Genomic DNA, 57,671 nt, shown 5'->3' with positions numbered 1-57,671 from the left:
TAATATATCCTTAAGAAGTTTGAAACTGTAGGCAAATACAATAGCATTGAGTTAAGCTGACGGGATTGTAATTTTTGTATCCTAATTTCAGGTCAAAATTGAAAATCAATACATAGTTACTATCCTAGTTTAAATTCTAACTCCATCATGGATTATTCTATTCCCGCTAACACGGAAGAAATGCTGGCACTCAAAAATAGTGCCGTAAATGAAGAAGTTATTGCTACTGCGATCGCAGGTGTAGTTCAAATGGCTCGTCAACAAGGACAGTCTATCGAGCAGTTAACCGAAAGCATACTACAGGATGATCGGGTTCTCGATCCAGAGCGTCGCAAGTGGTTGAGTCAAATGATCATTCAGGCTTGGAATATCCTACCCTTGCAAAAAGATGATAGCGTGTAATGCTGGCTTCAAATATTTATTTTACTATTTTGATTCGGTAAAAACTTGGACTTGACCATTGGGATTTAGCAATAGGCGAATGATCGATGGCTGCGATTTGTCCACAGGAGAAATAAATGCCTCTCCGTTGACGGGAATATTAGTTTGACTTAAATAAAGTTGAGCAGCTTTACCTAGAGGTGTTACCTGTGTAATAGAACCGTTGCGATTAATCAACAGGCGATATTCTAGACTCTGCTTGAGATTTGCGGGTGGTTGCCATCTGTTTTCAAAATAAGTAACAACCTGTTGTGCTTGACTAGATTGATTAGATGAGTTTTGCACAGCTGAATCCTGAGATGGGTCGCTCAAGCTGGTTTGAACTTGGGGAGAGGTTTTGGGAGAGGTTTGGGCAGTAGGTATTTTCTCCAAAATGGTGGTTTTTGACTTGGCTGTTTGAGGATTTATGTTTGCTGATTTTTTATTCTTAGCTGAGTTGTCTAATCCTGACTGACGGGCAACATCAGATAATGGGTAATCAGCAGGATCTGGTATATTAGGCTTAGGTTTGGGTGTTTCTACGGCGGGAGGTGGCGGTAATCTTTTGGTCGAAGCAAGGGGTTCTCCTAGCTTGGTTGTAGCAGGTTTTTGATTGAGATCTGGGATAGAAGGGGGAGTAATTTCATTTAGTTCAGGAATTTTGGTTGAAGATTGAGGTTGAGAATTATTGATGGCGATCTCTGGCTGTGTCTGGGGTTTCAAAACAGTAATTATGGCGATCGCCATAATCGCGACGGCAGCAATTCCTCCCCCAAGCAGAATAACTTTTTGCCCAGATTGCGGTTGTTTAGTCTTAGATGCCAGAATTTTAGTTTGATATGCTTCTAATGCCGTCACCAGATCGAATAGCTGTACTGTACCCAGTCTGATACTATGGCGATCGCTATTATGAGTTAAAAAACCAAAAAAGAGTTCATGATGCATTAACCCTTGGGGTGTCAAATAGGGAATTTTGTCACCAATAACCTCTGGTTTGGAACTTGTCTGAATGTTTTTTGCTTGAAAAGAATTTTGCAGCTGTATTTGAATGTATTGCTGGATTGCTTTCTGAAGCTGTAATAACTCTTGTTGATTTCCCTGAATTGTTACTTGTTTTAAATTTGTTTGGCGTGGGTCATCAAATTTTAATTTAAACTGGAATTTTGGTAAGACATCTGAACTTATCCAGCGAGAAAAGAGCGATTTTTTACCAATAATTTCTAACGTACAGGTAGGTGGCGTGAAGCGATGGATTGTAGAGGACATTTTGCTGAAGCTAATTTAGAAGTTACGCTTAAATTATGATTATTTTATATTTGTATATTTGTATTAAACTATAATCTTTAATCAATCTAAGTTCATCCCAACAGCGTCAAAGATTGCAACCCAAAATAAACGATGACCATTTTGACCACTATAAAACAGTAGCGCAGTTAATAATTTCCAGGCTAAATTAGATAAAGACTCTAGTGAAGTATTTTGAGAATTAGCAATTCTGGCTTGATAGTAATTAATAAATTTGTCTAAATAATTACCGAGTAAAGTAGTCTGATGAGGTGATTCATTCTGTTCTGTAATTTGTTCTAATAGATTAACTCCCCGACGAAGCAATTCTTGATGTTGATTAGCCAAATGACAAATAATTAATACTAGCGATCGCACTTCTTCAACCTCTAGTTTTTTGCTGGCGCTAAAATCATTTTTGGGGTTAGAAGAGCCAAATTGCCAGTGGGTTAGGCGATCGCCGAGCGCTGATTCTAATTGCAAATCTTGAGCTGCTTGAATTATCTCCTCTGAGCTAATATTGGCGATCGCTTCTAATGCTAACAGAACTAAATCTAAATGACATTTGATCTTTTCTAATCCAGACTCAGCATCTTTTAAATTGACTAACTCTTGCCATTGAGAATAATCGGATTCAGTTTTGCTATTAATTGGCATAATAATTAGCCATGAATAAATACTCAAGCAAAATCGTATACTTCATTAACACTTCATTAAATATTTTTTAATTAATATTGTTTCTTGATAAAATTTTAAGAGCTTTAATTAACAATATTATAAGAATAAAAAACTATAAAACTTTTTATATCTATATATTAATATGACATTTTATTTATTTGGTGCAGGCGTATACTGTGTCTTTCTCTTGTTGCTCATTTTCAAAAATCAGCAAAATTTGAATACAGCTCCCATATCATGGCTGATAATTTTCATAGCATCAACTTTTTGGGTGTTTGTAATACCTATTTCTTTACTCGAAATGGTCATTAAGGTCATTAAAGGTAAGTCTAAACCTTATGGCAGAGGGAAATCTAGAATTGCTCAAGAAACTCCTCAATAGCTAAACAGCTAAAAATAATTATTTCAACTTAATCAAACATTTTCAATCCCGTTTAATTATAGAGTCGACGAATCAAACAAATATTTAATTAAAAATTGAGTGTAACTATCAAATACTTATGTAATCCGTCGACTTATATAACCATACGTAAAAACGTTAGGAGAACGTTAGGACATCTTTGAAATATTATTTCCTATTTCCTATTTCCTACTTCCTACTTCCTACTTCCGTCAGTACCAGGAGATACGTTGCCAGGATTAATCTCTGCTGCCAAACAGCTTTTCATTGCTTCCTCACTAGATATTTTAGATACAGTGGCTAAATCTAGGGTGCATTCGGCATGACGTTCTGGCAATAAGCTACGGCGACAGCTATCTAGAGTCATATCTGACTTTCCCTTTCCTGCCTCTAAACCGCTGCTGATGGTGGTGACACAGCTTGCAAGTTCATCAGGTCTACGGACGCGATAACAAGACTCTACAGCTTCATTACCTTTAATACCTGTCGCGGTGATATCAGTGACGCAGAGCGCCAAATCTTCAGGCTGTAAGGCATCAGAACAGGCTGCTGCTGCTGCTGATTGAGTTACGCCACTGGAGATAAGACTATTAGCACAGGTACCAATGCTGCCAGCTAATGCAGATGAATTAGGGGTAGCTAATAAAAATACGGGAAAAGAAACTAAACTAGTCCAACGAACTGCTTTTAAAAAAATTTGCATGGCAATTAAACTATAATTTTTAACTCACAACTATACTAAAGCTAGCTTGTCAAAATCGGAAGTAATAAAAACTTTTAAGGGATAAAGGATCGAGAACAGCATTCAACAGTGAGCAATGAGCAATGAGCAATGAGCAATGAAAAGAGGTCTTAAACCTGATTAATCAATTGTTCAATGTTCAATGTTCATAGCGAGTTGATAAATTGTTCTCTTAGTTTGCTTCCTTCATCCCTCTAGACTAGTGCAGTTTGGCAAGTGCAAGTCAGCAATCAACAACAGAGCTAGTATTGGGGAATACTCGAATCAATTTCTTGACTCCAAGCAATAATTCCACCCTTAACGTTAGTACCTTCAATCCCAGCTGCTCTGAGAATATTTAAGGCTTTAGCAGAGCGACCTCCCAGCTTACAATGAGCAATGAGACGATGACCATTAACTAGTTCTTTCACTTTCTCAATTGCACTACCGTCCTCTAATTCTGGTAAGGGAATTAAAACTGAACCCGCAATTTTGGCAATTTCGTATTCGTTGGGATTGCGCACATCTAACAGCACAAAGTCGTTTTTACCGCTGTCCATTAGTTGTTTGAGATCCTGAACAGTCATTTCAGCGATCGCATTACTAGCTGCTTGTTCCGCCGCAGCAGCTTGAGGAATACCACAGAATTCCTGGTAATCAATCAGTTTTTCAATTACTGGTCGTTCGGGGTTAGGACGTAGCTTTAGCTCACGAAACTTCATGTCCCAGGCATTATAAAGCAGCAATCTGCCACTAAGGGTATTCTCTGCACCCAGAATAATCTTAATTGTCTCCGTTGCCTGAATCGTACCAATAATGCCACAAAGAACGCCTAAAACTCCTCCTTCTGCACAAGAGGGAACCATTCCTGGTGGTGGTGGTTCAGGATAGAGATCGCGATAGTTGGGGCCTCCTTGATAGTTAAAGACCGTTGCCTGTCCTTCAAAACGGAAGATCGAACCGTAAACGTTAGGTTTATCTAGTAAGACGCAAGCATCGTTGGTCAAATAACGGGTGGGGAAATTATCTGTACCGTCAATTACTACATCATAGGGTTCGAGAATTTCTAAAGCGTTTGCCGAACTGATTGCCGTTTCGTATAAATCTACTTGGCAATGAGGATTGATACTGAGAATGCGGTCTCTGGCTGATTGAATCTTTGGTTTGCCTACCCAGGATTCACTGTGAATAATTTGACGCTGTAAATTAGAACTATCGACAATATCGAAGTCTACCAAGCCAATTCTGCCGATACCTGCTGCTGCTAAATACAGTAATAGTGGCGAACCAAGACCACCGCTACCAATGCAAAGAACACTAGCTGCTTTAAGGCGTTTTTGACCGTCTAATCCTACCTCTGGCAGGATGATGTGACGCGAATATCGTTGATATTCTTCTTTATTGAGTTCTATTGCTTCCAAATTTGGATTAAGCATGATGATTTGAAAAAACGCGATCGCAGACCCTGGGGTTCAGGTCGGCTTGTACTATGAACTCTTTATTATATAGAATTTTCTGTCACAAACTTTTTAGCTTTTTTCTTTATTAAGTAAAGTTAAGCAAATAAAAAAACAGCATTTGAATGGCAATTATTTAAGTACTCGTTCAAACAAAATTGTGACGCAAGTTTTCAGGGGTACTATCGATTTTTCGACTTTTGCCTGTAGAATTGCTCCTTGCCAACTAGATAAAATAAACTTCGCTAAGTGACCAGAATGATTATAATCTTCTAATTCTCCTGCTACTTTTGCAGCATCTAAGCATTGAGCAAAAGATCGTTCCCAACTATTAAATACTTGCTTTAAGCGATCGCGGAATAGTTCATTTTGGGCAGATAATTCTTGAGCTAGATTACCAATTAGACAGCCATCAATACAGTCACAGCTTTCTAGATCGACAATCTTTAATTCAAAATAGTTACGTAACCTGGTCAAAGGAGTATACTGCTCGTTCTCCAAACAGCTTTTTAGTTGCTCTTGACATCTACTAGCAAAATCATCAATGATGGCTAACCCAAAATCTTCTTTGCTCGCAAAATAATAGTAAAACGAACCTTTCGGCACGTTTGTTCTACTCAAAAGCTCATTAATACTGGCAGCATTGAATCCTCGTTGAGCGATTAAATTACTACCAACACAAATCAATTCATGGCGTTTGCTGGTTCGTTTCATACTAAATTAATTATAGTAGACCAGTCATCTAGACAAAATTAAATCTAACTTTTAAAACATAAATTATCAGTTTTAGATTGATCGAGCGATCGCCTCCTGCTTCGACAGCTGAAAACTTGTCTGAAAAATATTACAAGTTACAAAGTTCACAACGAACATAACCTCAGAATTGATCTAGATAAGATTAAAAATTATGGCTGAAAATCCTGAGTATTGGAGCTAAGCGAGTATACATGGCATTTGAAGCTTACGACCCAGAAAACTTTTATGACGAGCTGTTTCTAGAATTAGGTAAGCCGCGATCGCACTGTGCTGATTTAATTAGACACATGATTGAGCTGGGTATGCAACAGTTAGAACAACAGCGTCAAACAGCAGAAATAGCGTTGTTTAAATTGGGGGTAACATTTAATGTTTATAGCGATAATCAAGGGGTGGAAAAAATTTTTCCATTTGATATTATTCCCCGCATCATTGATGGTGATGAATGGTTAGAGTTAGAACGAGGTCTAAAGCAGCGCATTCAGGCTTTAAACTTCTTTCTCGCTGATGTTTATGGAGAGCAGAATATCATTAAGGACGGCAAAATGCCCGCAGAGATTATCCAAACTGCTTCGGGTTTTCTTAAACCTTGTTTGGGAGTCAAAGCGCCTGCTGGTGTCTGGTGTCATATTACAGGGACAGATTTAGTCAGAGATCGAGATGGCAAGTGGTATGTTTTAGAAGATAATTTGCGATCGCCTTCTGGTGTATCTTATGTCCTAGAAAATCGGCGGGTAATGAAGAGTACCTTTCCTGAAATATTTCGGGATATGACGGTTAAGCCTGTCGATGATTATCCCAGTCAGCTATTAGAAACCTTACTCAACCTAGCACCACCCCAGTTACCAGAACCGATGGTAGTGCTTTTAACTCCAGGAATCTACAATTCTGCCTATTATGAACATTCCTTTTTGGCACAACAAATGGGAATTGAACTAGTGGAAGGAAGGGATTTAGTGGTAGCAGATGGCTATCTGCAAATGCGGACAACGAAAGGCTTAAAGCGAGTCGATGTAGTTTATCGTCGCATTGATGATAATTTTCTCGATCCTTTAGCATTTAATCCCAATTCCCTTCTGGGTGTACCAGGATTAATGAATGTTTATCAGCAGGGTAGAGTTGCTCTTGCCAATGCCCCAGGAACAGGAGTGGCAGATGATAAGGTGGTCTATGCTTATGTTCCTGAGATGATTCGCTATTACTTAGGAGAAGAACCCATTTTAGCCAATGTTCCTACTTATCTTTGCTGGAGAGAAAGCGATCGCCATTATGTCTTAGATAATTTAGATAAGTTAGTGGTTAAAGCAGCTAACGAAGCGGGTGGTTATGGCATGTTAATCGGCACAAAATCTACAAGCGTCGAAAGAGCAGAATTTGCCGAAAAAATTAAGGCGAATCCTCGTAACTATATTGCCCAGCCGACTCTTAGTCTTTCGCGAGTACCAACCCTGATTGATGGCAAGGTAGAAGGCAGACATGTAGATTTACGTCCCTATATTTTGCATCGTGGTGACGAGATTTATGTGCATCCAGGCGGATTGACTCGTGTAGCGCTAACCAAAGGTTCTTTGGTGGTTAACTCTTCTCAGGGTGGCGGGAGTAAAGATACCTGGATTCTCAACTAAACTAATCATTAACAACGAACTACCAACAATGTTAAGCAGAGTAGCTGATTCAATTTACTGGTTAAATCGCTATATCGAAAGGGCAGAAAATGTTGCTCGTTTTATCGATGTCAATCTTAATTTGATCTTAGATTTACCAGAGGGAGTTTCTCCCCAATGGAAACCTTTAATTTCGGTTACAGGAGACTTAGATCAGTTTAATAGTCGCTATGAGGAAGTAAATAATCGCAATGTTATTCAGTTTCTTTGCTTTGATACTAGCTATGAAAACTCGATTATTTCTTGTTTAAGCAAAGCCAGAGAAAATGCGCGCTCAATTCGTGAAGTGATCTCCTCGGAAATGTGGGAGGAAGTCAATTCTTTCTATTTAATGGTCAAAGAGGTTTCTGCTGGTAGTTCTTTTAAAGCCTTGCCAAAACTATTTAGTAAAGTGAAAATGGCGAGCCATCGTTTTGCAGGAGTGATGGATGCTACCATGTCTCATAACGAAGGTTGGCAGTTTGGACAAATGGGTAGATTACTAGAACGAGCCGATAAAACCACTCGGATTGTAGATGTGAAATACTTTCTGCTATTACCCTCTGTCGAATGGGTTGGTACTCCCTTGGATCGGATTCAATGGATGGCTCTACTCAAGTCTGCTAGTGCTTACGAAATGTACCGAAAATCTCAGCACTATATTACTCCTAGTAGCGTCGCCGAATTTTTAATTTTAGACCGACAATTTCCTCGTTCAATTCACTTTTGCCTGTGGCAAACTCAGCAACGTCTACATGAGATTACTCAAACACCTCCTGGTAGTTGGTGTAATGGTGCAGAAAGAGCTTTAGGCAAATTGTGTTCTCGACTTAGTTACTTGACGATCGAAGATATTATTCAGTCTGGGCTACATGAGTTTCTAGACGACATGCAAAGTTCAATTAATGAGGTAGGAAAAGAAATTTATACTACTTTTATTGCTTTAAGCGATTCCTTCTGTGCTATACCAAATAAGCCATCAAACGATCTACAGCTTTCCTCAGCCAGTAATACTCAAGCCTCATCTGCTGAGATTGCGTCCCCGCAGCGATCGCTTTAACCAACTTCAGAGTTTTACTTTATCGGTATTACCCCTAACTCAAGGAAGTTCAGATTTTATCGATCTTGATGGTAATAATTTAATCAAGCTGTGGTTCGATCGACCAACTAACAAGTTGAGTATCCAGACTTTAGCTAGGGTAGAAACAAGCTGTACTAATCCTTTTACTTACTTACTTGAGCCTTGGGCGATTACTCTTCCGTTTGACTATCCCAGCTCTGTTTTACAACAATTAGAACCCTACTTGCGTCCCTATAGCTTTGTTCAGGATAGCTCAGCCTTAGAACTTGCTCAAGAAATTGCGATCGCCACCCAAGGAAATACCCTCAACTTTCTTTTTACTCTCAATCAACGTATCTATCAAGACTGTCAGTACATCATTAGAGATATCGGTGAACCTTTTCCCGCTGGAGTTACCTGGAGGGATAAACAAGGCTCTTGTCGCGACTATGCAGTGCTATTCATGGAGGTTTGCCGAGCGATCGGTATTGCAGCGCGGTTTGTTAGTGGCTACCAGGAAGGAGATTCAACCCAACAGTCAAGAGATCTTCATGCTTGGGTAGAAGTATATTTACCTGGCGCGGGTTGGCGGGGTTACGATCCCACTCTCGGATTGATAGTTAGCGATCGCCATATACCCCTAGCTGCTAGCGCTATTCCTCGATATGCTGCTGCGGTGGAGGGGGCAGTAGTACCTGTAGTCATTGGTGCAAACGCGATCGCTGAACTTCAGGCACAAATATCGCTGACGGTTTTATAGGTGGTCTTGACCACGCTTTTATGACGCTAAAATAGCACCAGCAAACAACTCTGACCAAGATTTACTGGTAGCATCTGGGCTAGCCACTATCTCCACTATTGCTGATTTAGCCGTTGGCTGAGATAGTGATTCAACACATACCTGAGCTACTTTTTGTCTGGGTATACTACCGTCAAACAGGGTATCAGCCTGAGACATAATGATGTTATCAGCATTATCTTCTTCTTTTAGCCCTCCAGGTCTAACGATTGTGTAGGGAATACCGCTAGCCTGAATATAATTCTCCGCCTGTTTTTTCCAATACAAGATGAGCCAAAACAGATTTAACGGGTGAAAAAACTTAGAAGTGCAGAGAGAAGATACTAAAACGAAATGCTCTATGCCCTGTCTTTGGGCAGCATCGACTAAATTTTTCGTTCCTTCATAATCTACTTTATATGGCCCAGTCGGATCCAAACTGGGGCTAGCACCAGTGGCACAAATTAAGGCGCTACAATCACTAAGACTAGACTCAAAGGTAGCTGGATTTAAAACATCTCCTTCAATTAATTTAGTTGTCTCAGGCAATATTGTTCTAGCTTGCTCCAGATTTCTCACTAACGCTGTGACAGAAATATCTTTATCGATTAATTGTCTAACAATATGTTGGCCCGTTTTTCCTGTAGCTCCTGCAACAAATACTCGCATAAGATCTAAATCACACCCATATGACTAAAAAAGTGTTTAGCTAATAATTAACCCCTTTATTGTAATCATATTAACAATAAGGATTGCCTAGAAAACGTTAGTTTAAAATTAGTTTAAAAAGTGACATGCAGTCTAAATTTATCAATCATTCACAAAATACCTTTTTAGAAATTTCTTCTTCTGACTCTATGCAGCTTACCTATACTGATTCTATTGAACAACAAAGAACGTTTGCCTTTAAAGTTAGTTTCAATGGCCGAATGGATATGTATAGTGATCTCGACACCGTAGCTAAATATCTTGATGCTCATGAAGGCTGGTTTTGTCGTTGCGCTCAACCAATGAAGGTCGAACCTGTGGCTGATAACGGCTATATCCTGACTGTTGGTAAATTTGGTTCATTTGGTTATGAAGTTGAGCCAAAAATTGCTGTGGTGTTAAATCCTCCAGTGGATCGAGTTTATTTAATGCAGACTATTCCTCTGCCTGACTGTGATGAAGCATATGAAGTGAACTATCGCGCCAAAATGAAACTACAAGAGGTAGCTGTTGATGCTTGTCAGACATCAAGCAAAGGTTTATTTAACCAGCAGACAAACATTCCTCAACTTATTACTGAAGTAAGCTGGGGTTTAGATCTTCAAGTTAAGGTTGAGTTTCCCCAATTTATTAGCAAACTCTCACCTAATTTGATTCAGGCTACTGGCGATCGCTTATTAGCTCAAATTGTACGCCAAATCTCACCTCGTTTAACTTACAAAGTGCAGCAGGATTTCCACAATAGCCACAGTCTTCCTATGCCACCCAAAAGTAGTAGACAACTGCATAAAGTTACTCATCCTCAACAATATGCGGTTTAAAACCTTTTTTCAATATTTGTTTTCAGCACTAATGGGAAACTCAGCTCAAGTAATTGCTGGGCTTCCCTAATTAATTTATTGATGATTTAACGATTTAAACGTACTGGCGATCGCACTTCAAACCAGTAAAATCGACTTTCTACATGTCGAGGATGTAATTAAGACATTAATCTATCGACAATTTTCTGGACAATTTGCATTCCTGTAACTGCTTGCCAACCAAATAAGCCTAGCAAGACAATGTTAAGGGAAACATGAGTAGTACGAGCAAGGCTATTACCCTTCTGCATCAAAGGGACTAAAGATGCCGAGACTGCAATTAGACTAGTCATCCCCAACCCCGCCAAGAGATGAGGGCCAACAAAAAGTTTACCGTTATTGATATAGGTAATTGCCATCCCGCCAATATTACCTACAACCATCAAAGCCAAAAGGAGCGATCCTGCTTGATGATGTCTTTCACCAAATTTCTGCTTGACTAGCTCTTTTCTAGTTTCTTTATCAGCAGTGCGAACTTTTTTATATTGCAGTCCCAAATACAATGCGTAAACAGTAAGACCTAGCAAGACCCACATCAGAATTGGATGACCAAACTGTGACCAAGTTTTGATGCCATCGGGAATTTCAAACGCCATATTATTTTCTTTTATTTAAATCAGCTTAAAACTTTATGAAAATTAACTTAACATAAAGCAACTTTGCAAAGCGAGAGAATGTGAGATTTTTTGCTCCTTTTTATTCAAACAAGAAATTTGGCTTGAGAGTAAAGCCATAAGTCCAGAAATTATTTGTTCGAGATTTGAGCGGACAGGGGTTATACTGCAAGCTTTAAGCTTCAATTTAGAATACTTGCGATTACGATTATTGTGATGTCATCATCCTCTGCAATCTTAAAACCCTGTCAATTGCCACCATTGCTGCAACCTGGCGATTTAGTGATCGCGATCGCCACGTCTGGGGCAGTTAAAAGTACTGATGCCCTAAAACAAGGCATAGCGGTTTGGCGCGATCGCGGTTATCGGCTGGAGATGGGTGAAAATTACCAATCTTGGTGTGGTTATTTGGCAGGGAGCGATCGCCAAAGACGGGCAGATTTAGCAGCAGCTTGGCATAATCCAGAATGTAAAGCCATTATTGCCGTCAGGGGTGGTTATGGTGGCGCAAGGTTACTGGAGGATTGGACTTGGGACGTTGCTCATTCTAAATGGGTAATTGGCTTTTCCGATCTTACTAGTATCTTATGGAGTTTAGCTACAGTAGGAGTATCGGGTCTTCATGCCTCGGTTTTAACTACTTTAGCAGCCGAACCAGAGTGGGCGATCGCTCGAATGTTTAATTACTTGGAAACAGGTCAGCTTGAGGCATTACAAGGTAGGTCAGGAGTCGCTGGACAGGCATCAGGAATTTTACTCCCAGGAAATTTAACCGTAGCGACTCATCTATTGAATACAACCATGCAGCCCAACTTGACTGGGGTAATTCTTGCTTTAGAAGATGTGACTGAATATCCCTATCGGATCGATCGCATGTTAACTCAGTGGCGCATGATGGGAGTTTTAAACCAGGTTAAAGGTATTGCTCTTGGTCGTTTTAGTCGTTGCGATCCCTATCCTGGTACGAGTAGCTGGACGCTGGCTGAAGTATTAAGCGATCGCTTAGAAGACTTAGGAATTCCGCTAATTTACGATCTGCCTTTTGGTCATGATGGGGTTAACGCTGCGTTGCCCGTAGGACAAGCAGTTAATCTCGATGGCGATAGAGGGGTTTTAAGCTGGTCTAATTCTGTTAGGATCGCAAACACAGACCACCGAAATTAAAGTTGAAGGAGAATCTTGTTTTGCCTCATTCTATTGTTACCGACATCTGCGAAGGAGTAGCTGATTGCGTTGATGCTTGTCCTGTCGCCTGTATTCACGATGGCCCTGGCAAGAATATTAAAGGAACAGAATGGTACTGGATTGATTTCGCTACCTGCATTGACTGTGGCATTTGTTTACAAGTATGTCCCGTTGAAGGCGCAATTCTTGCCGAAGAAAGACCAGATCTACAAAAAACCCCCCAATAATTTACAGCAGTTTTCAATTGAGTAGACACATTAATTTATCGAGGTAATGGGTAATGGGTAATGGGTAATGGGTTTTATCCAACTAAAATTGGCTGTAAGAGATTCTAATGGAATGAATTATGGCGGATCAGCTGTGAACTAACCTTAAACTGCATAAAATTAACTTAATACTGCGTAGTAATTAAGAGTCTGGATATTTTAGCTAGTTAGGGAAGTATTCGGGCGGTAGCGTCGTAGATAGTGCCAAAGTACTATTTGCGCGCTACTAAATATAGCCGTACAAAATTAGATTAGGACATTAATAATAATCGGCTCGTAAGTAGGAAATAGGAAATAGGAAATAGCGCGAAATTCCGTTGCCCTAAAGGACTAGCTTCGCGTCGCGCGGGTCTCCCGCGTTAAGGAAATTTCGTAAGACGGAAGTAGTATTTCAAAAATGCCCTAACGTTTTTACGTAGGACTATACAAGAGAAATTAGAAATAACTGAATAAAAAATAAGTTCCAGGCGCGATCGCGATCGCTGGTAAAAATGAACCAACGCGAATTTTAACTAACTCTAATAAATTGCAGCCAATTGCCACAATCATTAAGCCCCCAACCCCAATAATAATTAACAGATAAGGGTTATTTTCCGCATCAGGGACTGTATTTGCCACCAATCCAACCATTAAGGACAATCCACCCTGATAAATCAGGATAATCAAGGCAGAAAATCCTACTCCCACACCATAAATATTTGCCAAGGCGATGGAAATCACGCCATCCATAGTTGATTTGATGGTTAAGAGAGTATTGTCACCATTTAAGCCGTTATTAAAGCTGCCAATTAAAGCCATTGGCCCAACACAAAATAGTAAGCTACTGGCAACAAATCCTTCGGTGAATCTTCCTTGTCCCTTAAATTTCTGTTTTAACCAATCTCCCAAAATAGTCAATCTTTCCTCGATCTGTAACCATTCTCCGATTACTCCACCGATTACCATTGCCAAAAGACCTAAAACAGCCCCATCTATTCCTCCTGCTGCCACTTGACTCATGCTGTTTGCCATACTTAAGCCAATCCAAATTGTAAGTAAGCCAACTCCTTGAGTAATAATAGTTTGCACTTTGGCAGAAAGGCGATCTTTGAAGAGTAAACCTAACCCCGTACCCACTAACACGCTAAAAATATTGATCCAAGTACCACTTGTTTTTGTCCAGAAATCTAAATTCAAGATAATTCTAAGTTTGATAAAAAAAGCCCTACTGTAAAGTAGGACTCCAAAATTAAACATTAATCAGCAAAAACTGTGTTAACGAACCGTATCAGCTAACTGATCTACGCGAATTGGCTTGATAAAATACATTTTGATTAGTTCTACACCATTAGAAACATAGTGAGGCAATTTACGCAGTAACTTAACTGGTGCAGGGGCATTAGAACTAGCGATCGCCGACAATTTTTCGTTATTGGCAACACACTTTTCTAAACGCTGATAAAAATCAGGATGTTCTACATCCAACACTACAGGAAATACTCTGCCAGCAGTGGCATTTGTTTGTTTAATTACGTGCTTATCGTATTCGCGAGCATCTAAGCCTAGAGACTCATAGAAGTGATAACGCTGCACGTCATTGAGGTACATGGTGGCAAACACCGAAAGTAAGAAAAAACGACTCCAGAGTCTTGCTTTAAGATCATTTAAAAACTGAGGCTGAGACTTCATGATCGCATCGAAGAAGTCACCATGACGGTTTTCATCTTGACACCAGTTTTCAAAAAAGCTGAAGATCGGATAAATTTCGTTTTCTGGGTGCTGTTGAAGATGACGGAAAATAGTAATGTAGCGCCAGTAGCCAATCTTTTCCGAGAGGTAAGTCGCGTAAAAAATAAACTTAGGTTTAAAAAAAGTATATTTACGGCTTTTAGTCAAAAATCCTAAATCTAGAGAAAGATTAAAGTCAGACAATGCCTTGTTTAAAAACCCAGCATGACGAGCTTCATCTCTTGCCATCAACGTAAAGATTTCCGCCAAAACGGGGCTTCTATCTTTTAAACGTCTACCCAATTCTTTATAGAGCAAAAAGCCTGAGAATTCGGCAGTACAAGAACGTTCTAAAAACTCGATAAATACTTTGCGAGTCTCGCCACTAATATTATCCCAAGACTTTTGAAACTGCTCATCTCTGACAAAATGATGGCGGTTATAGTCAACGCGAAACTCTTCTAAAATTGCCTGAAGTTCGTCTTCGTTGAGGGAGATGTCCATGTTGGCCATCTCTTCAAAATCGGTTGTATAAAAGCGAGGGGTGAGAATAGTCTCTTCCGCAGGAGATTTGACTCCAGGGCGTACTTCCTCAAACTGCGGTTTTTTAAGGCTGTCTACCATTGTTAATACTTAACTTTTTTTTATTAAAGCAATCTGTGACTCTCAATTGCCATCATCAGAGGTTACTAGGTACTTATTCTCTAACAGTTGGAAAGTCTTTCAACATTTTGTTAACGAATGTTTACTACTATGCATTTGGTATCGATGAGTAGGGGCGTTCGCAATACTTCTCGTTTAAGCTTTGTTATTGATCGGTTGAGTAGTAGGTAGTAGGTAGTAGGTAGTAAGTAGTAGGTTTTTAGAGGCGGAGATTGTTAATTAAAGGCGAATATGATCCCATATTTTACTCATTCTCAAACATAAAATTGACCGCAGTAATTGTCTTAACCGAGAAGTAGAAGTATTGGGGGCGTTCACCCCTACCAGGTTTATCGGTTAATTGTTATTTCTGCCAATTGACAAAATTGCGATCGACCCAATCTATCCCCACCTCGTTATTTAGCCTGATTTTTTTTGGCGCGTCGGCATAAATCTTGCTCAAAATACCTGCATCTTGTTCGACAACAACCTTACTCAGTCCTAAAAATTGATTTTTCAATAATCTTGCGAAAGGATTAATAGACTCGCCAAACAATAAAACATAGGTACGAGTTTTTGTTGCTGATTCTGGAGTAAAAAGATGACATTGAACCATTTTTCCCCAGGGATTTTCACCATAGAAAATAACTAAACTAGGAAAATAATTCTCTAAATGAGCTTCAATAACATCAGGAACTATTAACTGCTTAGGTTGTTGTAGCTTTTGCCACCAGGTTTTTGGAGCAATGGGAGCATTGAATAAAGCTTCGGAATGATAGCCGTTATCAGTGAATTTTTCAAATCTGACTTCGGTAATTTCAAATAAGTCTCGATGTGTACCATTCTGATGATTGTAATCGTGCATAATCCTCAGCATCGATCGCAAATCTGTCTCGACACTGGTATCAGCGGTTGCGCCAATAAATTCATATTCTTGAGCAATCTTTTCCAGAACGTTGGGAATTGGGATTTTCGGTTCACAATTTCCATAAGACCAAATAAAATCACCTTGGATTATTAGTTCTAAAGATTCTAATTGCGGTAATGTTTTTTGCTTAGTTCCTGGTAATATAGTGCAACCATTGTGGTCAAACTCTAGAGCATGAAACGGACAGACAACATTACTAGAGCCATCTGCTTGAACATTACACCAGCCTTCAGATAGCATTGCACCCATATGAGGGCAGACGTTAGATAAACTGCTAATTTGCCCTGTGGAATCCTGCCAAATTACATAATCTTTGCCGTAAAGAGAAACTTTGAACGGTTGGTTTATTGATAGCATCGATCTATGAGCGACTAGCCACGGCGCACCTTCTAACATAGACATCTTAAATATTTCCTCAATAAAAAATTGGCATCGAAAAATTTGCATCAGCAATTTCCCTACGACAACTAAAATATAAAGTGTCGTGAGTTTGCGATCGCTGGTATGAAAGTATTTAATAGCTTTCAGCTCTAATTCTTGTTAATAAGCTTCCAGAAAACTAGCTTTATTTGATCTTAATATATGACACTTTATTCGCTTTTGTCAAGATGAAAAACCCAAAAACTTCTCTGCGTCGTCAACCTCAGCAGCAACGCAGTCAGAAGCGAGTTGAACAGATTTTAAATGCAGCAGCAATTGTTTTTGATGAAGTGGGTTTTGAGGCTGCTACCACTCATGCGATCGCGGCTCGTGCTAAGACAGCAGTAGGTTCACTCTATCAATTCTTTCCTGATAAGTTAGCCATTTTTAATGCTTTAGAGTTGCGTCATGTAGAGCGGGTACATATTATGTGGGACAAATTATTTCGTCCTGAAATCATACAGCTACCATTTGTGGACTTCATCCACATCTTAGTTACTCAAGCCGAGCAACTATTTAAGCAACCTACTTCTAGAATAGTTTTTAGGCAATTTTTTGTTTCCCCAACTATTTTTAAAAACATAGATACCAGCTTTACTCAAGAAGCGATTAAATTTGCGGCGCGGTTGTTACAAGCTCGTAATCCTAAGTTATCAGAGCAAAGAAGTCTGATCCTAGCTGAAATCTGCGTTAATGCGACGAATGCTCTAATTTTATTAGCTCTAAGTTCTGATCAAGCTCATAATCAAGTAATCATTACAGAAATTGAGGCTCTCTTGAAAGCTTATTTAATCGCTGATGTGGGAGATGATGCAGTTAGTCAGATAATTAAACCGCTCGATCAGTTGATTAGCTGCTACAAGCTTAATTCTCGCCAAAGTCTGATCCTCAACTACGCTTTTAATCATCCTGAAATTACGATCAAAAACTGTGAGCGTCTGTTTCCTGATGTTTCCCGACGCACTTTACAAAGAGATCTTAAAATCTTGAGCGATCGCCAATTATTACTTTTTCAAGGTAATACCGATCAACGCTGCTATCGGCTTAATTTAGAGGTAATCGACTTATGACAACTTGCGACAACTATCCATGAAACCAATCACCCTTCGATGTGTTTGATTACTTTCCAAAAAAACAGCCTAATTTAAGCTACTTTTTTAAATTTTCACCTAATCTAAAATTAATTAGCTACCATAAAATAAACCCATTGCAAACCATACAAAGGTTAATAATTAAACTAAAGATTTTGATTAAGCTGGCTTGTGATTAAGCTAGCAGATTAATTTTTGTTCAGACTAATTTTATCTTAAATTCCTAATAGCAACTTTGCTAAACTTTAGATTCTCAATAAGTTATTCGTGTTATATTTAGATTGTCAATAATTTTCACTTAATGAGAGAGCAAGAGTTATGTCTACTACTACAGGGTTACTGCGTCCTTATGGTCATGTTGAAGACAATCCAGTTTTATTGGATAAAAGTGTTACTGAGCCAGTGTGCGAAGGTTTTAATGCTGTCTTATCAAGCTTTCAAGGTTTATACTTGCAATATCAAAAACATCATTTTGTAGTCGAAGGTTCAGAATATTATTCCCTGCACGAATTCTTTGCCGAAAGCTACGAAGAAGTTCAAGGACACGTTCATGAAATTGGCGAAAGACAAAACGGCTTGGGTGGTATTCCTGCTGCTAGCTTTAGTAAATTAGCTGAATTATGCTGCTTTGAACAAGAAGATGATGGTGTCTTTGGTGAACGTCAGATGGTAGAACATGACTTGTTGGCAGAACAAGAGATTATCAAACTATTGCGTCAACAAGCAGCTCAAGCAGAGAGCTTAGGCGATCGCGCTACTCGCTATTTATACGAGCAGATCTTGCTAAAAACCGAAGAAAGAGCCTATCATTTGCAGCATTTCTTAGTTCACGATAGCTTGACTTTAGCTTTTGTTGGTAACCGCGCCAATGGTTCAAATTAGGATTAAAATCGAGTATAAAATTCACCCCAATTCCCTAAATCTCTGTATCTCTACCATCCAAACTAGTTAACGATTTAACCAAACTCGATCTTAGTGGTTATTCGTTAACTTTTGACTGTTTAAAACAGCTTGGATCTCTTGTCTAAGTTTTTGTCTAGTCTGGACTTCAAGAAACTGTTTTTGTAAAATTTGCCATTCTAGCCACTTCTGATATCGAGTTCTTAACAGCAAATCTGCCAGTTCGGGCATTTTTTCCGCAATCGGCGATCGCAATACTTTTTCTAGCACCTCGATCAAAACATGAATATCTTGAATCTGGCCTAAAATTTCTTGAACTGCTTCTATTCGTTTAAGATAGTCATGATAGGACTTTCCATAAAATTGAGCAAATAACTCTAAACTGTAGCGAGTTTTTTTTGCCGATTTACGTAGATCGTGTAAAAAAGTAGCTTCTAATTCTAAAAGTCGATCTATTGCCTCCATATTGTCGACTGTTGGAAATTCAATTTTACCTTCTTTGAGTTCTACCCCCACTAACCAGCCTGGATGCAGTAAAAATTCGGAAACGGAAGGCAAAAGCAAATCTGGCAACACAAAATTAAGAGAATAGTCTCCAGATACTTTATACTTTGGTCGTTTGAGCCAATCCTTTAGTTCCTGCTTAAGTTCTAGATAGAGCTTACTGTTGAGAGTTTTATGAACTTGCTTTAATTTATCGTTACGTCTTTTGCCTAGAGATTTGATCGCTTTATCTAAAATCTTCTGCTCTTTATCCGACAATAGCGGTCGATAATTATTGCTTAAAACTTCGAGCAAAACATCTAAATCTCGAAGCGCACCTAAAGAATGTCCGATTTTTCCCAGCTTTTTGACCGTCACGATTTCTGGTAGATTCATCGCCCAAGCCAAGCTGGCGATCGCACTTCGTAAGCGTCTTAATCCTACTCGCATTTGGTGCAAGTCTTCTGGGTCTTTATCTTTAAACACCCCAGCTTCATGTTTAAATATTAGGCGACTGTGTTTAGCGATCGCTTGCTCGGCTAGTTTTTTCACAGCCACTACGCTATTTTTCTCGGTAGTCTTTAATGAACGCTTACTCATCGGGGGTAAAGTTAGTGTTGTCTAAAAGTTCTTGTTTAGATTGCTCTAGCTGATGCCAAAGCTGCTTGATTTCCATATAAGTTGCTTCAGGAGATATTTTGCCATTGGCTTCTAAATTGCAGAGATAGGATACCTGTTGGGCAAACTCTTGTAGATTGGAATTAAAAGCTAAATTGCTCGGGCTAAACTCACCGTGATATTTGCCTATAGGGTGTAAAAAACTGTCTTGGAAATTTTGTGTCACTATTACTTCTCCAGATACTTACTTCACTCATACTTTTAGTATAAAAGAAATAGGTTGAAGAAAAGCAGTTTTTTAAAGCTAAAAGCTAGTAAATTAGCATAAAGTAATTTATATTAAGCGTAATAAATAAATCTACTTAAAGATAGATAGTTAATCAATTAACCCTCTTTTTTATCCGCTAAAACTACTATTGTCGATTAATCTATATTCACATTTTCAACTATCAACCAACTAAAAAATGAATGTAGAAGCACACAAATTTTAATAGCTGCTTGTGAATTTTAAACGGTTTGTTTCAATTTTAATTAGCGTTGCGATCCTGCTTTATATCTATACTCAGATTGATGTTGTCAATTTGCTCAAAGTATTGCAAAATTGCGATCGCCTGATGTTAATGATCAGTTTAGTCATGGTAATTCCCATCACCTTAGTTACCTCCTGGCGGTTACAGCAGTTAGTACCCCACCATAGTTTGGGGTTTTTGGAAGCCAATCGTTTAATTTTGGGTGCCAGTGTCCTCAACATGGTTTTACCATCCAAAATGGGAGATATCGCCAAGTCATATTTCATGGCTGAAAGGTCGAAGATTAACGGTAGCCTGGCTCTTTCGATCTCTATCTTTGAAAAAACCTGCGATTTACTCTCGCTCTTATTGTGGTGCGTATTTGGTCTATTACTCTATCCTGCCAAAGATAGTCTATTTTGGCTGATGACCGCAGGGGTTGGAATCGGCTTAGGGATTGGTTTACTGATGCTAGGGTCACAATCTTTTGCTGATTGGTTTTTCGCGATCGCCATTAAGTTTGCACCTCAAAAACTTAAGTCTAAACTTGAGAAAATGCAGGCTTCTTGGGGAGAAATGCATGATTATTTTTGGTCAGACAAACAGCAATTATTAATTATTACCAGTACATCAGTATTCATCTGGTTTTTACATCTGCTGCAAATTTGGCTCTTTATCCTGGCTTTAAAAGCGATCGCGCCTTTTTTGGTTAGTTTGGCACTTTCCCCTTTATCAATTCTGGCGGGATTACTACCGCTAACTTTTGCGGGAATTGGTACGCGGGATGCTGCCATAATTTACTTTTATCAAGACTACTTCAATGAGGCTACTGGCGCAGCTTTAGGATTATTGTGTACTTCTCGCTATTTTATTCCAGCGCTGATTGGCTTGCCTTTTCTAGGACAAATGCTTGGTGCTGCGAAAAAGATTAATCATTGAACATCTTAAATTTTCTCATACCAATTCTCTATGAAAATGCATTAAATCAGATTTGACCCCTTTGCCTCTTTGCCCCAAACTAAGCGGGATAAACGTCTTTGCGTCTTTGCGTCTTTGCGCGATACTTACAATCAAAATATTAAGTACAACTTTAAAAAGAAATGGTACTACTGCTATGAAAAACTGGACAAAAAAAAGAGATTAGCAACTAAGCTAACCTCCAAAATACTGTTACGAAATCTAAAAATCTGTTGGCTTAACCCCCAGCCACAGCGGGAACAATACTCACTTCATCACCATCGCTAAGTGCTGTATCTGTACCTTCTAAAAATCGAATATCTTCACTGTTGACGTAAAGATTTAAGAAACGACGGGGTTGACCACTTTCATCGCAAATACGAGCTTTGATACCTGGACAGTTGGTTTCCAAAGCGTCGATCAGTTGATCGATATTGCCACCATCACATTCAATAGTTGCCTGATTGTTAGTGAACTTTTGCAAGGGAGTTGGAACTAATACTTTAACGGTCATAATCGATTGAAAAATAAATAAATGATGAACAAGACTTGATGGACTTGAAGGTAATATTTTAAGTTCCCACTGTTAAGTTCTTACTATGTTTAATCCAGAACAGCTCAAAAACAGGCTTACAATCAAATTCCATTTACTTCTAACAAACAACTAACAAACAGCGACTAAACGCTGGCTTGTTGCCACTCCAAACGCTCTAAAGTACGTGAACGTTCTAGCGCACGCTCGAAGCTATCTAATTTTGGCTCGATGGTTAAAGGCTCACCGATATATCCTTGTACTGCTTCTTGGGTTTTTAAACCGTTACCAGTGATATAAACAACTGTTTTCTCGTCAGGATTGATTTTACCAGCTTCTACCAGCTTCTTGAGAACAGCAATAGTCGTACCACCAGCAGTTTCGGTAAAGATACCTTCAGTTTCTGCCAATAGCTTCATGCCTTCGATAATTTCGGCATCAGTGACGCTTTCAATATTACCGTTGGTTTTACGGGCAATGTCTAGGGCATAATAGCCATCAGCAGGATTGCCGATCGCAATCGATTTGGCGATCGTATTTGGCTTAACAGGAGTAACAAAGTCTCTGCCTTCTTTAAAGGCTTGAGCAATAGGTGAACAACCTTCTGCCTGTGCGCCACTAAAGCGAACTTGCTTGTCTTCAATTAAACCGACTTTGACAAATTCGTTAAAGCCTTTATAGATTTTGGTAAACAGAGAACCAGAGGCTAGAGGTGCCACGATATGATCGGGTAATTCCCAGCCTAACTGTTCTGCTACTTCGTAACCTAGAGTTTTAGAACCCTCAGAATAGTAGGGACGAAGGTTAATGTTGACGAAACCCCAGCCGTAGCTGTTACCTACTTCAGAACAAAGACGGTTTACTTGATCGTAGTTACCCTTCACCGCCATGACTGTAGGGTTATAGATCAGAGTCCCCATAATTTTTCCCGCTTCTAAATCCGCAGGAATAAATACGCAGCAGTCCATACCTGCATGAGCAGCGATCGCAGCAGTAGAATTGGCTAAGTTACCAGTACTAGCACAAGAAACAGTCGAAAAGCCGAGTTCTCTAGCACGGGTCAAGGCTACAGACACCACCCTATCTTTAAAGCTAAGAGTCGGCATGTTGACCGCATCGTTTTTGATATAAAGATTTTTTAGACCCAGACGACGCGCTAAACGGTTGGACTTGACCAAAGGAGTCATGCCTGTACCAACATCAATCGGATTTTCACTTTCTACAGGTAAGAATGCTTTGTAGCGCCAAATTGAATTAGGCCCTGCTGCAATACTTTCACGGCTAACCTGGCGACGAATTTCGTCATAATCGTAAGCAACTTCTAAAGGCGAAAACGTTTCTTCGCATACGTTCAGTGCTTTCAGTGGATACTTCACTCCACCTTCTTTGGATACCAAATGAGTAAAAGTGCGTCCTTTAGCGGTTTTGATGGGTGTCTGAGTCATGATTAAACATTTATTCCGTCAACAGTAATTGGATGTTATCACGAGTAAAAACCAAGAGTCAAACATACCCGATAATTTTAGTCGGGATTAATTTACCTAAAAAAATAAGCAAAAAAAAAGAGAGCAATTTCTTGATCTCAGACTAATTTTCAAAAATAGCTCTAGAGACAAAATTAAATATTAAATTCTAGTGTAATAGCGCGTCTAGGCTAAAGCACTGGGTTCATTTAAGTAGGGTGGGCAATGCCCACCCTACCGATTTTAATTATTTCAACCCAACAAGTTAGAGTGGACGCGCTACTACCAAGGTTAAAAATACTTTTTAGTCAATAAAGACAACTTTGCTTTAGTTGCAGCAGGAATCTTGTCAGGAGGAGTCAAAATGGCATATTTTAAAGCTGAATGAGCTATTGATTCTGGCGGATTGGCATTGAGCTTGTTAACTGTGGCTTTAATGACTAGTTGAGCATTGATGGCATTTTTATGTAGATTATCAATAATCATTTCCACCGTAACGCTATCGTGATCGAGATGCCAACAATCGTAATCTGTTACCAGAGCCAAGGTAGCATAGGCTATTTCTGCCTCTCTGGCTAATTTCGCCTCAGTCAAATTAGTCATGCCAATAATAGTGGCATCCCAACTACGGTAAAGATTAGATTCCGCCTTGGTAGAAAATGCAGGGCCCTCCATACAGACATAAGTGCCACCACGATGTAGATTAACTTCTGGCAAATTTAATGAATCCACAGCATCAGCCAAAATATCGGCAAGATTAGGACAAATAGGATCGCCAAAGGCAATATGAGCAACTAATCCCTCGCCAAAAAAGGTGGAAACGCGATTTTTAGTGCGATCGATAAACTGGTCAGGAATTACCATATCTAGAGGTTTAGCAGCTTCTTTGAGTGAGCCAACAGCAGAAGCAGAAATGATATATTCAACCCCTAATTGCTTCATCGCATGAATATTGGCACGAAAAGGTAATTCAGTAGGTAACAGGTGATGATTACGTCCATGACGAGCCAGAAAAGCCACCGTTGCACCCTCTAATTCACCAATGATGAGGGCATCGGAAGGATCGCCAAAAGGAGTAGTTAGTTTTACTTCCTGAACATCCTTGAGAGCATCCATTTTATATAACCCACTGCCGCCAATAATGCCAATTTTTGCCTCGATCATAAGCCTGTCAAATTTTAGTTATAATTATGCTCGATTATTTTAACGAGCCTGATAAACTTCCAGCATAAATTCATTTACCAAGGCGATTCGCTAAAATGCCAGGTTTCGTCTAATCTTCAACTTCAGTGGCTAATACCAAAGGCATAACTTCCGTCCCAGGATCGAAGGTAAGATTGTTGGAAAGGCGATCGCGAATTAATTTAGCAATCATTTGATTAATCCGATACATTTCTGGGCAAGAATTAAAACGATATTTAACATCGATAATTCGCTGTTTTTTCAGTAGGGTTTTACTTTTCTTTTTTTCTTCTACCTGTTTATTGCGGTTGCGCAGAAAAATATCAGGTTTTTCATCACGGCTTTTAATATCAGGCAAAATATCTGAAAGATAATTACACCAGTATCCTTTGAAGTTTTCACTCTTGGGATTCTTATAAAGCTTGAAACTATCCAACGTGGGAATATACAGAGAATAAAATTCTCCTTCTTTAACTACCTGAAAGTAACCCCAGTCTTTTTCCTGACGGTTGAGCAAGATATCTAGAGTCAATTCTAAAGAAGGTAGCTCAGTAACGGAAGTAGGGTAATTTTGTTGGCTATACATACATAACTAGAGAGAATGGGGATGTTGCTAAGAAAACCAAGATATGTTCAATTAATTAAAGGCACTAATTAAAACAATCTCTATAGAGTCGGTAAAATCATATAATCATGAATCTAGAAAAATTCCTAAGCTTAAGTGCAGGTAGATGGTTTAGTCAACGCACCAACTACTTTTTAGACCAGAATGAATCCGCCAGCAGCAAGGCCGATATTACCATTGAATTGCTGGCTGCCGATGATTCGCGGGTATTGGAACTTTGTCAGCAGCACAATTTAGACTCAAGTTTAGCTGTTGGTGGCGCAGTTCAAAGCTGGGATAATTCCGTTGACTGGGGCAAAGCCAAACAGGTGGGTTCAGCAACTATTGTTTTAGTTAGTAATCCAGATAGCGATACTACAGGAAAACTCATTCGTCTTCAAGATCCTCAAGTTTTTGGACAGTATGTATTAGGTCAAGATGAGGCACTAACTCTAACGATTGAAACTGACGAAATGTCTGCCGAAGAACGACAGTGGTTTGCCAGCGACAACTTCAAAATGCGTACCACAGTAGTCAAATACAGCGACGGTACCAAGCAAACCTCGTTTTACTCAGAAATTCGCAAAGCAGTGAGCAGTGAGCAATGAGCGATCGCTAATTAGTAATTAGTAATCAGTAATCAGTAATTAGTAACCAGTAATCAATTTACCTTCTAGATTGCAGTTGACGATAAACATCGCGGATATCCACCTTGTGATAAGCCAGGGCAACTAGGGTGTGATAGAGCAAGTCTGCCACTTCCGAGGCAATTTCTTCTGGTCGATCGTCTTTGCAAGCCATTACTACTTCAACTGATTCTTCGCCAATTTTCTTGAGAATTTTGTTGTCTCCTCCCGCAATTAACTGACAGGTATAGGAGGACTCGATAGGGTTAGCCAGGCGATCGCAAATTACGCGATAGACTTCTGATAAAGTGTCGGCAGGAGGTGCAATTTTGCTCTCATCGATCTGATGGAAACAGCTACGTTCCCCTGTATGACAGGCAATATCCCCAACCTGTTCAATGGTGATTAGTAAAGCATCACTATCACAATCGTAACGCAGCGATCGCACTTTTTGAATATGCCCTGAAGTTGCGCCCTTGTGCCATAATTCCTGACGGGATCTACTCCAGTACCAAGTTTCTCCCGTCGCCAAAGTTTTCTGTAACGATTCTTGATTCATCCACGCCATCATTAACACTGTACCATCAAGGTAGTCTTGGGCGATCGCTGGGACTAATCCTTGTTCATTGAAGCGAATTTTGTCTAGAGGTAAGTTGTAATTTTTAGTTTTACTTGAGGACATCGTAAATTAGCTTAGGACAATTAGGGTGATTGGCTTTATTGGTAGTAGGTAGTAATAAAAAACTTCCTAACATTGCCTAGTATTGCCATATAACTACTTTACAGGTTTACCAGCAAAAAAAAAGCTGCCTCACAGTCTGAAGCAGCTCCTTAAATCATTTGTATTAAAGCTTAAATCAATCTATATTCAATATAAGCTTCGTTAGAATTAACAATCTCCAGGCTGCCCCAAGATTCCAAATCTTTTAAATAATTAAGATTTTTCTTCGTATTGAGAACTTTACCGATTAAAGTATTTCTACTTTTGGTGATGTTACTTCTTAAAGTATGAATATTCATTTTTTTAGACTCGACACTCAATTATTTACCAATTTCATAAACAGTATAAATATTAATAGTTAATTATTAGCAAAGCTGAGATTATTTTTGATATTTGAAGACACTTCCTAGTTTAGTAAAGAGTTACAGCTTTATCAGTAGTATATTTGCCCAAGTATTTTGGCAACAAAAATCTAACTTTGCCTTATTTTTGCAACTTTAACAGTTACATAAGTAATCATAAAATATTTAACAATTAGTTAATAATAGTCAAAAGCCAAAAAATAAATCTCATAAATTTAATTAAATTTTTTTAGCTAATCGAGTCCTAAAAAAACTGGCAAGTTTAATTAACTCACCAGTAGATTAAAATTATTTGTCATTAGTTAAGACTATTGCTTGTCTTCAATTACTTGATCGATTAGACCATATTCCATCGCTTCATAAGCTGACATAAAATAATCGCGATCGGTATCTTTTTTGATTTTTTCGATCGATTGCCCCGTATTATCGGCCATCATTTGATTTAATTGGTCACGAAGGCGCAGAATTTCTTTGGCTTCAATATCAATATCTGTCGCCTGTCTGCGTCCTTGAACACCCCCTAAAGGCTGGTGAATCATGATCCGAGAATGAGGCAATGCTAAACGCTTACCTTTGGTGCCACCACAGAGCAAAAATGCCCCCATAGAGGCAGCTAAACCAACACAAATAGTTACTACCTCAGACTTGATGTGACGCATCGTGTCATAGATAGCTAATCCAGCAGTTACGGAACCACCAGGAGAGTTGATATAAAGGTAGATCGGTTTACCAGGATCTTCAGAATCCAGGTAGAGCATGATCGCAATAATTTGATTAGCTAGACTATCATTAACTCCTCGGCCGAGGAAAATAATGCGCTCACGATATAAGCGGTCATAAATGCTAATCCAGTCGCTATACTGCTGACCAGGCATTTGATAGGGAACTTTGGGAATACCAATGGGCATAGACTTTAATTTACCTTTATTAGGGGTTTCTAGTGTTCTTCTTGTTTAAAGCTGTGAATTATTAGCTTTGATTTAGCTAAAAGCTAAGAGCTAAAAGCTGAAAGCTGTATTTAACTAAGAGCAGCTACAGGAGTAGGCAGATCGCTAGTACTTTCTAGAACTTTATCGATTAAGCCGTAGTTCTTGGCATCTTGGGGAGTCATATAAAGCATTCTGTCTGTATCTTTTTCTAGCTTCTCTACTGATTGACCAGTGTTACGACTAAAAATTTCCAAGACAGCTCGCTTATTTTCAATGACTTCTTTGGCACGAATTTGAATATCGGTTGCTTGTCCTCTTGCACCCTGACGGGGTTGATGCAGAATAATTGTGCCGTTGGGCAAGCTGGCGCGATAGCCTTTGGCTCCAGAAGAGAGAATCATCGCTGCCGTTCCCATCGCCTGACCAATACAGATAGTATGTACTTGGGGCTTAATGTAGTCCATAGTGTCACAGATAGCAAAAGCTTCTGTTTCAAAACCAATGGAGTCTCCGCCATACCAAGAAGTACCAGTAGAGTTGATGTACATGGTAATTGGTTTGTCTGGATCATCAAATTGTAGAAAGAGTAATTGAGCTACGATCAACTCCGTAACGTCAATTCCCATTTGGTCTTTATACTCATCAGGAGAAACTAAAGGAAGACCTAAATAGATAATGCGCTCTTTTAATAGCAGAGAAGGTAAATCTGGGGGTGGAGTGCGATAGTTACCACCGCCTCCTCTATAGGGAGCTTGTACTGCCTGAATTGGTGAATCCATAGGTTTTACTTAGTAAATTTACCTCTTACGTTATATTGTTATCTACGCGACAAATTGACGGGAGAAACAATATCTAAGCTCTAATTATTGCTTTGATGTCAGAGTTCGTACAAATGATTTTAACGCATCTATCTACCAGGATTTACCTTGTTTTAACCTTTAAAACCGAACTTTAACCGTACTAACCGAACTATTGGTATTTTCAGTTATCAGCTACCCCATTCGACTATGGCTAGAACATATGGCTAGAACAATTGCTCTAATTGCCCACGACGCAAAGAAAGATGAAATGGTAAATTTTGCGCTTAACCATCAGCCTTTGTTGTCTCGCTATCATCTAATTGCTACAGGGATTACAGGGAAAAGAATTAAGGACGCAACTAAGCTCAAAATAGAAATTATGGCATCAGGTTCATTGGGAGGAGATGTCCAAATCGCTGCCAAAGTCGTTGCGGGGGAAGTGATTGCGGTAATTTTTTTAATCGATCCTTTAAACGCACAACCTGATGAGCCAGACATTCAAGCACTACTGCGGATTTGCAATTTACACTTAGTCCCTTTAGCGACTAATTTAGCCACAGCAGAAGCGATCGCCAATAGTTTTGCTCAAAGTTTGGTAGCTCATTTGATTTTTAATCCTATATCGGGTAATGGCAACGGCCAACAAGACTTGGAATTTATTAAGCAAACTTTAGAGCCTCATTTACACCTTGAGGTTCATTTAACTAGTCCTGATATCGATCCGCGAGAATTAGCCGAACAGGCGATCGCTCAGGATGCTGATTTGATTATTGCTTCGGGAGGTGATGGTACGATCTCGGCAGTGGCAGGGGCAGTTATCGGTACGGATATTCCTTTGGGCGTTATCCCTAGAGGCACGGCGAATGCTTTTAGTATGGCTTTGGGTATTACCCAGCAAATTAATCAACTTAGACGAGCTTGTGAAATAATTTTGGCAGGGAAAGTTAGAACCATTGATGCTGCTCTATGTAACAATTTGCCCTTAATTCTCTTGGCGGGGATTGGTTATGAAGCCGAAACGATCGAAAAAGCCGATCGCGAGGCTAAAAATCGCTGGGGTTCTTTGGCTTATATCATGGCAGGTTGGAGGCAGTTAGACGAACAGCAACTGTTTGAGGCGGAAATCGAAATTGCTGGAGAAATTAGAACTTTCCAGGCGGGGGCAATCACCATTGCCAATGCTGCACCACCCACATCAGTCTTAGCTCAAGGAATAGGTGAAGTGGTTGTCGATGACGGTTTGCTAGATATTACTATTGCCACGGTGGATAACAAGCTACAGGCGGTAACTACGCTCTTAGGCATGTTGGGGGCTGCCCTGATTAGAACTAACGCAGGATTAGATAATGTTGTTCATTTGCGATCGCCAAAAGTAAAAATTTCTGCCAACCCAATCCAAAAAGTTGTTTTAGATGGTGAAATTATCGGCAATACACCTCTAGAGATTGAATGCTTACCTCAAAGTCTCAAGGTATTTGCTCCTGTTCCCTAAAATAAGCATAATTTAGCAGCAATAGGCTAGAAACTTCAGTTCATTTGCTGTCCAATCGGGAGAAACTTACAATTGTTATTTTGCGACAATAAATACAATAGCTAATAATTATCCCAATCTGGTTAATTAAATTATTAATATTTAGTAGTTATTTATAGTTAAACCCGCTCAAAATTATCGCTCAAAATTAAATAGATGAAATTTAAGCATAAAATTACTCAACTAACCATTACAGGGGCAGTAAGTAGCATCTTAGCATCAGGTATCTTACTCAGTGCGATCGCCACCCAACAGACTCAAGCTGAAGTCTCTCAACTAGCTCAGGCTCTTGCGCCAGAAGAAGTTAATCTTCGTGCCAAACAAATTGTTGTCCGTATAGATGGAGCGAATGTTGGTTCTGGTTCAATCCTCGAATACCAGGATGGCAACTATACCGTCTTGACCAACTGGCACGTAATGAAAAATCAAGGGAGCTACACCGTACAGACTATTGATGGTCGAAAACATCAGGTAATAGCCAGCAGCATTAAACAATTGCCAGGGGTAGATCTGGCTATATTTCAATTTAGCAGTGACCAAAATTATCAAACTGCCGAATTGGGCGATTCTGGTAGCCTGAGTGAAGGACAAATTGTCTATTTTGCGGGCTATCCAGGGGAACTACGGCGGGAAGATAATCGCTATTATCGCTTTTTTACGGCTAATATAGTGGGTATTTTGCCAAAATCTACTGCAAATGGCTATTCTCTAATCTATAGTGGGGAAGCCTTTCCTGGGATGAGTGGAGGACCTGTTTTTAGTCGAGATGGGGTCATGATTGGAATTCATGGAGAAGCGAATGTTAATGCGATTTCAGGCGGTACTTCCAACTATGCAATTCCGATTGTTAGTTATCAACAGGCGATCGCTAAATTAGAGGCTCAACCCACCGCGCAAAATCCCCCAGCAGCAACCCCCAAACCTGAAGTGGCAGCCCAACAGCCAGCGACAAAACCCGCTCCCCCAGCCAAAACACCCGTCAAACCAACAGCTCCAAGCCAACCGTCACCAATTAATTCTAATAATGTTTCATCTGTACCAACCTTTGGTTCTGGCAGCAAACCAGCAACTAAACCCGCAAGCAAACCCGAAGTAATCGTCGAAACCGAAGCCGAACAACCAGTAGAACAGCCCAAACCAGCAAGCAAACCCGAAGTAATCGTCGAAACTGAAGCTAAACCCAATCAGCCAGAACAGCTAGAGGAGGTTTCAGTTACTAGCACCACTAAAAAAATTGCTTTAATCTCGCCTAAAACTGGGATTGATTACACTAAGCTGCGCGATCTCCTTAAGGAGGGTAAATGGTCAGAAGCAGATCTACATACCTATCAATTGGTTGAGCAGATTATCAAGTCCGCTAAAAATGATAATCAGCATATCTTTATCGAACTAAAAACTATTGCGGAATATTCTTGCCCTGATGTTAGAACCGTAGATTATCTCTGGAAGAAATACAGTAACAATCAATTTGGCTTTAGTCCGCAACAACAAGTGTGGCAGAACGTTAACCAAGATGGAGACTTTTCAACTCAAACTTGGCGACGTTTTGCTACTGAGGTAGGTTGGAAAAAAGGAGAAGTTGCCAACGGTAGCGGTTATCTGCTTTACGACGAGCTAGACTTTGAGCCGTCAAAAGCCCCCGCAGGTCATCTCCCCTGGTGGTTTGCGCTCCCAGATGAAGAACAAAATGTGATTAAATCCTTATTTGCTCGCTGCAATCTTAACCCCACCACCGCAGAGTTGGAAGCAGAAGCCAAAGCAAATTCTGCCGACACGGCTCAAAACCCTGGTAATAATGTAAATAGCAAGAATCAGCCTGACATCAACAAACCACCGAAATCTAAAAATTAAACTCAGCAATTACCAATGAAACACCATCAAATAGCTTTAAAAATCAAAACTACAGGTAAATCGCTCCATAACATTACTAGTCAAGTAGAACAGGCTGTGGCTAAATCTCATGTGGTTACAGGACTCTGTACAATTTTTATTCGCCATACTTCTGCTTCTTTATTAATCCAAGAAAATGCCGATCCTGATGTCTTAATTGATTTGGAGAACTTTTTTGCTCGGCTAGTACCAGAAGATGCCAGTCGCTATATCCACGGTGCAGAAGGACTGGATGATATGCCCGCTCATATTCGCTCGGCTCTAACCCATACCTCAGAACAGATCCCGATTTCTAACAGTAGGTTAGTTTTAGGGACTTGGCAGGGAATATATCTTTGGGAACATCGCCAACGTGGTAATTATCGAGAGATTATTGTTCATATCAGCGGTGAGTCATCTTGAGTCAAAAAACATATCACATCACCTCTTCTGCTGAATGGAAAGATGCCCAAATTCTGGGCGAATATCAACCGAAAGGATTTGCCCAATCACAGTTTATTCATCTTTCCTATCGTCATCAACTCTTGACCGTAGCTGAGCGTTTTTATGCCGAACAAAACGGACTTGTGATATTAGTGATCGATTCATCTAGAATAAAAGATGGTCTAATTGAGGAAAATCTGGAGGGGGGTATTGAATTATATCCTCACTTTTATGGTGTATTGCCTATTGATGCTGTGATTGAGGCGATCGCTTTTCCCTGTAATACTGATGGTGGCTTCGATCTGCCTGAAGAATTAAAAATTTGAATTATGACTTGAATCATTTATCTTGACGAAGATCGTCTCTGTCATGCGCTCGCTTTCCATGGAAAAAGTAAAATCCTGCGGTGTAATCTGCTTCACAAAAACTCAAAAACCATCATTTTTGTTGATGAAGCGTTCGTATCGTTATGATTTGCCCAAAGGTCATATTGAACCAGGAGAGACAGAGTTACAGTGCGCACTGCGAGAATTATTTGAAGAGACAGGAATTACTCGGAAACAAGTCTGTTTAGAATTAGATTTTCGCTTTAGGACAATTTATTATCCTCGTTATCGACGTTTCGGGGGGGAAAAAGTTGAGAAATCTTTGGTGATTTTTTTTGCTTGGGTAAGTGAAGAATTAGAGATTGTGATGACTGAACATAGTTCTTCCGAGTGGGTTAAGTGGAATCCGCCTCACTATTTTCATAACCGAATTATTGACGAGTTATTAGCAACAGTAGAGAGCAAGTTGATGATCGAGCGCTAGCAATTATAGCCGTACAAAATTAGATTAGGACATTAATAGTAATCGGCTCGTAAGTAGGAAATAGGAAATAGGAAATAGGAAATAGGAAGTAGGAAGTAATATCAAGTCCGCTTAATTACTTCTAATAAAATCTTTGCGTCTTAGCGTCTTTGCGACGCGAAGCTAGTGCTAAAGCATACCGCTTCGCATATCCTTTAGGGCGCGAGTTTTAATTGGAATTGTTTAAACGGACTTCATATAAGAAATATCCTAACGTTTTTATGTATGGCTATAAAACCTCATAAGAAGGATTAAAAAGACTTCAAGCACAAACAAACCTTAAAGTTAGTAACTATACAATTAGCCGTAGCATTAAGAAATTAAAAAATATTATTACTTTGTAAAATTACCCCCAAAATTGTCTTAACCCGAACCTAGATCAGGTAAAGTTTACATAGTGCATTATTTGCGAGATTAAATCGCTATCAAGGTTGAGACGGGATGATAAGTCTACTAAATTGCGATATTTTCCCTGATTTTGACGATGAAAGACAATTTCTTCAGCCAAATCACAAGTCATGGCAGGAATTGCAGCAAGTTCTTGGATCGAGGCGTTATTAATATTTATTTTTACTGGACTAAGAGGACTGAGGCGATCGTAATAGGCAAAAGCTAAAACTGGCTCATAGGGTTGCAAGTGCTGGGGAGAAACATCGATCGCCGCAGCAATATCTTCTAGACAAACTAACTGTACCCCCATCCTGACTAACTCTACCAGCGATCGCGCCTGACGAATAGAAAATCCTGGTAGTCGCAGCCAATCATCCACCGTTGCTAGATTAACGTCAATCTTAATCCCTAATTTAGCAGCGATCGCAATTTCCCTTAAAGACTGAAAACGATAGTAAGGATCGTTGGCTATTTTCTTGCTAATTGCAATTTCAGATAGCTTAAACATGATTACTGATTACTGATTACTGATTACTGTTCATTGCTCAAGTGATTTGTTCTAAAAGCTGGCGGCGTTTTTGTTCAAATTCATACTCTGTAACCAAACCATCTTCTCGTAGCCGATCGAGTTCGCGCATGGCTTCGGCGATCGCTTTTACCTGGGGTGCGCTACTCAAATTAGAATTGTACTTGTGTCCATTGAATTGACGTTCAAACTGTTCGCAATCTTGTACCAGATACCATACCGCATCAATTGCCGAGGCAATACGAGCAATTGGCGTAGACCACAAGAGGATATACATAATGCCCCATACTGGCTGACCTAAATATAGTTTATGCAGTCCGACAACAGGGGTCACAGTACCCAACAAAGCTAAGGCTACAGCAAAACGACGCTTTTTATGGTATTTGAAAAGTTGCTCTAGTATCGACATTTAAGATTTAATTATGCTCAATAATTGAGTTTACTTTAGCCTATTTTTTTGGTGTATCCCAGCCTAGGAAATATTCTGAATAAAACCAAAAACAAGATATATTTTAGTGGTAATTAGTTATCTCTCCCTAATTCCCTAATTCCCTAATTCCCTAGCAAACTATAAAGGCTGAGATGATAGCTGTTCCAGGCTTTCCAAAAGTTAAACAGGGCCATTGTAATCAAAAACAAACTAAAAAACTTACTTACCAAAGAATTGGACATATTGGGTAGTAGCCTCGTTCCCGCTTGAGAACCCACCATGCCACTAATGCCTAAAATTAAACCAGGAACAAATAGAACATTGCCTTTAACTATATGAAATACACAAGCTGAGATAGTTGCTGCCACAATTACCCCTAGGCTGGTGCGAACTGCCGTTTTAATGTCTTCGTTTAAGAGCAACATTTGCAGCGGAACCATAATCACACCACCACCAATGCCCAAAAGACCAGCCAAAAAACCAGCAAGTCCTCCCGTAATAACTCTAGAAATTATGGGATTCAGCGTCTTGGTCTTGGTTGAGTGTTCTTGTTTCCTGTTGGCGATACTTTTTTTAAGCCTAATTAAAGCAATATTGACCAGCATAAAAGAGGCAAATATAATTAACAAGATATACTCTGGTATTTCTCCTGTTAAATATCCTCCCAAAGGAGCAAAGATAATAGCTGGAATCGCCAGATAGATTACCCGCTGGAGATTTAGGTAGCCCATTTTCCAGTTATAAAAGCTGCCTGCACTAGAACTCATGATGATTACCAGAGTACTAGTGGCGATCGCCTGGGGAAAGGGGTAGTTCAAGGCGATTAACAACGATACAATGATGAACCCGCCACCAATTCCTAGTATGCCAGCTAGAACACCAGCAACAAAACCACCTCCAGCCAAAATTAGCCAGCTTCCATCCATAATTTTAATTAAATATACTTAATTAATTGTAGTTAACGGGAAATAAGTATTTGATATAGTCGATTACTATCGGCAAGAGTGACAGTGAAAACTAGGTTCTCATATTCCAGCTTTTCTCCTTGATGGGGAATCTTTTGCCATTGTTCCAACAAAAAGCCACCCAAAGTGTTGTATTCATCTGCTAGAGGTAAAGTTAAATCTAGTTGCTCGTTTATTTCTTCTAGGTTGATCTGTGCCGAAACTAAGAACGTATTCTCGTCTATTTTTTGGACTGCTTCAATTCCCGTTTCGGGATCGCTACCTCCATCACCGACAATTTCGGCAATCAAGTCATGGAGGGTAATTAAACCAGCTGTCCCGCCAAATTCATCGATTACCACCAACATTTTTTGTTGCGATCGCTGCATGGAAGGTAGTAGTTCATTAAGGGATGTTGATTCTGGAATAAAACCGACAGGTTCTAACCATGACTCTAAAGTAGAATCAAAGTTAATGTTGCCTTGTGCCAGCGGTTCAGCCAGTTTCTTATAGTGAATAATTCCGCGTATATCATCGAGCGATTCACCAACTACAGGATATCCTGAATAGCCATATTCTGCGATCGCCTGTAATAAATCACCAAAAGTAGTATTGAGGGTGAGAAATTTGATATCGGTGCGGGGAATCATCACTTCTTCGGCAGTATCATCCCGAAATTCAAACACATTTTTTAGCAGTTGTCTTTGTTCTGCTTCTAAACCAATTGATTCTCTTTCCGTAGCAATCATTAGCTGTAGTTCTTCGGAGGTGACTTTCTCATACCAGCCATCGCCACTATATTCAACTCCAATCAGCTTCAATAACAGACTGGTAGATAAGTTTAAAATTGCCACAAAAGGGCTAAAAATGCGCGCAATAGCAACACTAGGAGGGCCAAAAAACCGAGCTAGTTGCTCAGGATACATCAAAGCTACCGACTTAGGACAAAGTTCCCCTAAAACGATTTGTAGGTATGCCAAAATAATAAATGACAGGGGAAGAGCTAGAGAATGAGCCAGAGATTTAGAGATATAAGTCGGTAAGTTGAGCCGTTCAACTAAGACAATAATTGAGACAGCGATTGTTTTTTCGCCAACCCATCCCAGCGCTAAGCTAGAAAGAGTAATACCTAGTTGGGTAGTGGATAACAAGCGATTGATACTTCTTTGAAGAGACTGTACAGTTTGAGCCTGAACATCTCCATCTTTAACTAACTGACTGATGCGAGAGCGACGAACTGAAACAATCGAAAACTCTGCGGTAACAAAAAAAGCATTGATCGCGATTAAAAGTAAAACACCAACTAGAGTCAACCACAAATTTTGTTCAGCCATCAACCAACTAACAAGAGAAGAATATAAGCCTGCATCACGAAACTAGTTTGCTGAGTCATTATCTATTTTGTTTGATTCACTACATCAGACACTTGTTGCAAAATTTCTTGTTCTTCAATAATTTCCAAACCCTTGTGTTTGCCACCTAAAGGCTTTTGACTGAGATTATCGTCGTCAGAATTAATATTTGGTTGAGTTACTACCTTCAAAGCCTCACTACCCATAAAGTAGCCAATGTAGGAGCTAGCCACGCTAGCCAACAGCATCATCAAAAATAAGAAGATAGTGAGCCACAACTTAACTCTAATTTTCATGCGATCGCAATTTTTTTTGATTTTTTTTAGTTAATCTTGTCAAAGATAACCGACTTATCTAATATAATGGTCTACTGGTGCAAAAATAAATATCCAGGGTTGGCCGAGCGGTTTAGGCAACAAACTCATAATTTGTGCAAGGCAGGTTCAACTCCTGCACCCTGGACTCAATTGAGGAAAGATAAGAAAAAAAAAGCAAGTGAGGTAAATATTACTTTGCCCCACACTTTTGTTATTGCTTATTTCTAGTTTAGTGTTGTCAACATATCAAGCTCAATTAAAAGGCAATATAGCTAGGATTCTCACGCAGAGAGGTGTTATAGGGATTTTCTAAGTCTCTAGTAACAGAATACTCTCCTGACGATGTTTGCTTAATTAGACTTTGCTGATAGAGCTGATCGACTGCCTTACCATCTAAAGAAACATGCTGCTCAGGGAATCCTGTCAAACCAACAATAGTGTTAATTTGACCAAAAATATTGCTTTGTTTAAAAGCATTTTTACCTCTTTTATGATACGCATCTTTAAACGCATCATCTAGAGGCTTCATTTCTGCTTGGGCTTCAACTGCAAATAGGCTAGCAATAGCAGCTATCACTAGAACTTTACTTAATTTAGTAAACTTAATAGACATTACTTTACTTAATATTTGTGATATTTGTGAATAAACTAACGGCTACAGATTGCCTGGTCGTGTTATGATTTCCCTGCTTATCAGGGCGACAAAACTACTGTAACTTCTGCTCAATCCTAGCTGAAGATTTAATGAAAGAACAGTCCACAAATATCTTTTCTATTGCACTCAACTTATGAACACAAAACAAACTTCTCTTTCTTCACTAGCTACAGCCGATACAGATACTTTACGCCAGATTCTTCTAGATTTAATTGTTAAAGATGCCTATGTTGAAGGAGATTTTACTCTTTCTTCTGGAGCGAAAAGTTCTTATTATATTAATTGTAAACAGGTGACTTTAAATGCGATCGGCGCATTAGCTCTAGGTCGTTTACTATACCAAAAGCTACCACAAGATACGTCAGCCGTTGCAGGTCTAACTTTAGGTGCCGATCCGATGGTTTCAGCAGTAAGCATTGTTTCAGCCTATGAAAACCAGCCAATTCCCGCTTTAATTATCCGTAAAAAACCTAAAGGACATGGTACCAAAGCTTATATAGAAGGGCCGACTTTAGCCGAGGGAGCTAAAATAATTGTCTTAGAAGATGTTGTGACTACTGGTGGCTCGGCATTAACCGCCGTCGAAAGATTACAAGATGCGGGATATCAGGTGACGCAAATCTTGGCTTTAGTAGACCGAGAACAAGGAGGAAACGAACTATATCAATCTCAAGGAATTACATTTCAGGCTCTATTTTCTATTCAAGAAATACAACAGCAATATGCTCAAAAAAATACTTAAAAAATTAAGCATTTTTACTTATTTATCCTCTATTTAATTAAAGCTACTTGTTGTTTGTTAGCCTCGTTTATTGATTGTTCATCGATCGCTGTCAAGACTTAGAGCTTCTTCAAAAGACTTTACCTTTCGTTATACGAGACGGTTAAGTTATTAGTTAAGCTGTGGGAGTAATAATTTTTATTCCTATTCTTATGCAAGCATTTTCTCCTCGTAATTCCCCATCAGCAAACTGGTCAACCATAATTATGTTTGCTTTAGGATTTTGGCTCAGTGGCAGCTTGGTTTTTGACTGCTTAGTTGTGCCTGGAATGCTAACTACTGGCATGATGAATGAGCCTGGATTTGCTAGTGCTGGTTACGTAATTTTTGGCACTTTTAATCATCTAGAATTACTTTGTGCTGCCACAGTTTTAGCAGGTTGTTTAGTCTATCGTTATGGCAATAATGCAGTTAGTAATGTAAACACCAAGTCAGTTTTGTTAGCCGCTGGCTTATTAATCATTGCTCTAGCATATACTTATGTTTTGACTCCACAAATGAGTAGCTTGGGTATGCCATTAGATCTTTTTGCTCCTGCTAAAGTCATGCCTGCTTCTATGACTTCAATGCACATTGCCTACTGGAGTTTAGAAATAGCTAAATTAGTTAGTGCTGCCTTCTTATTGCGTCTTTTCTACCGTAATTCTTGTAGCATCGGTTAGTAAATTTAAATAAGTTCAAAATAGTATAAATAGTGTAGAAGTATATAGCTGAGCGCGGCAAATTATTTCTGCACTATATTTTTTTGAATCTCTTGCTGACAAATCCACCAGAAGTAAATAGTTAAATTAATTAGACCAATGAGTTTAGTCCCATCTTCCAACATAGCGCGAATACCACGACCACCAATGGGAGCAATATCGATCGCACTAGAAAATCCAAACAGAAAAAAAGCTAAGAGCAAAGGAAGATAAGGAGTCTGGCGAATTGTCCGACCAAATACTAAAGCGTAGCTGATGATCAGTAAGCCATAAATACTGTATACACTCAATTTAACGACTTTACAAGCACCAAAAAAAGCACATAAAAGAAGAGTTAAACGAAAGCGATCGTCAAAAAAGAGCAGCAGCATAACCAGCGCACTACCCCATAAAAATACCTGAAAAGGACGATTCGACTTAGACAAGAGAAAAGAGGCAAAGAGGCAGATGGCGATCGCTGTACACCAGAGAATTTCTGAGAGACTAGTCAGCCAACCTTCATAAAAAATATTGAAATAAAAAGGATCGCTAAACAGGTTTTCAATACCTGAACCCTTACTTTTAATCTTGGCATAGATGCTTAATAGGCTTAAAAACACAATTGTCAGAGCATTTGACCAAAGTAAAACTGGAATACTTTGAAAGTGCTGTTTTCCCCGATTTAACCAAGACTTAAATATCGGGACGCTAGATTTCTCACTCATTAATTACAATCCAAAATTTTTAGAATCTTAAAAGTTAGATTAATTGCATCCCCCATCTTATCCTTTAAAAAAATATAATGAGATCTAATCCGATTTTCGCTCTCCTGTATCTACGAGTAGCGTATATCTACGCAAAGTTAAATTTACCTTTTTCTTCTAGTTTCCACTGATTTGTAGATACTTTAGTTACTATTGCAGGTCTGATAAGATGATAGCTAGAGTACTGGGGATAGTATCCAGATAAATGAAACAAAAGTCGGGCAATAGTTAGAGAGGTTTCTTTTGCATCAGTTATGTGCTGTATTTCACTCGGTATCAGAAAGTAATTACCTGAGTAGTCAATAATCCAATATTTACCATGAGGAGTATTTTCTAATGTAATTACATCAGGTTTATTGAATGTAATTTGTTCTAAAGTTTCAACGCTAATTGCAACTTTAGCTATTATCAGATCTTGAATCAGCTTTATGTCTTGAGTATATGCTTGTCTAAATTGAGAGATTTGAGTTGTCAAGTCTATTTTTAGATTTTGATTATGGTTATTGTTTGCATCTTTTATATTGTTTTGATTGTCTGGAGCAAAATTAATTTTACCTTTTCTTTCTAGCTGCCAAGTTTCACCATCACTTTTGAGAACTGTAGCAGGTTCAATCACTTCAAGGTCTGTGTATGTTTCTTGATAGTTTTGACAATTAAATATTCTTTGAAAATTGCCATATTGATATGGATTGATATAGGTTTTCTCTTTAGGAATTAAACAATAAACATCATGCCAATTAACAATCCAAAAGTTTCCCTTTTGGTCATTAACAAAATCTAGCTCGCTTTGCGTTCCACCTCTAATTTTTTCCATTGTTTCTTGAGAAACTTTAACTTCGCTGACTTCAAGTTCTCCATTTTTAATTAAGCGATAAAAACTTTGATAGCTTCCATTTAAATTATTTTCTGATTTAATATCTTGTTGATTATTAGAGTTGTCAAAAAAGCTACTATCGCTTTCCTGAGTAAATAAACTATTATGATTATTGTCTTTTGTATCAACTTGATTATATTCATTGAAAGAATTAACAACTTTAGTTTTAAAGTTAGATAGCTGAGATTTAAAATCGGCAATTTTTCCTAGTTGCTGAGCCAAAATTTCTTTTTCTGACAACCATTCTTTTTTTTCTCTTTGATGAGTTTGATGGGATATTTCAGATTGTATTTCCAACTGCGAAATTTTACTGTTTAGTTTATCTAGTTCAGTTTGAAAGGCTGTTAAGCCAGATAAGAGTTGCTTGTTAATTTTAGACTGCTCATCATCAGCTACATTTTGTGACGGCTTTAATTGTGACGATACAGATTTTGAATTTGTACCAAATAATAGGACTCCAGGCTGAAGTAGTTTCCACTGTTTGTTATTAGGTAATAGAGAAAGAACTGCTGGTTCTTCCAAAATGAAGTCACTATTGGGTGAATCATAGTCTCCCATTAATTGAAATAAACTTTCAACTGTTTTCAATTTGTGAATATTAAAACTAATATTATTATTAGGTACTAGCCAATATTTATGCTGTTTATTTTCTAGAGTCGTAATTGCCCAATAATTGCCCTTTACTGTTGTTTCTAAAATTATTTCATCTGAATTTGAACCTCGATAACTATCTGACGTAAGGGTAACGGGGATAATATAACCAGACAACACGGCTACTAATTCGTTATAGGTGGCAATTAATTGAGCTTTAGTTAGATCGACAGGAACAATATGAGGTTTTATAGAAGATGATGCTACTTTTATAGATCGCGCTAATTTAAGAGGATAACTTCCTTTTGCTAATGATTTAGTTAACTCTTCAAAATCGTTTTCAATCGAGCTTATTTTATTAAGTAATGATTCTATTTCTTCTGCCTGTTCTTCATCTCGTTCAACGAGAGCATGTTGCTCTTTTAAGATTTTACCTATTTTGTCAATCAGTTTATCGACAAATCCTTGAGTGACAACTGTATTTTTATCACTTGTAGCCATGAGATTTTGTTAATTCTTTTCAAATAATTGATTGAGGTATGTTTGATTTTTAGTATTTAATAGAAATTTAGCTTACCTTTTTCCTCAAGTTGCCATATTTCTGAATCTATTTGAGATACTTTTGCTGGCTTAACTAATTGAAAATTATGATAGTCAGAAGTTAAGTTAGCACAGTCAAACAAAGATTCAAGAGTAGACTTATTAAATTCATCGAATTTGATTTTGGTATGAGGAATTAGATAATAATTGTTCTCTTCTTCAATAATGCAATACTTCTTCTGAGTCGTATTTTCGAGAGTAACTACATTAGCACTACCAGAACGTCTTTGATTCAGGCTTACTTGCCTTTCTGCAACTAGAGTTTTTGCATTGTCGCATATAGAATTTTTGTTTTGATTATAAGTTTCAACAAACTGTGAAACTTTATCGACAACAACAATTGAATTTAAATGAGATATATCTGAAGTTAAACTGTTATGATAATTTACAGATTGGTTGAATTGCTGTTTACTAAAAAGTTCACGTAATCTAATCTCCGAGTCAATATTTCTTTGATTACTGTCTTGAATTTTTTCAATGATCTGGCGACTTGTTCTATCTAAGTTACTTAATTGATTATCAAGTTCACTTAATTGATTAAATTTACTTATAATTTTGTTTTGATTTTTTGTTAGTTCTTTAATTTGCTTTTGTTGTTTATTTTGAGTTAGAAACCATAATAATAATAAAATAGCCAAAATAGGTAGATCGATAAAAATCAAACTATTTTTCTTAGAAAAAAAATCTTTATTGTTCAAAGATTGATTGATTTCTTTTAAACCCGAATCATTTAAATCTTTTTGAATCTGTGTTAATTGTTCACTAATATCTGGTTTTTGCTCTTCTGGTGTATCTAATGATGGCGTTGGATTGCTTATATTACTATTAGTAGATGACGGTAAAGTTGTATTTTCTGTTGTTGGTAACGGAGATAATGTTGAATCTTGTGCTGATACGGAGTTAGCTATATTTAAAAAAATACTTATGATTAGTGCGAGTTTTGATAAGCAATTAATACCATGTTTATTTATATTCATAAGATTATGCCAATATTTAAATAAATTTAATTTTACCTTTTCTTTCTAGCTGCCAAGTTTCACCATCACTTTTTAAAACAGTAGCAGGTTCAATCACTTCAAGGTCTTTGTATGTTTCCTGATAGTTTTGACAATTAAATATTCTTTGAAAGTTTCCGTATTGATATTGATTGATATTTATTTTCTCTTTGGGAATCAAACAATAAACCTCATGCCAATTAACAATCCAATAATTACCTTTCCGATCATTAACAAATTTTAGTTCACTATTAGTACCACCTCTAATTTTTTCTACAGTTTCTTGAGGCACTGCTACTTTAATAGCTTCAAGTTCTCCATTTTTAATCAAGCGATAAAAACTTTGATAGTTTCTATTTGAATTAAGTTCGGGTGCGGTATCTTCTTGAGTATCAACACTTTTAGACGATTCGCGATCGCCTGTCTCATTGTAAAGACTACCTTCTTGTGGTTCATTTATTGAATTGGGATCATTGTTTACATTGCGATCGCTTTCTATTGAAAAAATGCTATGATTTTCGTTATCTTTTATATTGCTAACATTTTTATTATTCAAATCATCTGGAGTGTTTTCTATTGGTAATAATGTTTGGATATCTTTGGTGCTTATAGAGTTATTTGTTGTCTTGGGATCAACATTAGAATAATTATTTTTACTTTCCAGAAAACACTTCAATTCAATTACTTGCTCTTTTAAAGTTTCTATTTCCTGAAAGTATTCTTTTTTACTATACTCAATTATGTCGATTAGTTCATCCAATTTTTGATTATTCGCCTTCTGATTATCTGGGTCTAATGTCTGAATATGTAAAAGCAAATTGTTTTTAGATTTTGCTTCTTCTTCCAAACGATTGACAATAGTTGGAATATAAGTTGCTAAAATTGGATGTTCTGGATTAATTCCTATAGAATCCAAATCATCTTTCATCGACCAATTACATCTTTGACAATTCCTTACTTCTTCTCTATGAGAATATTTACAAACTGGACAGTCTGGCATAACCGCTAATGCTGCTAAATAACTAAATTTGAGAATCACTAGAATCATGAGATGGTTTGCCGATCATAAATTGCCTCTCACCTCACAATTTATCGAGGGATAAATTAAAGTCAAAAAGACTAAATTATTTACCAGCCCATTCTTTAGCTAAAACTCGCAACAGAGCTTTTAAACCTAAGATAAAAGGCGCATCAGGGCGAATATCTTCAGCATCACCTTTGTAAAACTCTTTGAGTAACATCGCATCTAATTCCTTTCTAGTTTTGCGATAGAGTTGTTCTTTATATTTTGCTTCTAAACCCTTTCCTCTTTGATGTTGAGGCATTGGTTTAATATCTTCCAACTTTAATTCTTGGATACCTAAGTTAAATTCATTCATAAAGGTGAATAATTGACCAAGTTCGGGAATTTTGAAGTCTTTAATTGTATCTTCCCACTCTAGACGACTATCGTATTCAATCTTCTCGCCGTTAATCTCACATACTTCTCCTGCAATCAATGGGTCTTCTTGTCTTGCGGTTAGTCCTTTAAGACGGGTATCGCTGAGAACTAAACCACAGGCTACCTCATCTTTGGGTTTTTGACTCAAGCGAGTTTTTTCTTCCGTGTCTTCAAAACCAGAACCTCTACTCAACATATAGCTGAATAAATCGTTGATATCAGAACTAGGATCAAATTCACCGCTATTATCTAGCCAGTTAAGTAAGCGAGAACCGTTACCACCAACGTAGGTAGGTGTAATTTCGTCTACGCTATATTTTCCTTCGGCATGAAGCACTTTTAAGAGAATGCCCACGTAGTAATATAGTCCTGCTGTACCAAAGGCGATTAAACGGACTAAGCCCTGAAATTCGGGGTCTTTATCAAAGTTTTTGATCTTCTCTTTGAGCCATTGTTCTGCTTTGTGACGGAGTAAAACATCGAGTTTGGCATAAAAACGCTCTTGTTTTAAGCCTTTCCAATCTTCAGGGTTTTCCTGGAAGCTTTTACAGAGAAAATCGATATTAACTTCAAAAAATTGTGAAATTAATTGACGACCTGCTAATCTAACGGAACATTGGTGTACTAGCTGATTGTTTTCCCAAATTGAAATATCTGATGTCCCGCCACCCATATCGATACAAGTGCTACGAACTAAATCGTAATCTTCTTGATCGGCAAAATATTGGGCAACAGCTAGACTTTCAGTACGGAAATAGTCTAAATCATCTTGTTTGGGGCAAATTTGCTTGATTCCCGTCTTTTGTTGCAAGTTTTCGGTGATTTCTTGCCAACTTTTAATATATCTACGACGATCGCTTTTGGCGAAAGCAGAAGGATAAGATAAAGCCCATTGAATTTCTTTGATTCCTTTACTGACAGCTAAAGCAGAAATATGTAAGACTAAATGTTCTAAAAATAGACGATTGGGAACAAAATTATCCCATTTTAAATCTGTTTCCATCCAATCATTACTAGGTCTAAAGCGATCGCTATTATCGGGAATATAAATCCGTCCATCAAATAAAGCCCGCTCTTTACCTTTGGCACAATTAGTTTTACCTCTGGTAGTTAAAACACTAGAAAGAGGTAGAGGCTTTTCTAAAGGAATAAAGTTTTCAGGAATAAAATATTCAAATAATACAGGAGTACGAGTTTCAATATCCGCTTCTGTTACTTTGTGGTGTAGAGTTTCTAAAGATAAAGGTTCGACAGTACCTCTGCGGTTGACATAGATATTGGTGAAAGAAGTCCCAAAGTCTACTCCCACACGCCACTCACCAGTTAAGTCGATTCTGGGTGGTGTTTTCAGCAAGATTAAACCAAAAGGCTGACGGTTCTGACTTTGACACAAAATATGGGACGGATATTTATCCAGTCTGGTTAGTTGATAATTACCCCTTCCCTGCTGGAAGACATGGGGTTCTTTTGCTTGAGAAAAACTGACCTGAAACGTATCTTCTCCCAAACCTGCATCGTAATAGAAACCATAATATTCTTGCCAACCTTCGGCTTGGAAATGAGGCCATACTTCTAAGATAGGCACGCCGTCAGCTAAAGCATTTTCTTCTTTTAGTGGATAATCTTTGTAGATGCGATAATTTTGCGGTTGATTATTATTGCCCGAAAGAGGTAAATCTAACTCAATTCTGATAAAAGAGCCATCGCTGCTGTTGAGAGGAGTTATATTGAGATGACGGATCAGATCTTCGGGGGTGAAATATTCCAGCAGAAGCGGATTTAAGGGCAGTAAGGGGGTAATTCTGCGTTTGTTAAAGATTAAAGGTTGAGTTTCTGGAGGTAAATAACCACCAGGTAAGGCATCTTCGATATCGATAAAGGTTAATTCTGGTAAAAATAAATCCTTAGATTCGATCCAGCGTACATTCTGCCAGATGACTTTACTCGTTTTTAAATCTTCTAGTCGCAGTGATGCTAAAGTTTGGTCTTGATGTATCCAAATATTTTGGGGTGATTTTCCCCAAGCTTCCGCTATCTGCGGATCGAGGATCAGTAAGTCTGGTACTGTGCCTAAACCTTTACTACCAATCAAGCGCACGTTAGATGGTTGCGCTTCGGCTTTGGCAGGCTTGTTAATCCCATTGAGGACACCACGATTGAGCGATACGCCAAAAAACTGCGGATTATCGCTTAAACTTAAGGCTTGTTCGGGATAAGAACCCAAACTATTGCGAAATTCATTAATTAAACCGCTAATTTCATCGATCGCCCTGGGTTTACCTTGATAATTATGCAGATGATTGCCTAAATTTTCTAACCACCGCCATAACAAGGCTTTTTCATTCTCGTTAAGGTGATTACCAGTCAGGGGAGATCCTAAACATTTTGTTTCCTCATTCCACCAGGGTAAACCAGACCAATTACCTTCTTCGGAATTAGCAACTATGGTACTGGGTGAAGTCATTCCCACGGGTTGATTGTTCCACAGGAAAACATAAACTTCCTGCCAAGGATTATTACCATCAAGACTATAAAGAGCATTAACGGGATTGGGTAACAGTTGGTATAAAGCTCTACTAAAAGGCTGCTGTTGGCGTAATTTGCTCAAATCCACTAGTTGAGCGGTTAAAGGAAATCGTCTGACTTCGGCTAACGCTACAGCAGCTAACATTCCCTGCCACTGAGCAATGATTTCTCTACGAATAGGATAGTTTTTATTGTGTAACGCCATCTCTATAGACAGAGGACGCGCCCACATAGTAGGAACAGAACTTACGCTTTTAGTTTCTCCCGAAGCTTGATAATCGAGACTGGTTGCTACATTCTGAAACGCCGATTTTGATTCTAAGCTTGTCCAAATTCCTTCTCTTTCTGGAGGTCTAACATCTGTTCCTGTTTTTAATTTCGGTAATATTAAATTAGCCATAGTTTTTAAGTCAAAAGTTTTTAGAGTAGGTTGGGTTAAGCGGTAGCGCAACCCAACACCAGTTGTAGATTTTAGCGTTGGGTTTCGTTCCTCAACCCAACCTACATTTATTAATAGGGTTAGCTAAAAGCTAAAAGCTAAGAGCTACAAATAACAACGTCTAAAGCTGACAAGCTTGATATACAGCTTGAGCTAATCCCACCGTGCCGTTATTATTGCCTTGAATATTTTTGGGATGGAGATTGTTTTTAATTCTGGTTGGTTCATCGTTGCGTTGTCTGGTTTTGGCATCGCGGTTATCTCCCAGGATCAAATCTTGTAATTTAGTTCCCTGAAGATTATTGACTTGGGCAAAAATGCTGTGTTTAAATAATTCAACTCGATCGCTTTCACATTGATGAATTTCTTGTAACCAGCGTAAATAGTCTTTACACCAGTTATTAATTGTGGCGATCGCATTTTGCTGTTGGTCACTGTCAAACTGGAGTGGTTTCTTAGGATCGGTATCATAGAATCTACTCAACCAAGGAGCAAATCTGATATAACTTTTAAATCCTTCTTGTTTGGCACTGGTTAATTCTGGAGCAATTTCTGCTAGCCAAGTATAGGCAAATCTAGTCGTACTACCTAAAATCTTTTGGACGTTGTGGCCATCGGGAATGTCATCCCAATTGATATATTGCGATCGAGAACGAGACAACAAGACAATTGTTTCTTCTTGGGGATGAGTTTCCGTTAGAAAATGTCTGGCAGCAAGACCAGCATATAATTCAATAAAATGAGGTTGATTACACTGGGTATTTTTACCAATGCTGAAATTTACTCTGGCTAAATTCTCGTTACCTAATAAATAGACGGTATCAAAAATGCCTTGAGCTTGGGTGACATAGTAGCGCAGTGCTGCTTCTGTATTGAGCAAAAACTTATCCGACTGAGCATAAATGCCGTTTTCACTTTCTCCCGCAGGAGCAGTAAAGCCAAAATAAGGCAGAATAAAAACAGAACCAATCTTGACTCGCTCTCTAATTTTGATGTCGTTTAATTTGTTAGCAATCAAGCGAGCAATAGTAGGTAATCCTGATGCGCCAGTACCACCAAAGATCGAACCACACAACAACACTTTTGGTTGTTTCCCTTCGTTGACATCCGCTCTAATTTGCTCGATAAAAGTCCCCCAGGGTTCTTCATCTAAGCGATTTAAGTCTACTTGACTCATCACCGCAGCACCAATAGCAGGTCTACCACGAAAACCTACGTCTAAATTTTCTTGTTTTTCTGTATCAGTATAGAGAACATCAAATAGATTAGCTAAGGCCGGCTCGCTTTGCTTAATGTTGTTGTAGTTAAAAAACGCACTTAATTCTTTGTTTAAGCTATTTTTAGCAAATGGCGACCACAGATCGAAAGATTTAATTGATGTCTGCATCCAAGGACACTGCTGTTTATCAATCGCCGACAATATTCGTTGACATGCAGTTTGAATATTTAAACTATTTCTCGCTCTTTCAACATTGCCATTGCTTTCATCGGCATCTATAAATAAGACTTTGATTGGCTCTTGCGGAAATAAACCGACTGATGCTAGATGCACTACCGATTCTACACATTTTGCCCCACTGCCACCAATACCAATTAAATAAATAGTCATTTTTTAATCTCCAAAAACTCTGCGTATTGTGCCTGAACCTGGGGGTAAATACATAAACAAATTAGGTGAACTTAAAGCAGTTCCTAGCCAGAAAATCCAAATTACATCAAATAGTAAGAAAAATATTGATGAAAGTAGGGCATCATCGCTAATCTTATTAAGATAAATAGCAATAAAAATACTTAGAACATTAACAAATAAAAGTGCATACCAAATACCTTGCCAGGTTTTTAATTCGCTGCCGTTAGCTTTGGAACGAATAGCAGAAACAGACCAGAAAATGACAGAAATTAAAGATATTGCAAAAACAATACTAGCTTGGTTCATATAATAACTACCAATCCATTCTTTAAGATCGGGAATATCAGTAATTCTAACTATTCTTAAATCATAAATTTTTGGCTGACCGAGAAAAATTATTAATGCACCAATAATTAGACAAATTATTAGTCTAGTTATTTCTCCTGATTTCATATATTTAGCTTATTGTCATAATAAATATTAGTTAATTACAATGTAACTCATAAAGTTTTAATTGAAAATGTCATATTTATGTGTATTAATACTGAAATTTAGGCAAAATTAAACAATTTATTTTTAACTACAATTATGTTTATATCTAACAGAAATATTATTTATTTAGCTATTCTAGCCATGTTGTCTGGCTGTGTTGCGGTTGCTAAAGGAGAGCCAGAAGGAACATTAGTAAATGACGATCATGCCAATTTACATTGTGAATTGGAGCGAGTTAAGCAAAAAACTGAACTAACTAATCCTTTAGCTATTGATTTTAATGTTGATGGTTCTGGCTCAATGTTGGGCTATATAAATCAAGAAAATAGTTCTTATATCCAAGCCTTAAAATTATTAGATAGTACTTTAGGTTTAAGTGGTAGTCGTTCTAAAGCTACTGTTAAATACTATCGTTCTGGAGATCATCAACATCAAGCAAAAGAACTAACTCGTTCTGAATTTAATAAAGCGCACAAATCAGAATTTTATGATGGGAAGAAATCCAATTTTCCTGCTGTTTCTAGTGATTTGGGTTCTCTAATTACTAAACCTAAAAATAGCGATCGCCTGACTGTGATAGTTACGGATCTAGATCAAAATGATGGTGATGTTAATTTGATTGCTAATAAAATCAAAGAAAATTATTTTAATAATCAAGCTGAAAATTATGCCGTAGGTATTTGGGCAGTAAAAAGCGAATTTAATGGCACTGTTTATTCTGCCAGTGATGCCGATAAAAAGTTTAACTACAACACTGAAGGGAAAACTAGCAAGCAGTATCGACCTTTTTATGTACTATTTCTAGGTCACCATCAGGATATTGCTAATTACTTTGATAAGTTAGCCAAAGAACAAGGAGATTTAAGCGATCGCAGTCAGTTCTTAATTTTTTCGCCACATAATTTAGTTGCAGATGTATCTTATCTCAATTCTCCACTTAACTTATCATCAGATTTAGCAGCACCCAACTTATTACATAATGGAGATGTATCGGTAGAGAAGAATAATCAACCAATAGAATTATTAGAAATTAAGAATAAAAATACTGATTCTTTAGAAATAAAATATCAACTTCCCCTCAAACAAATTAATCATACTTTATCAGCCGATCCTCATGATTTAAAAATCGCCACAAATGTCAGTGCGTTTGATAAATTTAATAAACAACAGTTTAAACAAGCGCCTGCTGCTGAAAAAGCTTTGAATTTTAAAGATTGGCAAATTAATGACAATCAAATTGAATTTACTACCAGCATAAATCCAAATAACTTTCCCGAATCCAATATTTATTATTTTGCAGTCGATGTTGTGGCTAAGGACTTGCAAAAACCTGAATGGTGGAGTGAGTGGAATCTCAATAGTGGTAGTGATGGTTCAAAAACTAGTAATTTATACGGCTTTATGAATAGCCTAAAAAATATTACTTTAAACTCAATGGATGAGTCTACTTTAACTATTGGACGTTTATGTTATGCCATCCAAAAAGATTAATCAATTTAAGCGTGATCGCTATCTTTTCAACTTGTGATTTATATCTTCATATTATATTTATTCAATGGCGATAATAGAGTCTTAAATATAATTTTTATATACTAGTCAGATCATGTTGAATTCTAAAATAGAGAACAAGATAAAATTGTTGGAGGAAAAATTACAAGAGATAGATACTAGTATTACTGACTCCATTGAACGTAATGAACGTAAAATAGAATTACAAAAGCAAATCAAAAAGCTTACTAGAACAAAAAATAATTTCGAGAAATTACAGCAAGAACAGCAAGAACTTGAATCTTTAAAAACTGATTTTTTGATAACTCATGAACAAGAAACTAATAAACAACAAGATAGTCAACATTTACAAGAACAAAATTCAGTAACCGAGAAAATAAAATCTGAAGTAAGACAAGATAATATTAATAACCAAGTTCTAAATGATTGGGATCTACCAGTCAATCAAAGCTCCGAAGACTGGACTAATGATTCTTATACTTTAGTTTCAGATGATTCTATTTTTTTGGTAAATTCAAGAGAATTACCCGAAAGTGTAAATAATCCCCAGACAACTCATCTAATTTATTTATCCAAAAGAGCAATTTGGATATCAAGTATATTTGCTTTATTTGGATTCATTTTTCCTTACGTATATACAAGAAGGTGGAAACCATTATGTATCTTATTTATTGCAATGGTATCTGCTACTATTTTCATTTCTGATGAAAGTACTTTAGTAGCTGCTCCTTGGATATCAGCTATTGATAATGGAATTGCAATTAGTAAATCGAAAAGTAAGGTTAAGCTTAAAATAGTATAAAAGTATAAAATCATTTTTTCAAATTAACCTTATAAAGTTATTCGCTGGATGAATTATTAATTCTAATTATTGAATTTTGGACAATTATGTAAACAATTGGCTATTTAAAAACAAACAACAACTAGAAAAAGCGATCGCCATCTTTTTGGATTGTGATTTGTATCTCTTTAAGATCTCAGTTAATTGGTAATAATAGAGTTTTAAATATAAATTATTTATATTTATAGGCTTATATATTATGTCAAGTTCTAAACTAAAAAGAGATATTCAATTGCTGGAGAAGCAGTTAGAAGAAATAGATATCAAGATCTCAGATCCAATTGAGCGGAGCGAGCAAAAAAAACAATTAGAAAGAGAAATTAGAAAGCTTGAACGTTCTAAAAGTCAGATAGAACAACTCGAACAAGAACAGCAAGAACTTGAATCTCTCAAATCTGAGTTTACATTAAATAGTAATGAGTTAGTAGATAAAAGAAAATCTACACAAGACAAACAAGTAGAGCATACCGCTTCTGTAGTCGATATCTCTATGGCAGTAGAGCCAGAAATTAATCTGAGTAAACAAAGAGAAGATAGCCAAGTTATTAATACAAACCAGAGTGAAAAGAATTCTGATGTTACTCCAATTAATCCTCCATCCAACAACTCAAAACAATCAGGAACAGCTTGGATTATTGGTGGTATGATTGGATTCTTTATTTTCTTAGGTTTAATAATAAATGGTCACCAAGCAAATCAAACAGCAAGCAATATCGAACAACAAACTTCTGAATCTATAGAAGTAGAAAAATCATCAGATGAATCTCTCCCATCCACAGAAACTTATCAACAAACAGATTTATCTTTATCAAACCTTGAAATAGAAAACGCTTCTCAGTCAATTCCATCATTTACTCAACAAGAAGCTGTTAACTTACTAGCAAGATGGTTAGATGCCAAAAGTCAAATATTTGCTCCGCCGTTTAATAGAGAATTAGGGGCTGAATTGCTCACTGGCAAAGCTTATTACGATAATATAGGCAGTCCTGAAGGATCGGTTGCTTGGCTGCAAGATAATGCCTCTTACTATATCTATGATCTTCAAAGTATTGACTCAGTAGAAAATTTTGCTGTGAACGAGGATTACGCCACTATTGAAGTAATTGTGACAGAACAACGTACTCTTTATAATCAATACGGCAATATAGATCGTAATGCTAGTGGTTTCGATACCAGATTAGTACGCTATGATCTTGAGTCTGAAAATGGACAGTGGAAAATAGCTGATTACCAAACCATAAAAAAAATTAAATAGCTGAGGTAAATTATATGAAAAATAAATCTCAGTTCTCTACAAAAAATCAAAGTTATTTAGAAAAAGATCTTTGTTTATTTGACCTATTTTATTTGTTTAAAATAGGATCTATATCTATACTAACTACATTAATAATGATTGGTATTTGGCAAATAGCTAAATTAAATCATCAACCACCGGGAAATTTAAGCGCTAAAGAAATATCAAAAAATATCATTACTAAAAGTTTAATTAATAGTGATTCAAACTTACATGATAATCAAATAGAAAAAGCGTCCACAACGTATCCTACTTCTTTGCCTGAGACTCGATTAACACCGAGGCAAAAGCTAGTTTACAATGTAAAAGTTAACCCAAATATACGTCAAAGTCAAGATTTACAAAAAATAGTAGATCGAGTTATAAATTTGGCTTCAAAGAAAGGTTTGCCAACCACTTCTTTATCAGTTACATTAATCGATCTGAAAACTGGTGAAGAAGCTTCGTATCAACAAGAAAAACCTAGATATCCTGCAAGCGTTGTGAAACTTTATTGGTTAGTTATGCTTCAAGCTCAATTACAAGAGAAAAATTTGATTGAAGATGAACAACTGAGCTTAGACTTGCACAAAATGATGAAAAAGTCAGATAACGAAGCTGCTAGTCGCATTTTAGATCGAATTAGTGATACTCAATCTGGTTCAAATCTAAACACTAAAGAGCTTGAGCTTTGGTTAAATAAAAGGAAGCAAACCAATCGCTTTTTTATCGATGCGGGATATGAAGATTTAAATATTAGTCAGAAAACTTTTCCTATTCCCTACCTCAAACTTTATTCACCACAAGGAAGAGAATTACAGATGAGAGAAAATAAAGATAACCCGATTCGTAATAAGATAACCACCAAACAAACTTCTCGACTAATGTATGAAATTGTCAAACGACAAGCAGTTTCTTCGGATAAAAGCTCTAAAATGCTAAATTTATTAGCTATTGATGCTACTACTAGAATTAAAAGTAGAGTTGATAAAGACCCAAATATATTTAACAATGTACGCGGTTTTTTTAGTCAATCTTTGCCAGACGATATCTATTTTGCAGCCAAAGCAGGGTGGACTTCAGAATCAAGAGGAGAAACCGCATATATAGCTACTGCCGATCAAAAAACAGAGTACATATTAACAATTTTTGCAGAAGATCGTAGTTATGCTCATGACTGGAATATTTTTCCTGAAATGTCACGACTTGTTTTCAATGATATGAAAGTGCGAAACAATATGAACTAAAATATCTTGGCGATCTAATTCTCGACTTCAAAAAGTTTATCAAAACGTTGTATGATTGAACTTACACAGATATTGCCCGCGCTTTTTCCGAGATAAGCGCGATCGCTTGGCAATTTCCACTGGATCAGCAGCACCCCACCATGTTTTAAGGGCGATGAATTGATCTAAGGAATCAATTGAAGGCTTGCTCAGAATAGGACTGGGCAAATTTACTACCGAAGAAGAAGTTTCAACTGACAATTCAACTAGCTGATTATCCGCCCTACCACAGTAAATATAACCCTGTTGAGCGAGCCAAAAGCTGGCTCGAACAGCATTGAAGTGGCAGCTTATTAGATAGTGTAGATACTGTGCTACAGTTCGCTTCAACCCTAACCTTTAAGGAAAAAAATCCAGTGGTTACTTTGATTAACAAGCTTGATCAAACAGGGGTCAAACTGACAAAAGTTGCCATGGCAGAAGTTGAACAACAGATTCAACGTTTACCAAACTTGAAAAAATGGTTTGTTGAAATCTTTAGCTCTTCTACTTGATTTTTAGCTCTTTTTTTTATTGGAATACTCTTACACCTTTGAGGTTTGATATGAATTGCCTAAAGGAAGGAAAATAGTTAGCTCTTTACCCTGCTCTTGTCGTTGTCTTACAGTAAGTTTACCTCCCAAAGCCTGAAAGATATTTTTAGTGGCATCTAAATTAAGGCTAAGACAACCTGTTGCTGGCTGAAAGGTGAGTAACTGTCCTAAAGATTTAAAAGGATTATCAGTGTTGCTAGCTTGAGAAAGCACCTGTAACTTAAGCTGATTTCCAGCTGTCGAAACCTTCACATCAATGTGTCCTCCTGTGGGCAAACTACGAGTACAGCTTTCCATCAGTCCCGTTAAAACTGTATCTAACATCCCAGGATCGCTAATTATTCTAGGTAAGCTAGAAGGCAGAGTAAAATCCAGCTCTACATTACGTCGTTTAGCTTTTTCCTGCCAACGAGGAATACTTTGCTGAAACACTTGTTCTAAAGAAAAGGCAACTAGCTCTACTGGCTTGGCGTTAAGAGGCGTAGATTCTAATTCCGCAGCGCGAAAAATCAGTTCCATGCGCTCGATCTGTTCGGTACATTCGCGATCGATGGTTTGTAATCTTTGAATTACGTTGGGTTTAAAGTCTTGTTTACGTTTTAAGAGTAGTTTCGTTAAAGTACGAATCGTGGTTAAAGGAGTCCGAACTTCGTGTGTCAGCGCTTGTAATAGCTCCATTTCCACGCAACTGGTAGCACCATTACCTGGAAAAACTGCTCCTGCTGATTCAGCAACTGCTGCCACTGTTTCAACTTGACGAGAATTAGCTGATAAATACTCTAGAGCGGGTATGTGATGTAATAAACGGCGACTAAAGCTAGTTACTAATTGATAATCTGGAGTAGGAGGTGCAAATTGCTCGATTAAACGATCTAATTCAGCTAAATTATGATATTTGGTAATTACTAAACGCGATCGCAACGTAGTCCACACTTTCCCCAAAGTAACAGGGTCGAAAGAAAAATGAAATTTAGGATTACCTTCTGCATCTGTGCCTAAAACCAAAATTAGACCAAAGTTAGCAGTCAGTACTAAGCAAAATTGTTCTTGAGCGATGGGATCTTGAGGAATTAGAGGTAGCTCTATGACTGGCGTAGTGTCTTGTCTAACTATATGTTCAGTCGCATGGCGACAGGGCATCAGCGCATTTACCTTAAAAGCATTAGGGGTAAATATTGCTGACTGAAAGCTTGATACTAGTTCTAATTTACTAAATAAAGGTACAGGAGCAGAAAAAACTAGACCTGATTTAGTTGATTCTGGCTGCTGGTTGCCATTGATTTCAGACAAGAGTAATTCTTCGACAGAAGCGATCGCTCCGTGCCATTCTCTTTCGGCATTTAACTCTGCCAAGTGATATTTGTGACTGTAATATTTTTGCGACTTTTTCTCACTTATCTGCTCAACATCTGAATAGGAGGCAGTTTGAGCTGTACCAAGCTGTAATTCTAATTCTCGATTAAGTACATCGCTTAAATTCTGTAGCAACCAGTTTTGCACTTTAGTATCTACCTCCACTTAGCCTCTTATTGTCAGTAGTATCTGGGCAAAATAATCCCAGTGATACTTCTAATCTGTATCGATAGTATCTGTTATTTTTCGCTTTACCAATCAGTAAAACCGAACGATCAAAGTCGCAATCGCCGATAAAGGAGCTTTGCTCCTAGCTCTAAGCGCAGCGCGTAGCGCAGATCGTCGTAAGACGACTGGGACGCGGTAGCGTCCGCAGCTCTAAGCTCTAAGCCAATAGTCACTTTTATAGCCCCAAGTCTACTGCCACACGATGCCCACAACTCATGCCAGAGAAAGCAACGGCGTTTAAACCTTGACCAGGAAAAGTACTGTCACCCACGCAATACAGTCCAGGGATACTGGTGCGATTGAAAGGCATTCCTAACAAGCCAGCCAATTTACGGCTGGGAACTGGGCCATAAGTACCATCTTCTCTACCTAAAAAGCGACGATGAGTGCGGGGAGTACCCACTTCTTGGTAATCTAAACCCGCAGCAAGTCCAGGGAAAATTGCTTCTAGACGCTGAATTAGTTTAGTTGCTGCCACCTCTTTTTTCTCTTGATACTCTTGAGGTGATAGTCCTTGCCAATCTTCTATCCAGCTTGGGGTAAAGGTGTGAATGATGTGATAGCCTGGAGGCGCCAAACTAGGGTCGAGCAAAGTAGGAATCGAGACAAAAATCGTGCCTTCGTTTGATTCCATTTTGTCCCAGCTTTCTAACAGAATATGATGACAGTCTGTTCCTTTAGGCAATACGTTAGCGGCAACTCCTAAATGCAAACTGAGGAAGCTAGGAGATTTTTGATATCTTTGCTGCCATTTAATTTCTTTTTTAGGAGTATGCTCAGGGGGAATTAATTTACCAAAGGTGTCCCAGCGTGTCGCATTAGAAACTACTTTTTTAGCCCGATATTCGCTGTTGTCGGCAAGCTTAACTCCAACAGCTCGACCATTTTCTAACATAATTTCGGTAACTCTGGCTTTGTACTTAATCTCCCCCCCAGCCTGAATTAAACCATCAGCGAGTTTTTGCGCAATTTGCCCCACACCACCTTTAGGATAATTGATACCTCCGTAATGGCGATCGCTAAATACCATTCCCGCATTAATCATCGGAGTTTTATCAGCAGGTACGACTGACCAGAGATAACACTCCATATCAATAAATTGCAACAGCTTGGGGTCTTTAATATGCTTGCGGGCAAGATCGCCAACGTTCAGGGGTAAATATTTAGCTAAACCTAGGCAGGAAAAAGGCTTTTGGAAAAATACTCGCATTAGATAGCGAGGTT

The 57,671-nt window shown here is 38.1% G+C and carries 58 protein-coding genes and 1 tRNA gene (1 of these 59 cut by a window edge); 25 read left to right on the top strand and 34 right to left on the bottom strand.

The window, feature by feature from the left end:
- Positions 1-147 precede the first annotated feature (147 nt).
- Positions 148-402, top strand: coding sequence for a hypothetical protein (locus KME09_04495; protein ID MBW4533176.1), 255 nt, complete (start codon positions 148-150; stop codon positions 400-402).
- A 24-nt stretch (positions 403-426) separates the two neighbouring features.
- Here KME09_04495 and KME09_04490 read toward each other — a convergent pair whose 3' ends face one another.
- The 5 genes from KME09_04490 to KME09_04470 form a co-directional block, all read right to left on the bottom strand.
- Positions 427-1,686 carry a DUF4335 domain-containing protein gene (locus tag KME09_04490; GenBank protein ID MBW4533175.1) on the bottom strand — a complete coding sequence of 420 codons (1,260 nt, stop codon included), beginning with the start codon at positions 1,684-1,686 and terminating at the stop codon, positions 427-429.
- 81 nt (positions 1,687-1,767) lie between these two features.
- Entirely contained in the window at positions 1,768-2,361 is a 594-nt protein-coding gene (locus tag KME09_04485) for a DUF3038 domain-containing protein (protein MBW4533174.1), read from the bottom strand.
- 617 nt (positions 2,362-2,978) lie between these two features.
- The gene (locus tag KME09_04480; protein ID MBW4533173.1) at positions 2,979-3,485 is read right to left on the bottom strand and encodes a hypothetical protein; all 507 of its coding nucleotides are present in this window, start codon (positions 3,483-3,485) and stop codon (positions 2,979-2,981) included.
- 281 nt (positions 3,486-3,766) lie between these two features.
- Positions 3,767-4,939 carry a molybdopterin-synthase adenylyltransferase MoeB gene (gene moeB / locus KME09_04475; protein ID MBW4533172.1) on the bottom strand — a complete coding sequence of 391 codons (1,173 nt, stop codon included), beginning with the start codon at positions 4,937-4,939 and terminating at the stop codon, positions 3,767-3,769.
- 153 nt (positions 4,940-5,092) lie between these two features.
- A complete protein-coding gene (locus KME09_04470; GenBank protein MBW4533171.1) occupies positions 5,093-5,674 on the bottom strand; it encodes a TetR/AcrR family transcriptional regulator in 582 nt (193 codons plus the stop codon).
- A gap of 233 nt (positions 5,675-5,907) precedes the next feature.
- Here KME09_04470 and KME09_04465 point away from each other — a divergent pair, with 233 nt between their 5' ends.
- The 3 genes from KME09_04465 to KME09_04455 are packed head-to-tail and all read left to right on the top strand — an operon-like array spanning position 5,908 to position 9,179.
- Positions 5,908-7,341: a circularly permuted type 2 ATP-grasp protein gene (locus tag KME09_04465; GenBank protein MBW4533170.1), complete on the top strand. Its 1,434-nt coding sequence runs from the start codon at positions 5,908-5,910 to the stop codon at positions 7,339-7,341.
- A gap of 28 nt (positions 7,342-7,369) precedes the next feature.
- A complete protein-coding gene (locus tag KME09_04460; protein ID MBW4533169.1) occupies positions 7,370-8,419 on the top strand; it encodes an alpha-E domain-containing protein in 1,050 nt (349 codons plus the stop codon).
- Positions 8,319-9,179: a transglutaminase family protein gene (locus tag KME09_04455; protein MBW4533168.1), complete on the top strand. Its 861-nt coding sequence runs from the start codon at positions 8,319-8,321 to the stop codon at positions 9,177-9,179. Before KME09_04460 ends, KME09_04455 begins: the two co-directional genes overlap by 101 nt.
- 18 nt (positions 9,180-9,197) lie before the next feature.
- Here the strand turns inward: KME09_04455 and KME09_04450 are convergent, their stop codons facing one another.
- The gene (locus KME09_04450) at positions 9,198-9,866 is read right to left on the bottom strand and encodes an SDR family oxidoreductase (protein ID MBW4533167.1); all 669 of its coding nucleotides are present in this window, start codon (positions 9,864-9,866) and stop codon (positions 9,198-9,200) included.
- A gap of 125 nt (positions 9,867-9,991) precedes the next feature.
- On the opposite strand from KME09_04450, the gene KME09_04445 reads away from it, so the two are divergent.
- Positions 9,992-10,726, top strand: coding sequence for a DUF1997 domain-containing protein (locus KME09_04445; protein ID MBW4533166.1), 735 nt, complete (start codon positions 9,992-9,994; stop codon positions 10,724-10,726).
- 158 nt (positions 10,727-10,884) lie between these two features.
- Here the strand turns inward: KME09_04445 and KME09_04440 are convergent, their stop codons facing one another.
- The gene (locus tag KME09_04440) at positions 10,885-11,361 is read right to left on the bottom strand and encodes a DUF4079 domain-containing protein (protein ID MBW4533165.1); all 477 of its coding nucleotides are present in this window, start codon (positions 11,359-11,361) and stop codon (positions 10,885-10,887) included.
- A gap of 234 nt (positions 11,362-11,595) precedes the next feature.
- Here KME09_04440 and KME09_04435 point away from each other — a divergent pair, with 234 nt between their 5' ends.
- Positions 11,596-12,543: an LD-carboxypeptidase gene (locus tag KME09_04435; protein ID MBW4533164.1), complete on the top strand. Its 948-nt coding sequence runs from the start codon at positions 11,596-11,598 to the stop codon at positions 12,541-12,543.
- Positions 12,544-12,563: 20 nt separating this feature from the next.
- A complete protein-coding gene (locus tag KME09_04430) occupies positions 12,564-12,791 on the top strand; it encodes a ferredoxin family protein (GenBank protein ID MBW4533163.1) in 228 nt (75 codons plus the stop codon).
- Between the two features lie 474 nt (positions 12,792-13,265).
- Here KME09_04430 and KME09_04425 read toward each other — a convergent pair whose 3' ends face one another.
- The 3 genes from KME09_04425 to KME09_04415 form a co-directional block, all read right to left on the bottom strand.
- On the bottom strand, positions 13,266-14,006 hold the full coding sequence (locus KME09_04425) for a DUF554 domain-containing protein (GenBank protein MBW4533162.1): 741 nt from the start codon (positions 14,004-14,006) through the stop codon (positions 13,266-13,268).
- A gap of 78 nt (positions 14,007-14,084) precedes the next feature.
- Entirely contained in the window at positions 14,085-15,161 is a 1,077-nt protein-coding gene (gene acsF, locus KME09_04420) for a magnesium-protoporphyrin IX monomethyl ester (oxidative) cyclase (GenBank protein ID MBW4533161.1), read from the bottom strand.
- A 382-nt stretch (positions 15,162-15,543) separates the two neighbouring features.
- The gene (locus KME09_04415; protein MBW4533160.1) at positions 15,544-16,509 is read right to left on the bottom strand and encodes a Rieske 2Fe-2S domain-containing protein; all 966 of its coding nucleotides are present in this window, start codon (positions 16,507-16,509) and stop codon (positions 15,544-15,546) included.
- 206 nt (positions 16,510-16,715) lie between these two features.
- On the opposite strand from KME09_04415, the gene KME09_04410 reads away from it, so the two are divergent.
- Together KME09_04410 and KME09_04405 are read left to right on the top strand one after the other, a co-directional pair.
- Positions 16,716-17,597 carry a TetR/AcrR family transcriptional regulator gene (locus KME09_04410; GenBank protein MBW4533159.1) on the top strand — a complete coding sequence of 294 codons (882 nt, stop codon included), beginning with the start codon at positions 16,716-16,718 and terminating at the stop codon, positions 17,595-17,597.
- Between the two features lie 339 nt (positions 17,598-17,936).
- The gene (locus KME09_04405; GenBank protein MBW4533158.1) at positions 17,937-18,500 is read left to right on the top strand and encodes a DNA starvation/stationary phase protection protein; all 564 of its coding nucleotides are present in this window, start codon (positions 17,937-17,939) and stop codon (positions 18,498-18,500) included.
- A gap of 90 nt (positions 18,501-18,590) precedes the next feature.
- Here the strand turns inward: KME09_04405 and KME09_04400 are convergent, their stop codons facing one another.
- Both KME09_04400 and KME09_04395 read right to left on the bottom strand, forming a co-directional pair.
- Positions 18,591-19,601, bottom strand: a complete 1,011-nt coding sequence (locus KME09_04400) for a CHAD domain-containing protein (GenBank protein ID MBW4533157.1) — start codon at positions 19,599-19,601, stop codon at positions 18,591-18,593.
- The gene (locus tag KME09_04395) at positions 19,594-19,848 is read right to left on the bottom strand and encodes a hypothetical protein (protein MBW4533156.1); all 255 of its coding nucleotides are present in this window, start codon (positions 19,846-19,848) and stop codon (positions 19,594-19,596) included. Before KME09_04395 ends, KME09_04400 begins: the two co-directional genes overlap by 8 nt.
- Before the next feature lie 271 nt (positions 19,849-20,119).
- Here KME09_04395 and KME09_04390 point away from each other — a divergent pair, with 271 nt between their 5' ends.
- Entirely contained in the window at positions 20,120-21,067 is a 948-nt protein-coding gene (locus KME09_04390; protein ID MBW4533155.1) for a flippase-like domain-containing protein, read from the top strand.
- Between the two features lie 256 nt (positions 21,068-21,323).
- Here the strand turns inward: KME09_04390 and KME09_04385 are convergent, their stop codons facing one another.
- From KME09_04385 to KME09_04370, 4 genes are all read right to left on the bottom strand, one after another.
- Positions 21,324-21,599: a MoaD/ThiS family protein gene (locus tag KME09_04385; protein ID MBW4533154.1), complete on the bottom strand. Its 276-nt coding sequence runs from the start codon at positions 21,597-21,599 to the stop codon at positions 21,324-21,326.
- A gap of 164 nt (positions 21,600-21,763) precedes the next feature.
- Positions 21,764-23,062, bottom strand: a complete 1,299-nt coding sequence (locus tag KME09_04380) for a threonine synthase (protein MBW4533153.1) — start codon at positions 23,060-23,062, stop codon at positions 21,764-21,766.
- A 309-nt stretch (positions 23,063-23,371) separates the two neighbouring features.
- Positions 23,372-24,244, bottom strand: coding sequence for an S-methyl-5'-thioadenosine phosphorylase (locus tag KME09_04375; GenBank protein MBW4533152.1), 873 nt, complete (start codon positions 24,242-24,244; stop codon positions 23,372-23,374).
- A gap of 109 nt (positions 24,245-24,353) precedes the next feature.
- The gene (locus KME09_04370; GenBank protein MBW4533151.1) at positions 24,354-24,848 is read right to left on the bottom strand and encodes a hypothetical protein; all 495 of its coding nucleotides are present in this window, start codon (positions 24,846-24,848) and stop codon (positions 24,354-24,356) included.
- A gap of 107 nt (positions 24,849-24,955) precedes the next feature.
- On the opposite strand from KME09_04370, the gene KME09_04365 reads away from it, so the two are divergent.
- Entirely contained in the window at positions 24,956-25,474 is a 519-nt protein-coding gene (locus KME09_04365; protein ID MBW4533150.1) for a phycobiliprotein lyase, read from the top strand.
- Positions 25,475-25,532: 58 nt separating this feature from the next.
- On the opposite strand, the gene KME09_04360 is transcribed toward KME09_04365, so the two are convergent.
- From KME09_04360 to KME09_04350, 3 genes are all read right to left on the bottom strand, one after another.
- Positions 25,533-26,174, bottom strand: coding sequence for a bifunctional phosphoribosyl-AMP cyclohydrolase/phosphoribosyl-ATP diphosphatase HisIE (locus KME09_04360; protein ID MBW4533149.1), 642 nt, complete (start codon positions 26,172-26,174; stop codon positions 25,533-25,535).
- A 709-nt stretch (positions 26,175-26,883) separates the two neighbouring features.
- Complete coding sequence (locus KME09_04355) at positions 26,884-27,450, bottom strand: ATP-dependent Clp protease proteolytic subunit (protein ID MBW4533148.1); 567 nt, start codon at positions 27,448-27,450, stop codon at positions 26,884-26,886.
- A 143-nt stretch (positions 27,451-27,593) separates the two neighbouring features.
- A complete protein-coding gene (locus KME09_04350; GenBank protein MBW4533147.1) occupies positions 27,594-28,283 on the bottom strand; it encodes an ATP-dependent Clp protease proteolytic subunit in 690 nt (229 codons plus the stop codon).
- Positions 28,284-28,524: 241 nt separating this feature from the next.
- Between KME09_04350 and mgsA the strand changes: the two genes are divergently transcribed.
- From mgsA to KME09_04325, 5 genes are all read left to right on the top strand, one after another.
- Entirely contained in the window at positions 28,525-29,796 is a 1,272-nt protein-coding gene (mgsA, locus tag KME09_04345) for a methylglyoxal synthase (GenBank protein ID MBW4533146.1), read from the top strand.
- Between the two features lie 195 nt (positions 29,797-29,991).
- The gene (locus KME09_04340) at positions 29,992-31,686 is read left to right on the top strand and encodes a GUN4 domain-containing protein (GenBank protein MBW4533145.1); all 1,695 of its coding nucleotides are present in this window, start codon (positions 29,992-29,994) and stop codon (positions 31,684-31,686) included.
- Between the two features lie 15 nt (positions 31,687-31,701).
- Complete coding sequence (locus KME09_04335; GenBank protein ID MBW4533144.1) at positions 31,702-32,127, top strand: secondary thiamine-phosphate synthase enzyme YjbQ; 426 nt, start codon at positions 31,702-31,704, stop codon at positions 32,125-32,127.
- Positions 32,124-32,474: a DUF952 domain-containing protein gene (locus KME09_04330; protein ID MBW4533143.1), complete on the top strand. Its 351-nt coding sequence runs from the start codon at positions 32,124-32,126 to the stop codon at positions 32,472-32,474. The genes KME09_04335 and KME09_04330 overlap by 4 nt, the downstream gene beginning before the upstream one ends.
- An 85-nt stretch (positions 32,475-32,559) precedes the next feature.
- Positions 32,560-32,958 (top strand): NUDIX domain-containing protein, encoded by a 399-nt coding sequence (locus KME09_04325; GenBank protein ID MBW4533142.1) that lies wholly within the window; start codon positions 32,560-32,562, stop codon positions 32,956-32,958.
- A gap of 418 nt (positions 32,959-33,376) precedes the next feature.
- On the opposite strand, the gene KME09_04320 is transcribed toward KME09_04325, so the two are convergent.
- The 5 genes from KME09_04320 to KME09_04300 form a co-directional block, all read right to left on the bottom strand.
- The gene (locus KME09_04320) at positions 33,377-33,895 is read right to left on the bottom strand and encodes a ComEA family DNA-binding protein (protein ID MBW4533141.1); all 519 of its coding nucleotides are present in this window, start codon (positions 33,893-33,895) and stop codon (positions 33,377-33,379) included.
- A gap of 37 nt (positions 33,896-33,932) precedes the next feature.
- Positions 33,933-34,322, bottom strand: coding sequence for an SHOCT domain-containing protein (locus KME09_04315; GenBank protein MBW4533140.1), 390 nt, complete (start codon positions 34,320-34,322; stop codon positions 33,933-33,935).
- Between the two features lie 143 nt (positions 34,323-34,465).
- Complete coding sequence (locus tag KME09_04310; protein ID MBW4533139.1) at positions 34,466-35,269, bottom strand: sulfite exporter TauE/SafE family protein; 804 nt, start codon at positions 35,267-35,269, stop codon at positions 34,466-34,468.
- 32 nt (positions 35,270-35,301) lie between these two features.
- Positions 35,302-36,621: a hemolysin family protein gene (locus KME09_04305; protein MBW4533138.1), complete on the bottom strand. Its 1,320-nt coding sequence runs from the start codon at positions 36,619-36,621 to the stop codon at positions 35,302-35,304.
- Positions 36,622-36,683: 62 nt separating this feature from the next.
- A complete protein-coding gene (locus KME09_04300; protein MBW4533137.1) occupies positions 36,684-36,935 on the bottom strand; it encodes a hypothetical protein in 252 nt (83 codons plus the stop codon).
- Positions 36,936-37,028: 93 nt separating this feature from the next.
- On the opposite strand from KME09_04300, the gene KME09_04295 reads away from it, so the two are divergent.
- Positions 37,029-37,101, top strand: a tRNA-Ile gene (locus KME09_04295).
- Positions 37,102-37,212: 111 nt separating this feature from the next.
- Here the strand turns inward: KME09_04295 and KME09_04290 are convergent.
- Positions 37,213-37,569 (bottom strand): serine/threonine protein kinase, encoded by a 357-nt coding sequence (locus KME09_04290; GenBank protein ID MBW4533136.1) that lies wholly within the window; start codon positions 37,567-37,569, stop codon positions 37,213-37,215.
- A 175-nt stretch (positions 37,570-37,744) separates the two neighbouring features.
- On the opposite strand from KME09_04290, the gene KME09_04285 reads away from it, so the two are divergent.
- Positions 37,745-38,353, top strand: coding sequence for an orotate phosphoribosyltransferase (locus tag KME09_04285; protein MBW4533135.1), 609 nt, complete (start codon positions 37,745-37,747; stop codon positions 38,351-38,353).
- A 191-nt stretch (positions 38,354-38,544) separates the two neighbouring features.
- Complete coding sequence (locus tag KME09_04280) at positions 38,545-39,054, top strand: DUF4149 domain-containing protein (protein MBW4533134.1); 510 nt, start codon at positions 38,545-38,547, stop codon at positions 39,052-39,054.
- A gap of 62 nt (positions 39,055-39,116) precedes the next feature.
- On the opposite strand, the gene KME09_04275 is transcribed toward KME09_04280, so the two are convergent.
- The 7 genes from KME09_04275 to KME09_04245 form a co-directional block, all read right to left on the bottom strand.
- Entirely contained in the window at positions 39,117-39,797 is a 681-nt protein-coding gene (locus tag KME09_04275) for a hypothetical protein (protein MBW4533133.1), read from the bottom strand.
- Positions 39,798-39,924: 127 nt separating this feature from the next.
- A complete protein-coding gene (locus tag KME09_04270) occupies positions 39,925-41,802 on the bottom strand; it encodes a hypothetical protein (GenBank protein ID MBW4533132.1) in 1,878 nt (625 codons plus the stop codon).
- A gap of 56 nt (positions 41,803-41,858) precedes the next feature.
- On the bottom strand, positions 41,859-42,878 hold the full coding sequence (locus tag KME09_04265) for a hypothetical protein (protein MBW4533131.1): 1,020 nt from the start codon (positions 42,876-42,878) through the stop codon (positions 41,859-41,861).
- Between the two features lie 16 nt (positions 42,879-42,894).
- Positions 42,895-43,944, bottom strand: coding sequence for a hypothetical protein (locus KME09_04260; protein ID MBW4533130.1), 1,050 nt, complete (start codon positions 43,942-43,944; stop codon positions 42,895-42,897).
- Positions 43,945-44,020: 76 nt separating this feature from the next.
- Positions 44,021-47,263, bottom strand: coding sequence for a hypothetical protein (locus KME09_04255; protein MBW4533129.1), 3,243 nt, complete (start codon positions 47,261-47,263; stop codon positions 44,021-44,023).
- Between the two features lie 160 nt (positions 47,264-47,423).
- On the bottom strand, positions 47,424-48,911 hold the full coding sequence (locus KME09_04250; protein MBW4533128.1) for a tubulin-like doman-containing protein: 1,488 nt from the start codon (positions 48,909-48,911) through the stop codon (positions 47,424-47,426).
- A gap of 3 nt (positions 48,912-48,914) precedes the next feature.
- On the bottom strand, positions 48,915-49,385 hold the full coding sequence (locus tag KME09_04245) for a hypothetical protein (protein ID MBW4533127.1): 471 nt from the start codon (positions 49,383-49,385) through the stop codon (positions 48,915-48,917).
- Between the two features lie 135 nt (positions 49,386-49,520).
- On the opposite strand from KME09_04245, the gene KME09_04240 reads away from it, so the two are divergent.
- The 6 genes from KME09_04240 to KME09_04215 all read left to right on the top strand — a co-directional run bounded on the left by KME09_04240 (position 49,521) and on the right by KME09_04215 (position 54,827).
- Positions 49,521-50,915: a hypothetical protein gene (locus KME09_04240; GenBank protein MBW4533126.1), complete on the top strand. Its 1,395-nt coding sequence runs from the start codon at positions 49,521-49,523 to the stop codon at positions 50,913-50,915.
- A gap of 112 nt (positions 50,916-51,027) precedes the next feature.
- Positions 51,028-51,735: a hypothetical protein gene (locus tag KME09_04235; protein ID MBW4533125.1), complete on the top strand. Its 708-nt coding sequence runs from the start codon at positions 51,028-51,030 to the stop codon at positions 51,733-51,735.
- A gap of 238 nt (positions 51,736-51,973) precedes the next feature.
- Positions 51,974-53,029 (top strand): ARC6/PARC6 family protein, encoded by a 1,056-nt coding sequence (locus tag KME09_04230; protein ID MBW4533124.1) that lies wholly within the window; start codon positions 51,974-51,976, stop codon positions 53,027-53,029.
- A 14-nt stretch (positions 53,030-53,043) separates the two neighbouring features.
- Entirely contained in the window at positions 53,044-54,294 is a 1,251-nt protein-coding gene (locus tag KME09_04225; protein MBW4533123.1) for a class A beta-lactamase-related serine hydrolase, read from the top strand.
- Between the two features lie 233 nt (positions 54,295-54,527).
- Positions 54,528-54,614, top strand: coding sequence for a hypothetical protein (locus tag KME09_04220; GenBank protein MBW4533122.1), 87 nt, complete (start codon positions 54,528-54,530; stop codon positions 54,612-54,614).
- Positions 54,615-54,644: 30 nt separating this feature from the next.
- Positions 54,645-54,827, top strand: coding sequence for a hypothetical protein (locus KME09_04215; GenBank protein ID MBW4533121.1), 183 nt, complete (start codon positions 54,645-54,647; stop codon positions 54,825-54,827).
- A 30-nt stretch (positions 54,828-54,857) separates the two neighbouring features.
- Here KME09_04215 and KME09_04210 read toward each other — a convergent pair whose 3' ends face one another.
- Complete coding sequence (locus KME09_04210) at positions 54,858-56,366, bottom strand: HAMP domain-containing histidine kinase (protein MBW4533120.1); 1,509 nt, start codon at positions 56,364-56,366, stop codon at positions 54,858-54,860.
- A gap of 256 nt (positions 56,367-56,622) precedes the next feature.
- Positions 56,623-57,671, bottom strand: partial view of a carotene isomerase gene (gene crtH / locus KME09_04205; protein ID MBW4533119.1) — the 3' portion only. 472 nt of this gene lie beyond the right edge of the window; 1,049 of the gene's 1,521 nt are visible here — the last part of the coding sequence; its start codon lies off the right edge, out of view; the stop codon is at positions 56,623-56,625.

Source organism: Pleurocapsa minor HA4230-MV1 (assembly GCA_019359095.1).
Lineage (GTDB): Bacteria > Cyanobacteriota > Cyanobacteriia > Cyanobacteriales > Xenococcaceae > Waterburya > Waterburya minor.
The sequence above is the reverse complement of the archived record's forward strand: the minus strand, read 5'-3'. Positions and strand labels throughout refer to the sequence as shown.

What these genes read in the sequence shown, in the direction of transcription:
- KME09_04380 (MBW4533153.1), bottom strand. Translation starts at nt 23,062, where the DNA reads ATGACTCAGACACCCATCAAAACCGCTAAAGGACGCACTTTTACTCAT.
- KME09_04300 (MBW4533137.1), bottom strand. Translation starts at nt 36,935, where the DNA reads ATGAAAATTAGAGTTAAGTTGTGGCTCACTATCTTCTTATTTTTGATG.
- KME09_04435 (MBW4533164.1), top strand. Translation starts at nt 11,596, where the DNA reads ATGTCATCATCCTCTGCAATCTTAAAACCCTGTCAATTGCCACCATTG.
- KME09_04240 (MBW4533126.1), top strand. Translation starts at nt 49,521, where the DNA reads ATGTTTATATCTAACAGAAATATTATTTATTTAGCTATTCTAGCCATG.
- KME09_04410 (MBW4533159.1), top strand. Translation starts at nt 16,716, where the DNA reads ATGAAAAACCCAAAAACTTCTCTGCGTCGTCAACCTCAGCAGCAACGC.
- KME09_04490 (MBW4533175.1), bottom strand. Translation starts at nt 1,686, where the DNA reads ATGTCCTCTACAATCCATCGCTTCACGCCACCTACCTGTACGTTAGAA.
- KME09_04355 (MBW4533148.1), bottom strand. Translation starts at nt 27,450, where the DNA reads ATGCCTGGTCAGCAGTATAGCGACTGGATTAGCATTTATGACCGCTTA.
- KME09_04280 (MBW4533134.1), top strand. Translation starts at nt 38,545, where the DNA reads ATGCAAGCATTTTCTCCTCGTAATTCCCCATCAGCAAACTGGTCAACC.
- KME09_04495 (MBW4533176.1), top strand. Translation starts at nt 148, where the DNA reads ATGGATTATTCTATTCCCGCTAACACGGAAGAAATGCTGGCACTCAAA.
- KME09_04250 (MBW4533128.1), bottom strand. Translation starts at nt 48,911, where the DNA reads ATGACTATTTATTTAATTGGTATTGGTGGCAGTGGGGCAAAATGTGTA.
- KME09_04460 (MBW4533169.1), top strand. Translation starts at nt 7,370, where the DNA reads ATGTTAAGCAGAGTAGCTGATTCAATTTACTGGTTAAATCGCTATATC.
- KME09_04340 (MBW4533145.1), top strand. Translation starts at nt 29,992, where the DNA reads ATGAAATTTAAGCATAAAATTACTCAACTAACCATTACAGGGGCAGTA.
- KME09_04400 (MBW4533157.1), bottom strand. Translation starts at nt 19,601, where the DNA reads ATGAGTAAGCGTTCATTAAAGACTACCGAGAAAAATAGCGTAGTGGCT.
- KME09_04315 (MBW4533140.1), bottom strand. Translation starts at nt 34,322, where the DNA reads ATGTCGATACTAGAGCAACTTTTCAAATACCATAAAAAGCGTCGTTTT.
- moeB (MBW4533172.1), bottom strand. Translation starts at nt 4,939, where the DNA reads ATGCTTAATCCAAATTTGGAAGCAATAGAACTCAATAAAGAAGAATAT.
- KME09_04270 (MBW4533132.1), bottom strand. Translation starts at nt 41,802, where the DNA reads ATGGCTACAAGTGATAAAAATACAGTTGTCACTCAAGGATTTGTCGAT.
- acsF (MBW4533161.1), bottom strand. Translation starts at nt 15,161, where the DNA reads ATGGTAGACAGCCTTAAAAAACCGCAGTTTGAGGAAGTACGCCCTGGA.
- KME09_04445 (MBW4533166.1), top strand. Translation starts at nt 9,992, where the DNA reads ATGCAGTCTAAATTTATCAATCATTCACAAAATACCTTTTTAGAAATT.
- KME09_04440 (MBW4533165.1), bottom strand. Translation starts at nt 11,361, where the DNA reads ATGGCGTTTGAAATTCCCGATGGCATCAAAACTTGGTCACAGTTTGGT.
- KME09_04310 (MBW4533139.1), bottom strand. Translation starts at nt 35,269, where the DNA reads ATGGATGGAAGCTGGCTAATTTTGGCTGGAGGTGGTTTTGTTGCTGGT.
- KME09_04480 (MBW4533173.1), bottom strand. Translation starts at nt 3,485, where the DNA reads ATGCAAATTTTTTTAAAAGCAGTTCGTTGGACTAGTTTAGTTTCTTTT.
- KME09_04370 (MBW4533151.1), bottom strand. Translation starts at nt 24,848, where the DNA reads ATGTATAGCCAACAAAATTACCCTACTTCCGTTACTGAGCTACCTTCT.
- KME09_04415 (MBW4533160.1), bottom strand. Translation starts at nt 16,509, where the DNA reads ATGTCTATGTTAGAAGGTGCGCCGTGGCTAGTCGCTCATAGATCGATG.
- KME09_04360 (MBW4533149.1), bottom strand. Translation starts at nt 26,174, where the DNA reads ATGTCCTCAAGTAAAACTAAAAATTACAACTTACCTCTAGACAAAATT.
- KME09_04320 (MBW4533141.1), bottom strand. Translation starts at nt 33,895, where the DNA reads ATGTTTAAGCTATCTGAAATTGCAATTAGCAAGAAAATAGCCAACGAT.
- KME09_04225 (MBW4533123.1), top strand. Translation starts at nt 53,044, where the DNA reads ATGAAAAATAAATCTCAGTTCTCTACAAAAAATCAAAGTTATTTAGAA.
- KME09_04335 (MBW4533144.1), top strand. Translation starts at nt 31,702, where the DNA reads ATGAAACACCATCAAATAGCTTTAAAAATCAAAACTACAGGTAAATCG.
- mgsA (MBW4533146.1), top strand. Translation starts at nt 28,525, where the DNA reads ATGGCTAGAACAATTGCTCTAATTGCCCACGACGCAAAGAAAGATGAA.
- KME09_04365 (MBW4533150.1), top strand. Translation starts at nt 24,956, where the DNA reads ATGAATCTAGAAAAATTCCTAAGCTTAAGTGCAGGTAGATGGTTTAGT.
- KME09_04485 (MBW4533174.1), bottom strand. Translation starts at nt 2,361, where the DNA reads ATGCCAATTAATAGCAAAACTGAATCCGATTATTCTCAATGGCAAGAG.
- KME09_04260 (MBW4533130.1), bottom strand. Translation starts at nt 43,944, where the DNA reads ATGATTCTAGTGATTCTCAAATTTAGTTATTTAGCAGCATTAGCGGTT.
- KME09_04465 (MBW4533170.1), top strand. Translation starts at nt 5,908, where the DNA reads ATGGCATTTGAAGCTTACGACCCAGAAAACTTTTATGACGAGCTGTTT.
- KME09_04375 (MBW4533152.1), bottom strand. Translation starts at nt 24,244, where the DNA reads ATGATCGAGGCAAAAATTGGCATTATTGGCGGCAGTGGGTTATATAAA.
- KME09_04230 (MBW4533124.1), top strand. Translation starts at nt 51,974, where the DNA reads ATGTCAAGTTCTAAACTAAAAAGAGATATTCAATTGCTGGAGAAGCAG.
- KME09_04385 (MBW4533154.1), bottom strand. Translation starts at nt 21,599, where the DNA reads ATGACCGTTAAAGTATTAGTTCCAACTCCCTTGCAAAAGTTCACTAAC.
- KME09_04305 (MBW4533138.1), bottom strand. Translation starts at nt 36,621, where the DNA reads ATGGCTGAACAAAATTTGTGGTTGACTCTAGTTGGTGTTTTACTTTTA.
- KME09_04290 (MBW4533136.1), bottom strand. Translation starts at nt 37,569, where the DNA reads ATGTCTATTAAGTTTACTAAATTAAGTAAAGTTCTAGTGATAGCTGCT.
- KME09_04245 (MBW4533127.1), bottom strand. Translation starts at nt 49,385, where the DNA reads ATGAAATCAGGAGAAATAACTAGACTAATAATTTGTCTAATTATTGGT.
- KME09_04255 (MBW4533129.1), bottom strand. Translation starts at nt 47,263, where the DNA reads ATGGCTAATTTAATATTACCGAAATTAAAAACAGGAACAGATGTTAGA.
- KME09_04235 (MBW4533125.1), top strand. Translation starts at nt 51,028, where the DNA reads ATGTTGAATTCTAAAATAGAGAACAAGATAAAATTGTTGGAGGAAAAA.
- KME09_04265 (MBW4533131.1), bottom strand. Translation starts at nt 42,878, where the DNA reads ATGAATATAAATAAACATGGTATTAATTGCTTATCAAAACTCGCACTA.
- KME09_04450 (MBW4533167.1), bottom strand. Translation starts at nt 9,866, where the DNA reads ATGCGAGTATTTGTTGCAGGAGCTACAGGAAAAACGGGCCAACATATT.
- KME09_04405 (MBW4533158.1), top strand. Translation starts at nt 17,937, where the DNA reads ATGTCTACTACTACAGGGTTACTGCGTCCTTATGGTCATGTTGAAGAC.
- KME09_04275 (MBW4533133.1), bottom strand. Translation starts at nt 39,797, where the DNA reads ATGAGTGAGAAATCTAGCGTCCCGATATTTAAGTCTTGGTTAAATCGG.
- KME09_04470 (MBW4533171.1), bottom strand. Translation starts at nt 5,674, where the DNA reads ATGAAACGAACCAGCAAACGCCATGAATTGATTTGTGTTGGTAGTAAT.
- KME09_04285 (MBW4533135.1), top strand. Translation starts at nt 37,745, where the DNA reads ATGAACACAAAACAAACTTCTCTTTCTTCACTAGCTACAGCCGATACA.
- KME09_04350 (MBW4533147.1), bottom strand. Translation starts at nt 28,283, where the DNA reads ATGGATTCACCAATTCAGGCAGTACAAGCTCCCTATAGAGGAGGCGGT.